The organism is Agrobacterium sp. B1(2019) (assembly GCF_008274755.1).
GTDB classification, from domain to species: domain Bacteria; phylum Pseudomonadota; class Alphaproteobacteria; order Rhizobiales; family Rhizobiaceae; genus Agrobacterium; species Agrobacterium salinitolerans.
Window position 1 is genome coordinate 172,534 of record NZ_VTPB01000005.1, and the last position, 57,542, is coordinate 230,075.

Sequence of the window (57,542 nt, forward strand, 5' to 3'; positions counted from 1 at the left end):
CGTGGCCGGGCGTAATCGCGATCAGCAGCGAACCGAGACACATCAGCGTGACAGATAAGGTCAGGCCGGCCTTACGGCCCTTGCGGTCGGCATAGGTGCCCATGAACCAGGCCCCGATGGGCCGCATCAGAAATCCGACTGCGAAAACGGCGGCTGCACTCAGAAGCTCGGCGGTCTGGTTTCCGGAAGGGAAAAACACCGGCGCAAAATAAAGGGTGAAGGCCGAATAAACATACCAGTCGTACCATTCGACGAGATTGCCCGCCGATCCGCCGATGATGGATTTCAAACGGGTTTTCTGATCCAGCGCGGTGGCGGGACCATTTGCCATAATATTCACGGGTAAACTCCAATTCATCTTCGTCTGGAGATGGAAGGGCGAACGGAAGGTGTGATAATTTGTCGCTCTCGGTGGGGGTATATACCCGTCATGTTGCAGCGCGCAAGTTTATACCGCGCTGCAATATTGACGAGAAAACAGCAAAGGCGAGCAAAACCCTCGTCGCACCATTTCTGTAACCACACGGCTTTTCGTCGGGATTTTGGGTGAAAACCGCGAAAGCGGAGGCGCCCGACTGTGATCCGCCTTGTAAGCCGCCCGTGCTCAAACTAAAAAATATCAATGATTTACGATATATCGGACGTCCAGATCGAAAAGCTCCTCATTGCCGCCGCCCGCGCCGGCGAGGCGCTGGCGCGGCTGGACGAGCGGATCGACCGGTCACCGATGAAACACGGTTTCATCGAAAGACAGGATTTCACCGATGCGATTTCATCCATGTGGGTGGATGGCGAACTCGTTCACATGGAAGATCTTGTGCTGCATGACGCCCATATGGATGTGCGTGCGCCAACCCATGAAATGACTGCGGCGCACCGGGTTCTCCGCTCGCGACGGCTGATCTTTTCCAATGCCTCCGGCTGGGCCTTTACCGCGCCGGGCCTTTCGAGGCTACGCGGCAGGGCCGCGCTTGCCGAAGAGCCAGCACCTCCACGGCAAACACTCGACCATTCCCGCGATGAAGATGCCGACGCAGAGGAGGAAACATCGCTGGACGGCGCTTTTTCCGAGCTGGACGCGCTTCTGGCGCGAAGCGCCGCAACGCTCGATGCGATCACCACCGGCGGCGCGCTTCAGCCAATGCACAGGGAGGAAAGCCATGCGATCATCAACGAGCCCGACTGGGACGAAGACGAACGGTTAAAAGAATGGTGGGCTGTCCTTGCGCTGACGGAAGAACTGCCGGCAATCCTTCGCACCGCCATCCTGCTCGACGCGTGGAACATGATCGAGGTGCTGCAACGCAGCCCCTGGCTCGGCCGACTTCTGGCCTCCGCCTTTCTGCGCGACGGCGCCGTCACACCCGCTCACCTGCCGGCCCTCAGCGCCGGTCTGCGTGCGATCCCACGGGAGCGCCGGCACGCCCGAAACCAGACGCAGCGCATTGCCGCGCTTCTCGACAGCTTTTACGAAGCGGCGCAGGCCGGCATGAAGGAACATGACCGCCTGACCCATGCGCGAGAACGCATGATGCGCAAACTGGCCGGCCGACGCTCTTCCTCTCGCCTGCCGGAACTGGTGGAGCTTGTTGTCTCCCGACCGGTGGTTTCGGCGGCGATGATTGTCAAGGAACTCGGCACCACGCCGCAGGGCGCTATAGGCCTCGCCAACCAACTGGAATTGCGGGAAGTGACCGGCCGTGGCCGGTTTCGCGCCTGGGGCATACTGTAGCGAAAGCCGCCCGTCCTCGCGAGAGCCCTGAAAAAGTGGGGTTTTCGGCCATTTTCGGGCAGGGCGTGCCGCAGGAATGCGGCGATCACGAATCTTAACAAAATTTAACTATTGCGTAGGTGGATGAAGCCGCTATGTTCCTCGCTGCGTTGCAGCACCGATATTCTTCTCCGGCAACGCGGTCGCATTCGGCCCCGGCAACTTTTCTGTGCCGCCCGCATTTAAGTGTCCATTCTGAGGGAGATGCAATAATGACAATTTCAATCTCGCAACCCGATTCCGATCACGAAACCGATGCTCCATTTGCCAAAAAGGTCCTCACCGCGCGCAATCTCGCCGGATATACGGTCGAACAGCTTGCCGTGACCTGCGGCCTGACCACCAGCGAAATACGCGCGCTGGAAGACGGCACGGACAGCGATCCGCTGCGCATCAGACGCGTTGCCGCAGCACTTCATATTCCCGTTGAAACCGTTATCTGATCCACGTGGCGATCATTAAAAATCTCAGCGCCGCCGGGGACGATGTTCCCGGGAACATCCGGGCGGCGCGCGTGGCCTGATTAAGCCAATCCCTTCCGGAACATTTTCCGCGCTCCTCTCTTAACATTTTCGTTATCCGGCACCACATGGGGTTCGCGAGCGACCATGTTTCGCCTTTGCGACATATGCCCCGCTTGCGCGAGAGCAGCAACAACCTCCGGAATCCTGCCATGACACTAAGTCTCGACACCGAAGAACGGGTTTCTTCAGCACTGGATGAATTGTGGCCGGCGGAGAAGACGGAAATTCTTGACTGGCTGATCACGGGCACCAAGGACGAACGCTTTATCGACGAGATATTCGTCGAACTCTGCAACAGGCTTCGGGTGAGCGGAGTTTCCGTGGCGCGGGGCGTGCTCGCTTTCCGCATTCGCCATCCGCAATGGCTTGGCGCGCGCATTCTGTGGAAAGCCGGCCAGTCCTCCGCCGAGATCGCCACCTATGGCTACGGATCTGAAAATACGCCTGAATATCTCAATAGCCCCATCAACGACATTCATCAGGGCGCCACCGAAGTCCGCCACCGGCTGAACGGAGAAGACATCGATGAGCCCGGCTATACGATCTACGAAGACCTGCGGGCCGAGGGGCTGACGGATTATTGCGCCTGGCCGATCGAGCATACCTTCGGCAAGCGCCATGTCGCCACATTCTCCAGCGACCGGCCCGGCGGTTTTTCCGACAGCGAAATCCTCGCCCTGAAAAACCTGCTTCCGGCACTGGCGCTTGTCAGCGAAATACGCCTGAAGAACCGCATGACGCGCACCCTTCTGGAGACCTATGTGGGGCCGCATGCGGGCGAAAAAATCCTCAACGGCGCAACGACACGCGGCAGCGGCATGACGGTGGGTGCGGCGATCCTGATCTGCGACCTGCGCAATTTCACCCATATTTCCGACCTTTGGCCGCGCGACGATGTCATCGAGCTTCTGAACGGCTATTTCGACGCCATGTGCGATCCAATCGAGGAATTCGGTGGCGAAATCCTGAAATTCATGGGCGACGGGCTGCTGGCGATTTTCCCGCTCAGCGACCCGCAGGCCTGCGAAAACCTGCTGAAAGCCATTGCCAGCGCGCAGAAGAGCCTCGTTGCGCTGAATGAAATCAATCGCCGCAAGGGACACGATCCTCTCGGCTACGGCATCGGCGTGCATGTCGGCGATGTCATGTATGGCAATATCGGCTCGAAAACCCGCCTCGATTTCACCGTCATCGGCCCTGCCGTCAATATCGCCTCGCGGCTGGAAACGCTGACCAAGGAGACCGGGCGCAACGTACTTTTCTCAGAAGAATTCGTGCGCACCGCCGGATATCAGGGAAAGCTGGAAAATCTCGGCCCATGGCTGCTGCGCGGCCTCGAAACCCCCGTTGAGGTATACGCCCTGCCCCATAATACGGCCCTGACAGCTTCGGCTGATTGATTGTTGCGCGGGGCTTTTCTCGACACCAGCCATCCGCGCCGCACAATCTTCCTGAAGGCGTGATTTCGGCCCCCTGGATCATCGTCAAAACGCTTGACACATCTGCGATGTCGATCTAGCAAAATAGAACATATATTCCATATCGAAATATTGCTTGTATTCATATTCTGTCCTTCCGGGAGTGAGGGACGGGTGTGAGAAACCGGAGGAAAGATGGTTACGAAATTGGCGCTGCTCGGCGCTGGACGGATCGGCAAGGTCCACGCCAAGGCGATCACCACCGACAGCCGTGCGCAGCTGGCGGCCGTTGTCGACGCCATGGCGGGCGCTGCGGAAGCAATCGCCCGCGAAGCGCAGTGCAAGGTCAGCACGATCGATGAGGTTCTGGCCGACAAGACCATCGACGCCGTCATCATCTGCACGCCGACCAACACCCATGCCGACCTGATCGAGCGTTTCGCCCGCGCTGGCAAGGCGATCTTCTGCGAAAAGCCCGTCGATCTCGATGTCGCCCGCGCGGAAGCCTGCGCCAAGGTGGTCGAGGAAACCGGTGCGAAGGTGATGCTCGGTTTCAACCGCCGTTTCGACCCGCATTTCCAGGCCGTCCACAAGGCAATCGACGATGGCCGCATCGGCAAGGTGGAAATGGTCACCATCACCAGCCGCGACCCCGGGCCGCCGCCGGCCGACTATATCAAGGTCTCCGGCGGCATTTTCCGCGACATGACCATTCATGATTTCGATATGGCCCGTTTCCTGCTCGGCGAGGAAGTGGAAAGCGTGTTCGCCACGGGTTCCGTTCTTGTCAATCCGGAGATCGGCGCGCTGGGTGATTTCGACAGCGCCAGCATCATCCTGACGACGAAAAGCGGCAGGCAGGCGATCATTTCGAATTCACGTCGCGCGACCTATGGTTATGACCAGCGCATCGAAGTGCACGGTTCGCTCGGCTCGGCAGCGGCCGAAAACCAGCGTCCGGTTTCCATCGAAATCGCCAATGCGGATGGCTACACCCGCCCGCCGCTGCATGATTTCTTCATGACGCGTTACACGGCGGCCTATGCTGCGGAAATCACCGCCTTTATCGACAGCATCGAAAACAATGTCGCGCCCTCGCCTTCCATCAAGGACGGTCTGGTCGCGCTGAAGCTGGCCGACGCCGCGCTGAAATCCGCGACTTCGAAGACGGCCGTGAAGATCGGCTGAAACCACAACCGGGACGCGGAGCGTCTTGCTGAACCCACTGTCCGCCGTGAATTCGTTGACGGCGGACAGCCGCGCCTGTCCCAAAGCCCTCGGCAGCGGGCCAATATCCTCAAGGCTTCACGTCGATTCGAAGCGCGTCGCACCTTTCAGATCCCACAAGTCGCGCCCCTAAGATTCCATGATAGGTCGGCACACCCCACCGCCCTCATCAAGTCAGTCGTATTTTCTCGTTTTGATATTCTTTCAATCTTGCGTTTGCGATGACGATTATGTGTCGCATGATTGCACCAAGAGCTGTTAGCTTTGACTTTCCGGCATGGAGTAATCGCCTATACGTCGCAGCAAGGTGGCTCTTGCTGTGGCTTGCAGCCATAGCTGCGGTAAAGAGCAGCGGTCGTAACTGCCGTCGTCCGCCCGTGGTAAAGCGACGGCCTTTGTGCGCGCCGCTGTCCCGGGGGTGAGGGGCGCATCCGGCGAGGCTTGCTGCCTGCTTGCGATCGATGTGTCCGAGTTCCGGCATGAGCGCCAACAGCATCGGCGCGATCACCTTGCCAATGCCCGGAACGGTTTGCAGGATGGCCTTGCGATCTTTCAGGCGTTTATCGAGGCTGATGATCGTTTCGATCTGTTTGTCGATGGCCTCGATACGGCGCTTGATTTCGGCAATATGGCCGGCAATCTCGCGAGCGATCGGCTTATTGCGCGGCTCCTTCAACCGGTTTTCCTCTTGCACGCGCATGGATACGAGATCGGTGCGGCGCAAGACCAGCAGTTTGACCTTGGCTTCATGTGGAGGGCTTGGCCGCCAGCGTGGGAGGGATTGCGCCCGTGACAGACCATATTGTGCGATATGGCGTGCATCGATGGGGTCTGTCTTGGCATTTGCGCCGCAGGCGCGGATGAAGGCTTTGACCCTGACCGCGTCTGCGCGGTGGGCGGGGATGGCAAGGTCTTCAAGGACATCCAGCAGATCGTCCTCGTAGCCACCGGTGGCTTCGCAGATGGCGAGCATATCGCCACGTCCGGCATATGGCTTCAAGGCGGCCCTGAGCGCGACCTTGCTGTTTTCGACGGTGCCGATCTTTCCGGTACGGGTATCGAAGAATGTGATTGTTGCTTTGGAGACGTCAAATCCCAAAGCGAACTGGATTTGTGCGGTGTTCGGGTCCATGATGGGGCTCCATGCTTGGCATTGTCTGCGGGCGCGGTGAAAGCCGGCCCATTCAAGTCAACAAGCGATGCGAAGCTGGTGCGATTGCAGCCCAGGATGAGGCCGGTCGAGAAGACCCATTCCTGTTCGGGCGTACAACCGCATGGCCTCCGAGGTGGCCGCCTCGGAGGTCATCCAGCGTCCCGAACAATAAAGCACATTTTCGACAGACAATTCCTGTGCTTGTCACAGGAATCCAGCCGACGCGTGTCTACGCGGCGAGAAAAACTCCTTTCAACCCAAGGACTTGGGCTGGCTAGCAACTGTGACAGGCACAGGGGATGAGGAAAGAATGCAGCAAAAGCATGTTCCAGCAATCGGCCCTTTAAATGGCAGCTTCCACACTTGCATGGCAGCTATTCGGAAAATAAGGTTGTCTGACAAGGTGCCATCATAACATATGGCCGACACCCACCTCATTCATCCCGAATACTCTTTTGCCGGCGGCAGTCGGATAGCGGTTTTCTTATGCCATCACCCAGAACCGGCTTTCTTTATGCGCTTGTCGCCTTCACGATCTTTGCGGCGCAGGATGGCATATCGAAACATCTGGGCAGCGCCTATCCGCCGGTTTTTATCGCCATGCTGCGATATTGGGCCTTCGCCGTTTTTGTTCTGTTGATGGCTGCAAAATCCGCCGGCGGCATCAGGGGCGCCGTCATGGCCAACCGCCCCTGGCTGCAGATCGGCCGCGGCGTGCTTCTTGCCGTGCAGATCGTCTTTTCCATCTTCTCCTTTGCGGTCGTCGGGCTGGCGCACAGCCATTCCATCCTCGCCTCCGCACCGCTGATCGTTGCGGCGCTGTCCATGCCTTTGCTGGGAGAACATGTGGGCTGGCGGCGCTGGAGCGCCATTTTTGTCGGCTTCATCGGCGTTCTCGTCATCCTCAAGCCGGAGGGAGACGGTTTCGACAACCGGCTGATGATTACCTTCGTGGCCACCTTCATGCTGGCGCTCTATAGCGTCCTGACCCGCCTCGGCAGCAAAAGCGATTCGGCGATGACAAGCTTCTTCTACACCGGCGTGGCCGGTGCGGCGGCCCTGACGCTGGTCGGTCCGTTTTATTGGGTCAGTATCGAGCCGCAGGATTGGGGCTGGATGCTGGCGCTGTGCATTACCGGCATGAGCGGCCATTATTGCCTTATAAAGGCGTTCGAACTGGCGGATGCGGCCTCCGTGCAGCCCTTTTCCTATTATCAGCTGGTGCTCGTCTCCATCATCGGCGTCACCGTCTATGGCGAAGTGGTGACGTCCAACATGGTCATCGGTGCGGCGATCGTCATTGCCGCCGGCCTCTTCACCATCTGGCGGGAGCATGTGGTTGCCCGCAGGAACCGCCGGGAAACGAGACAGACGGCCAGCGCTGGAAATCCCTAGACGAGGGCCTCCTCACACCGCAGCAGCATCCCAAACAGGTCACGCGGCTCATCCGGGTCGGCCAGCAGATCAAGCTCGGTATAAAGCCCGGTGGATGACAGCTTTGAGCGCACGTAACGCAGCGCCGAAAAATCTTCCGTCGCGAAGCCGACGCTGTCGAACAGCGTGATCTGCCGGTCGCTTGCCCGCCCCTGCTTTTCACCGGTTATGACCTGCCAAAGCTCGGTTACGGGATAATCCGCCGGCAATTGCTGGATTTCACCTTCAATGCGCGTCTGCGGTGGATATTCGACAAAGATATCCGATCGCAGCAGAATGTCCCGGTGCAACTCCGTCTTGCCGGGGCAATCGCCGCCCACGGCGTTGATGTGAATGCCGGGCCCGACCATGTTGTCGGTCAGGATCGTCGCATATTGCTTGTCAGCGGTGACGGTGGTGATGATATCCGCCCCTTCGACCGCTTCCTGCGAGCTTTCACAAATCTTGATGGCAAAACCCTGCCCGGCGAGATTGCGGGCGCATTTTTCGCTGGCGGAAGGGTCGATATCAAACAGCCGCAGCGTATCGATGCCGAGAATGGCCTTGAAGGCGCGCGCCTGGAATTCGCTCTGGGCGCCATTGCCGATGATGGCCATGGAGCGGGAATTTTTGCGGGCAAGATATTTTGCGGCAACAGCGGAGGTAGCGGCGGTTCGCAGCGCCGTCAGGATGGTCATCTCGGTCAGCAGCAGCGGATAACCATTGCCGACATCGGAAAGCACACCGAAGGCCGTCACCGTCTGGCGGCCTTCCTTCATGTTCTTCGGATGGCCGTTGACATATTTGAAGCCGTAAAGCGTACCATCGCTGGTCGGCATCAGCTCGATGACACCTTCCTTCGAATGCGATGCGATGCGCGGCGTCTTGTCGAAGCTTTCCCAGCGGCGGAAATCCTCTTCCACCACCCCGGCAAGCTCGCGCAGAAACGTATCGATGCCCACGCGCAGCACAAGTTTCATCATGTGATCCACGCTGACGAAGGGGACGATATTGAGGTTCGGTATCACGGTCATCATATCACCCCTTTCAGCCGGCCCGCGTCGGGCGGTCCATAACCCGCTTGCCCATCAGGCTGGCGGCGAGATCCACCATCAACGTCGCGGTTCTGCCGCGCTCGTCGAGAAACGGGTTGAGTTCCACGAGATCGAGACTGCAGACCAGCCCGCTATCATGCAGCATTTCCATGACGAGATGCGCCTCACGGAACGTCGCGCCGCCCGGAACCGTGGTGCCGACGGCGGGCGCGATGGAGGGCTCGAGAAAATCGACATCCAGACTGACATGCAAAAGCCCGTTCGCCGCCTGAACCCGAGCGAGGAATTCGCGCAGCAGGACGGCAACACCGTGCTCGTCAATCGAGCGCATGTCGTGAACGGTGATGCCGCTTTTTTCCAAAGCGGCCCTTTCGGCCGGATCAACGCTGCGGATGCCGATCATGCCGATATTTTCCTCAGGCACCGCATGGGAAAGCGGCGGGAAATAACCGTCAAAACCCTTTCGCCCGCTGAAATAGGCAACCGGCGTACCGTGCAGATTACCGCTGCGCGTCGTCTCCAGCGTGTGATAATCGGTATGGGCGTCGAGCCAGAGCACAAAAAACGGACGGCCCTTTTCAGCCACCCGGCGCGCCATGCCGGCGACCGTCCCTGCGGAAATCGCATGGTCGCCGCCGAGAAAGATCGGTACGGCATCCGCGCTCTCACGATAGGCAGCCTCCGTCAGCGCCTCGGTCCAGGCCACGGTTTCAGGCAGATGATGCACGGCGGGATTGGGATGGTTAAATTCGCGGAAGGTCGCCGGCGTCACATTGCCGGTATCGACAACGCGATGCCCCAGTTCTTCGAGAGCATAGGCAAGCCCCGCAACGCGATAGGCGCTCGGCCCCATTTCGCATCCCAGTTGCCCGGCCCCGATCTGCAACGGCGCACCAACAAGCCTGATTTCCATTCCCGTCCTCACTTTCCTGCCAACAAGCCCAAGTTCACCACAGCGATCCGGCGAAATGAACATAAAATATTGGCAATATTATCGAAATAAGCTATCGATATGGTAAAATTGATTTATCGAATTGGTCATATGGACAATCTCGACGAGCGGCTCATAACCCTTTTGCGCCACAATGGCCGGCGCAGCATTTCCGATCTCGCAATCGAGACGGGAACCTCGCGCGCGACGGTGCGTTCGCGCATCGAAAGAATGGAGAATGACGGCGCCATCATCGGTTACACCGTCATTTTGCGCGCCGATGCAGTGGAGGCGGCGATCCGCGGCATCATGATGATCGAGATTGAAGGCCATGTGACGGACCGCGTCATCCGCACACTCGGCGGTTTTCCGGAAATCTCCGAAATCCACAGCACCAACGGCCGCTGGGATCTTATCGTGGAACTCAACGCCGCCACGCTCAGCGATTTCGACGCGGTACTGCGCCGCATCCGCTTGGTGCCCGGCATTACCGGCAGTGAGACCAGCCTCTTGCTCTCCACCCCGCGTTCCACCCGCGCACGGCTCTGAGCCACGGGCAAACGCAAAACAGGGATAAAACGCATTTTTCGATTTTTTCGACTTGCGCCCCGGAATAAATCATCTATATGACGACCCACCAAAGCGAACGCGCCACGCGCCTTACGGCTTTTGGGGAATAGTTCAATGGTAGAACAGCGGACTCTGACTCCGTCGATCTTGGTTCGAATCCAGGTTCCCCAGCCAATTATCTCCAAACAAAATCAATAGCTTGCCCGCTGGTGCGCCTGATATTCCTTGTCGCAGTCCATTTTGAATTGTTGCGACACAGTGCTAAGCAATTTCAAACACTTACAACCAATTTCACAACGATTACAAACCATTGCAAGGCAGTTTACTGCGACATGGTTTGCGACAAAACCCGCCAACTGGTGAGGCTGGCGGGTTTTGTGGTCGAGGTGGTGGCAACATTTCAGACGGGAATATTGGCAGGTCGTGTACGACCTCGCGGGCCGTAAGGTTTGCTAACCGCGATTCTCGGCCTCGGTTGCGCCAATATCGGCGGCCTTTTCAAGCTTCCGTCCGAGCCGCTCAAGCCCATCAATCAGGAAATCGATTTCTCGCTGTGTGAAGGTCAAATCGTTCTCCTCGCGCACGGCTTCCCTGTATGCTTCATCACGCTTCTCGGTCAGCATCTCGGCGGCTCGGTTGAGCCAGGCCGAGGCGCGCCGAGTGTACTCGTCCTGCGGAATGGCCGTGGTATTGGAAAGCGCCACTATCGGCTCAATCTCTGTAAAGGTCATGTCTTCAAACATCTTATCTCTCCTCATGTGGTTGATTTTAAACGACACGAAATTGTGCTCATGGAATTAACGGCCAGCGGGCGAGCGCATGACTAGGTGCTCGGTACCTTTGGTGTCGGAAAATCCCGACTGGCCAGTGGTGAACTTATGTGGAGCGGGCGCATCTGCATCTTACAGCGTTCGCGCTCCTACAGGCTTCCGCCCGCTCCGCCCTCATGCTTGCGCCGAGGGAATAAAAGACCGGGTCGCTAAGAAGCGCACACCGGCTAGGTGGCCAGCCGCATGAACAAGGCTGGCATAAAAACTGGTGGCCCGCCCACGATTCGAACGTGGAACCTCCAGGGTAGAAAACCGGTACTCTATCCAGTTGAGCTAGCGGGCCGTAGTGCGTCACGAGCGCTGCTGCGCCGCCTTAACGGCCTCGGCCCACTCGTCCTTGCGAAGACGCTGCAGATCGTTCAGAGCGGCAGCTATGGCGGGCTGTTCGCTCGTGTATTCGCCGTGGGGACATTCAACCAGCATGGCGGCGTGCCGAAGCTTACCGGCGATGTCGGCTTCGCAGTTAACAGGTGCGTTTATTATGGCATCCGAGATAATCCATGCGGCTTCGGACAGCTTGTCGCAAGCCGCGTCCGGCATCTCCCCGTGGCGCTCGCCGGCAGTGTGCAGTTCCGCGAAGAGGGCGGACATGCGCGAAATGAAGCTGCCTTCGGCGGCAGGCATTAACGTTACGTTAGCCATTGTTTCGGTTCCGTGTTGTGTTTTTCGTATCCTGGTGATACCTTTAGATCAGTTAACTATGTCTGTCAACACTAAAAGATTAGAATGATACAAATGGATCATGGTAGTTTGTCCGGCCGACAGTTGGCGGCAGCAAGAACGCTAATTGGAAAGACGCAGGCTGAGATTGCGGCGGCAGCAAGAATATCGATTCCCACCCTAAAGAGAATGGAAGCGAGTGAAGGCACCATCAGCGGTATGACCAACAACGTCGCTGCTGTAGTGCAGGCCTTGCTCGACTTCGGAATTATCTTCATCCCGTCTAACGGCAACGGCCCTGGCGTTCGATTGCGCGATCGCCCTTGAACGGCACGCGACGCCGAAACAGCTTGCTGACCGAACAGGCAAGCCACCAAATTGCCACCCTAGAAAAATGTGCTACCTTGTAAGGATGAGTACAGAGATAATTCGCACCATCTCTTGGATTTTGCTGCTAACGGCAGGGGCGGCAGCGTTGGCGCCTGCAACCTGGCGCGCACATCCCGCAATCACCGCCAACATAGATCGCTTGGCTATCTTCGCCGTTCTAGCAATGCTCTTCGTGCTCTCCTACCCTGAAGACCGTCGCGCCGTTGCTATTTTCTGTATCTTGGGCGCAATCGCTTCAGAACTTCTTCCGATCCTGACTTCAGATCGGCACCCCAAAATTCAAAAAGCCCTGATGAAAGCACTTGGCGCATTGGTAGGGGTTCTCATTGGTGCGGTAATCTTGCAGGTTTTATCCTATCGCTGACCAGTTGGACCGGAAGATCACGCGAGTGCCATTTCCGGACAATATGTTGTCCTTCGCGCCTCTCGAGATAATATTTGGCGGTGATTACAGGAGCATAATTGCGCAACCCAAATGTGATCGCCGACATGCCTCCAACTATAACCAAAAGGCAGCAAATCGCCCAATAAACGATGCTTCTCATAGTGCGTCTGAAAGTCCCAGGCATCACTTCCCCGTGCTGCCACCAACGGGAACCCTGAAGACTTTCCGCGCAGGTCTTTCTCCGGTTTTGGGGAAGAGGACAGTCACCATGCAACGATCCGGGTGTTGACGTACAGAAAGTAGCCGCCCTCCCGTTTCTGATAAGACGTCATCGACAATCCGGTTGCAATCGACGATCTCCGCCGCAACCGGCACGACCTGCTCCTGATCGGGATTGCCGACAACGCTGTACGCGGATGCCGCGAGTGCAATCAGCATAGAAAAAGACATATCAATTCCCCCTTGAAGCCAACGATAGCAACGCATCGATTTCGAGGCAATTGGTATCAGTCTTGACTAAGATGGCTCAGCTTAAACTACACACGCCATTTCGACCGGACAGTCGGCATAAGCAGAAAGGCTCAAGTACAGGCTTGTGTCTGACGACTTCAGGCATGTTGATTTTCATTGGATTTGTGGCACTGTACAACCATCCCTTTGTGGGAAGGGGGATAGATTGAAGCCAGTTCGCAGCCTCCAGTTGCGGGCTGGCTTTTACGTTATAACGAGCCGCCCTGCTCAATGCCGCGCCGCAAGGGCTTTATTGGAATGGAACCAGCCTATGTTGGCTGCCGCTGCCGGCGTGTCACCATCCACCATCCGCGATTTCGAATCGGGAAAGCGCACGCCGATTGCTAACAACCTCGCATCAATTCAAGGGGCGTTCGAAAACGGTGGCGTGATTTTCATCGACACCGGAGAGACCGCCCAAGGTTCCGGCGTCACCATTAAGGCTTGACCACAACAGCAACCGCAGACTAACTTTTAGAAGCGGCTACCAACCGCAGGCCACCCACCTGCCACCACCGAACGGGAAAATGTTCAACGCGCCTTGTGCGTATCAGGTCGGTGGTATGATCCTAGATCTCGAAGACAGAATTTACACCGCAGATGAAGTTGCGGATTTGCTCCGACTTACAAACAGAGCGGTGATCAAACTTGCCAAGGCGCATGGCTGTTGCTCTCGCTATGGTCGTTCTTACCTTTTTTCAAAGCCTGACGTGTTGGCCATATGGGAGGTGCTGCGGGAGCCCCAGACGCGACCTAAATCAGTTTTCCACCAAGTCGGCTTCAAGCCGACGCCGGACTTGAAGGATCTCGCATGGATGTTCAGGCCAGCTGTCGGCCTTGATGGCCGGGAGGCGAAAGTCCTGCGAGAGATAAAAGCTAAACGGCTACCGTGCTCCTACGTCCAGATCGATCGGGCTGGGCCGCGCACTTTCGAGAAGTTCATCGAAAAAGACCTTGTTTCGTTGGTGTCGCGCGACGATGCAGGGCGGCCGCTCGTCAAGATCAGTGACGAGGGGCGAGCCGTCATAGCGAAACTTGATAAATGGATCGAGCAGCGCCGCAAAAACGGCAAAGGGCCTGGCGGCTGGGAATGACCTCCACAAATTTCGTCGATGACGTCGTCTACTTCCTGGAGCGGCAACCCGACGGGAAATATGAGATAGACGCAGAACACTTGCTGTCGGACATAGGAGGTAACGTTCCAGGCTTCGGGGACCGCATCGCCTCTACCATTCACGACACCGGCTGGTCATTCATGGAGGTCGTCGGGCGGTATTTCGTGCGACACATTGATGAGAATTCGAACAAGGAATGGCTCGTTTGGTTCGTTATCGTGGAGTCCGTCGATCTACCAGAAGCAGATGATTTATTTGATCTAATATCCGAAACCTACAATAGGTTCATCAAAGGACGCTCGGCGCTCAAGCGCAAACGGGTATCGAATTCAGACCCGACTCCTGTCGACGGAAAAACAAACCATTTTAAACGGTGGATGGAGCAGGATGATGAGCGCCAGAAGCAAGGTCCGAAACATCGGCTGGACAAGCCGCAAATGCGAGCTCTCCGATTTCTGGCCGCACATCCCGAGATTATGACCGTGGACCTAATCCCGCAATGCGGTGAGAAGACGATGGAAGCGTTATCCAAGGTTGGATGTGTTCGGCCCGGCGGCAAGGATCACCGCGGTTTTCGCGAGTGGCACATCACCGACGAAGGGCGCGCCGAGATCGACCGCGACGACACATACAATAACTGGGTTTTTGACTGGGGAGGGTAAGGTAGCGTGGAATGAATTCAATAGTCGCCGGTTAGAAGCGCCACAAAAAAGTCTCGCCATCTCCCTCCTTGACTCTTTTCCGAAATAAGAACATTTGTAGAACAAATGAGGAGTGCGCAAAATGGCAGACGCTGAGAAAATCATTGTCGTGCAGTTCAAAAACAGCCGTAGCGGTGTCGTGCCCGGAGAAATGCGGCCAGCCTCAAACGCCGCATCCGCGGAGAAAATGGCGAGCGCCATGGCGTCGCGCCATGTTGGCGTTGCTGCATACGCCGTCACCGTGGACGAGGAAAGCGGCAGCATGGCGAACCCGCGTTTGCTTGTCTCGCACGGGCAAATTGCCGACTTGATGCCAGACTGAATTATCGGCGCGGGGGCGCGCGCCTTTTCAACACAGGGAGAAATTTGAGACTCTGAGACAGGAGAATGAGAACGTGCGCCCACAACCAAGAGAACCGGAAGCCGATCCGGTTGACCACATAATTGCATGGCACGACGGCGACAGCCGCGCCGCTATCGAAACGCTGATGGAAGACATTCAGCATCTTCGGATGCAGCTTGCGCTGGCTACCGCAGCGATGGGAAGAGGTTTTACACGGGGTTGGAAGCCGGGCGCAGATCGAGATGCCAGGTGAAGGTGCATATTTGGTGTCGGACTACTGCGGTGAGCCTGTGGGGGTGTTGTGTGAAGATTGCGAACTGCTGAAGTTCATCAGCTCTGCGGAGCTTATGATCGAGTTTGGCGACCTGTCGATGCCGACGATGCTGCGGCGCATTTCCCAAGAAGTGATCAAATGCGCGAGGCCGATGGATGGTTATTCGGGGCGCTGCATGCTTCATTACCACGTGCGATCCGGCAGTCAGATCGACGCATTGAAACAATGCGAAGCCGCCGGCCGTTAAGGTCAAGGAGATGCGAAACTGGGAGATTGTCGTTGCCAAGTGCAACTACTGCGGCCACGTTTCGAATATCCCGCACTGGCAACTGAACCGCGCGGCCAGGGCCGACACCACTGTGGACGATATTGCCAAGCGGCTAAAATGCAAACGGTGCAACGTCAAGGGTGATGTGAAGATCACGATAGCCAAGATGCCGAGGTGAGCATGAGCGACCAGACCAACAAGGCCGGCGACGGCATTCATGAGAACCACTGGTGCGAGCATCAAGGCTGTCGTAAATGGGGTGGCATCGGCTTTAGCCGCAACAAAATCGAAGAGTCATCCTGGCATTGCTGGGAGCATTATCTGCACAAGGAGCCACCTCGATGATAACCCGTATCGCTCGACAGAAAGACGCAAAGCAGCGTCTGTCCATGGCTCTGCGACAGCTCATGACGCTGTAAGAGACCTTCATAAGAGTGGCCTCGACGTGGAAATCATGGAGCTGACAATGTTAACGTCACACGGTGACATGAAGCAGTTCGATATCAGGACGTTTAGAGCAGAAGGCGCGCCGCCGGATTTAAAGGTGGTAGGAGAGTAAGGGTTCGTTCGTTGGATGGCGGCGGGATATTGCCGATCGATTCCATCCAGACGTCCTCCCAGCAAGTGCGCTCTTTCGCCGAACCGCTTGAATTTCCTAATGAGACATTAACGTTTTCAACAGGGCAAACGCGATTCTGTTACTTATTGGACACACCTTCTGCGCTTCATCTCCATTCAATCACACTAAAACAGCGAATCCGGATTGCGGAATTGGGCGACTTTCTGTCTTTTGTGAATCAACGCAGGGCCAATGAGGCGGGGACAACCAGTTTCGGGACTTCTGCGTTGGTGGATAAAAACTTTGACTGGAGGTCAACCATGAACATCAAGAGCCTTCTCATCGGCTCCGCTGCGGCTCTCGCAGCAGTATCCGGCGCACAGGCCGCTGACGCTATCGTCGCTGCTGAGCCTGAGCCCATGGAATACGTTCGCGTTTGCGACGCATTCGGCACCGGCTTCTTCTACATCCCCGGCACCGAAACCTGCCTGAAGTTCGGCGGTTACATCCGTTTCCAGACGAACATCGGCCGTGACGAGTTCAACTCTGGCCGTGGCACTTCTGACTGGGACTCCTTCACCCGCGCTCAGTTCGAAATTGACACCCGCACCGACACCGAGCTCGGTGCTCTGCGTGGCTTCATCGGCTTCCGCGGCAACGCTGACAACGGCTCGTCCTCTTCGTCTGGCGTTCACGTTGACCAGGCCTTCATCGAACTCGGCGGCCTGAAGGTCGGTAAGTTCTACAGCTGGTGGGACGATGGCCTCTCTGGCGAGTCTGACGTTCTCTCCACGAACGCTCTCTTCAACTCGGTACGTTACACCTACGACGCTGGTTCCTTCTGGGCAGGCGTTTCGGTTGACGAGCTCGAAGGCATCACTGTTGGTTGGGACGAGCCCGACAACAACGTTGGCGTTGCTCTCGGTCTCGGCGCGAAGCTCGGCGCTGCATCGCTGCAGCTCATCGGCGGCTACGACACCGACCGCGAAGAAGGCGCAGTTCGCCTGATCGCAACGGCTGATGTAGGTCCGGGCACCCTCGGCCTGGCAGGCGTATGGGCTTCTGGCCCGAACGCTTACTACACCGAATCTGAGTGGGCGATTGCTGGTGAATACGCCATCAAGGCAACCGACAAGCTGACCATCACCCCCGGTGCACAGTACTTCGGCAACTACTACGTTGGCGGTCCTGACTTCACCAACGACGACGCTTGGCAGGCGGGCCTGACGGTTGATTACAAGATCACCAACGGCCTCTCCATGAAGGTTGCAGCTAACTACCTCGACGTCGACAACGTTGACGAAGAGTGGAACGGCTTCATCCGTCTGCAGCGTTCGTTCTAATCTGATCTGACATTGTCAGTGATGGAAGCCTCGGCAGAAATGCCGGGGCTTTTTTGCTTGAAAAATCCCCAAGACACGCACATCAAAAGATTGTATTATCTTCCTCGATGTTCTGGCGAAGATCCACAGCCGAAAGGCTTTCGCTAGTGATCCCAGTCACCCTCCTCGGCCCGGCCCTGGGTCGAGGAGGACGGGACACCTTAAACCACGATCTTACAAACAGCTCTCCCCTGCCTTGATTTCGCGAAAAGGTAGTGTTTGAATGCACATGCTCCTGTGGGAGGGGCTCTACATGGACCTGCTCGCTACCTCCAGTGGTGGGCAGGTCTCTTAAGTCTGCATCAACACCTCTCGGCAAGCGGGTTAACTCAGATAGCCCTACTGCGAGGGCGTGGTTGATTTTCGAAAGCTCTATCGAGTCGTTCGTTCATGCTTTCGATGCGGTTGCCGATCCCCTCGATAGCGCGCAACAACTGCGCCGTCTGCTCCTGCATTCCCGCCTTGGTCGCGTACGTTTCGGCGACGTGGGTTTTGTGTTGGGCAAGCTCTTCCCTTGCCAGCGAAGCCATTGCCGAGGCCGCAGACGCCGCCGCTGACGCTTCGGTCTTTGCAGCACCGATCTTCGCGTCAACGTACTTCCACAGGCCGAAGATGAAGCCGAAGACCAGCACGAAGAAGCCGACGGCGCCCATGATCTCAGCGCCGGTCATGGCTTCACCCCGCACAGCTTCTGCAGCTTCTCATTTTCAGTGAGGATTTGCCGCTTTGTCTCTGGCGTCATCTGATCATCGACAGACGGCCGCACCGGACGCGCTATGTCGCAGTAGCTACCGCTTGTCGTGCATCCACTTGCCAAGAGCGTCATCAACGCCAGCGTCATCCAGATTCCTGATTTCATTTTCAACATCCCCGGCCTTCTTGATGGCCTTGGCATTCGCTGCGGCCTGTTCATCCTTTGCCGCGGAGCGCCCTGCTCTCTGGCCATACAAAAAGACGCCCGCGAGGATCGCGAGCGCCGTACCGATTGCTGCTAGGTAGCCTTTGAGTTTTGCCCACAGGAGGATCAAACTACCACCTCCTTGCCGCGCCAGCTATTCCAGCGGCGGGCGATCACATCACGATTGCGGTACGCAACGTAGACCACGACAGCCACAGCGACACCGGCAACAATCCAGCCCCAAGGAAGGCCGGCGATGAAAGCGAGCAAGCCTGAGCTTGCAGCTGAGCCGACACCCTTGGTAACGGCTTCCTTTGCTGCCGACGCAACGCGCCGAAGCTGTGCGAGAGTGGCCGGTCCAATGATGCCGTCGGCGAGCAGGTGCGGATGCGCCTTCTGGTAGGCAATGACCGCGGCCTTTGTCTTCTCGCCCATCCAGCCGTCGATCGCGCCGGGATTGAGACCGGCTGCAGTCAGCAGCTCCTGCGCTTCCTTCACAACCGGATCCGGCTGGGAAGGCGGCTCTGCCGTCACCTCCTTCGTTGCGCTGGTCACACCGGTGTAGATACCTTTCTCGAAGAGCAAGGCCTCTTCCTTACGGCGACGCACGAGACCCGGCAGTTTCTTGCCTTTCGCCGTGTTGTAGTTGGCGGCGAGATGAGCGGCGGCCTTCTTGATCTGGCCTTTGCGCCAGTAGTCGGCCCACGTCCATTTCATGGCGCCAACGCCGAGATTGAACGTGACAGAAGTGGCCGCGTCGAGCTCGTGCTGCTTGCGGTCGGAGGGAGAACCGGCAACGACGGCAGGAACGTATTCAGCGGCAAGCACGGCGCCGAGGATCGCATCGCTCTGCGCGGCGGTGATCTTGGTCTTGCCTGGCACGAGCTTTGTGATGCCGATCTTTGCAAGCTCGCGGCGCACGGAATCGCTGCGCATAGTGAAGCCCGTACCGATCGTCGGAACGCCGACGGGGTCAAGATAGGCGGTGAGCGGATTGCCCTCATGCAGGCGCACGAAAGCCCTCCCCCGTGTGGAGATTTTGGTGATTGGCATTTGGTTTTCCTGATTTTTACGGGTTGTTTCTCGCCCACCACGTGGGCGCCTTATTCATCTGGCGTTCATGCACCAAAGGCCACCTTGCGCGCGGTCGCTCCGCCCAGCGACCCGACAGAGGCCCGCAGCAACCCCAGCCACTGCGGGCCTCGACCCGTTCAGCCCCGGTTCATCCCTGCCACCGCATTCTCGCAATCATGGAACTGAAGGCGCCGACACACGTTTGAGTGCCTCAATGGGAGATGAGATTATGAAGCTTCTGACCGCAGCAATTGCGCTCTTATCGGTCGGCATTCTTAGTGGATGCGTTGAAGATGGAGGCTACCGTACTGGCGGCTATTATTCGTCCGGCGTTTCCTACCGTTCATACGATCGAGACCGCTATTATGGAGACCGGTACCGCCGCGACTATGACCGTCGCGATTGGCGCGATCGGAGGGAATCGAGAGACAGACGCGAGGATCGTAGGGAGTGGCGTAGCGAACAGCCACGCCAACCGCAGTCGCAAGGCGGCAAACGCGTCATACGCCCCCACATATTGTATCGAAACGCGGACTAGCCGGCATTCAGGACGGTTTCCGGGTTACGCTACCGGCCACGCAATTGGAGCAATCTCGGCAAGAAATTGCTCGACGGTTGGCTGTGGTCGCTGACCAGCCTGAAACTTGGCAAGCTCGCCGTATGCGTACCGCCAAACGTTATCGCGCCACGCGACGAAGGCCTGAGCTGTTGATTTCCGCGCAGAAGTGAGCCGGTTTTTCCACCGAGAAGTGAGCCACCTCTGAGTATGGTTTTCTGATCAGGTTTTGGTCAAGGGCTTGGCTTTTCTCCTCTCTTGTGTGCTGCGGCGGCGGAACTGGCTTTGAAGCGGAAGCTGTCGTTTCCTGTTTCCAGGATATGGCAACGATGGGTCAGGCGATCGAGGAGCGCGGTGGTCATTTTGGCATCGCCGAAGACAGATGCCCATTCGCTGAAACTCAGGTTGGTGGTGATGACGACGCTGGTCCGTTCATAAAGCTTGCTCAGCAGGTGGAAGAGCAATGCTCCACCTGAGGCGCTGAATGGCAGATATCCAAGCTCGTCGAGGATGACCAGGTCAAGACGGACCAGGGTCTCGGCGATTTGTCCCGCCTTGCCCTTGGCCTTTTCCTGCTCAAGCGCATTGACCAGTTCGATCGTCGAGAAGAAGCGAACTTTTCTGCGATGATGCTCGATGGCCTGGATGCCGAGGGCTGTCGCGACATGGGTTTTGCCTGTTCCTGGGCCGCCGACAAGCACGACATTGTGCGCTCCATCCATGAACTCACATCGATGCAATTGCCGCACTGTCGCTTCGTTGATCTCGCTGGCGGCGAAGTCAAAGCCGGAAAGATCCTTGTAAGCCGGGAAGCGAGCCGCCTTCATATGATAGGCGATGGAGCGAACCTCGCGCTCGGCCATTTCGGCTTTCAGCAACTGCGACAGAATGGGCACCGCCGCATCGAAAGCCGGGGCCCCTTGTTCGATCAGGTCTGTGACGGCCTGGGCCATACCGTACATCTTCAGGCTTCGCAGCATGATGACAACGGCGGCACTTGCAGGATCATGACGCATGGCGACCTCCTGCGATCCGGACGCGCAGGCCATCATAGCGTTCAACATTTGCCTCAGGTTCACGCCGTAAGGTCAGCGCCGGCGGCGTATCGATACCGGGACCGTCGGTCGTCTTGCCGTCGATCAGCATGTGCTGCAGATTCAGCACATGCGTTTTGGTCGCCACGCCCGCCTCCAGGGCGAGTTCCACGGCTTGCAGGACGGCCTCTTCGTCGTGATGAAGGACAAGGGCGAGGATATCGGCCATCTCACGATCACCGCCGGGACGGCGAAGCATCTGGTCCTGTAGTTGCCGAAAGGCCGAAGGCAATTCCAGGAAGGGCGCACCATTACGCAACGCACCGGGTTTGCGCTGGATGACGGCAAGGTAATGCCGCCAGTCGTAAATCGTTCGCGGCGGCTTGTCGTGACTGCGTTCAATGATCCGCGTATGTTCGCAGAGGATATTGCCCTCGGCTGCAACGACCTATAGCGCGGCGATCAGGATGAGAATCTCACCTAGATTGCCGCTACGCAACGACCAGTCGCTCGGGATAAATCCGCAGGCTGACGGGCCGGTTCGCAAAAGACGCAGGCACGCTGTAGCGGTTCCGTTCGAAGGTGATCAGGCATGTCGGTGAGACGCGCTTGCTTTGCTCGACGAAGCCGTCAAAGGCGGCAGGCAACGTCATTAATGCCGCCTTCTCTTCGGCCCAAACGTCGGCGATCGTACCGGGCAAAGTGCCGTGCGGTGTCTCACGCCATAGATCCTGGCAGTGCTGTTCCAGCCAGACGTTCAGTGCCGCCAGATCTGCGAAGGCGGGCATCTGTTGCCACAACCGCGGACGGGCATCCTGGACGTTCTTCTCGACCTGTCCCTTCTCCCAGCCTGCCGATGGATTGCAGAACTCAGGCGCAAAGACGTAATGGTTCGTCATCGCGAGGAAACGGATGTTGACCTGCCGCTCTTTGCCGCGACCGACACGATCGACCGCCGTCTTCATGTTATCGTAGATGCCGCGACCAGGCACGCCGCCGAACACACGGAAGCCGTGCCAGTGGGCGTCGAAGAGCATCTCGTGTGTCTGCAAAAGATAGGCACGCAAGAGGAACGCCCGGCTGTGCGCCAGCTTGATGTGTGCGACCTGAAGCTTCGTACGCTCACCGGCTATGACAGCGTAGTACTCACTCCAATCGAATTGGAATGCTTCGCCAGGACGGAAAGACAGCGGAACGAATATGCCACGCCCCGTCGTTTGCTGCTCACGTTGCCGATCAAGTCGCCATTCACGGGCAAAGGCAGCCACCCGGCCATAGGAGCCGGTAAAACCAAGGGCAACCAGATCAGCATGAATCTGCTTCAACGTACGCCGCTGCTTGCGCGATTTTCCAGCCTCGCTCTTCAGCCAACCCGCCAGTTTGTCGGCAAATGGATCGAGCTTGCTCGGTCGTTCGGGGACCGTGAATGTCGGCTCGATCGTGCCGGCATTCAAATATTTGGAGATGGTGTTGCGTGACAATCCGGTTCGTCGGCTGATCTCGCGCACCGACAACTTCTCGCGCAGTGCCATCCGACGGATGATATTCAAAAGTCCCATGTCCGGCTCACTTCTGCGCGGAAATCAACACCAGGGCACAAAGATGGCATCCACGGTCGCTTTCGGCAGGAAAACAGAGAAAAATCAAAGGCGGTTTTGTTAAGCCTCTGAAATCATGTGAGAATCCAGGTTCCCCAGCCAATTCTCCCTAAAAGCCCTAAATTCCTTGATTTTCCAGTCGTGCCGGATAGTGTTTTGGCATCATTGGCGACCTGATGCCCAGAACTGATGCCCAAAGGTGATGCCCACGCCGTTCAAGCGCGAGGGGCAAAGCAGGGCATTCGTCATGGCTCTGCGCCACGAAGTCGAGAATCTGATCCGCCGCGGAAATATCTTCTATTGGCGGGCACGCGTCCCGGCCGCTCTCATCAACTGCGGTCCCGGTACGTGTCAACGGGGCGGTCGCCAATCAGTTCGATGAACAACGCGAGGCGACTCTGTTCTGTCGAAAGATCGCGTTCGATGTTAGCTCCGCCTCCGAGGCGTCGCGCGGCGATATATGTCGGGATCACATCGGTCAGTGTCGGCTGAGGCGACTTCGGACGCTTAACCGTTCGTCGATCCAGCTCGAAGGCCGGAATGAGCCTCCCATGACCATCGCGACGGGTGCCTTCGTCATCCGGCAGGGGCTGAGGAGGTGCGTGTCCTTTATCCGTCTCCCGTTGCGGCAACGACGATGCCGTAGACGGGGGAATGGTCGGGACCTGTTTCGACACAGCGTTCGAGAGCGCGGACGATGCCGAGAGTTTTGCGGCGGACTGCTTCAGAATCTCTGAATGGCCGACAACAAGTTCGTTGAACGGCTCGCCGCGGGCCTGCTGCTCCAGTCCCCTATTGAGGCTGACGAGGTCGCGGATGCCTGCAGTTCGCCAATAGGGATCCGCGCGTCCGAGCGGTCGATCATCCGGAGATAGGCCTTCAGCGCGCCTTTCATCTCGATGACGGCTTCAAGAGCCCGCATCTCGCCGTCGTCGTCATCTTGCATGCCTCTACCGTGCCTCATCTCATCGAACATCAATCTGGCCTTCGCCGCCAGAAGGTCGGCTAACAGCCTGGCGCGCCTGTGGGAGCAGGCGCCGAGGCTTAGCCGCAACGGAGGAATAGCACATGTGCCGCCGCCCGTCTTTGATACCTTGATCTGGAAGATGTAGACGGAGCCGGATTTGGCGAGGTAGGGACCGGGTCCCCTGCCTTTGGGCTTCGCAGACGGCATCTGATTCGACGGCTCGGGCGATACCCCGACGTGTACCGGAAGGTGTACCGGGCGCGATACCTGCATGATTTCACTCCTCAAGAGCCGCTAGCGATCAGAGGTTTTGCGCGGCAATCCAAGGGTTTACAGGTAATCTGGTGGGGGGGGGGGGGTTACAACTTGGCGGAGAGGGTGGGATTCGAACCCACGATACCCTTGCAGGTATGCCGCATTTCGAGTGCGGTGCATTCGACCACTCTGCCACCTCTCCGCATGCGCGAACGCTTGCGTTGCGCGCTCCTCTTAAACATCAATGGCGGGGCTGACAAGGGGAATTTCGTGTTTATGTCACAAATTATTCGCCATGGATGAGGCTCGGGAAATGCATCGGCTTCTGGCCGTTTTGGCAGATATTTTTAAGGTGACACAAACGATCCGCTGCGGTGCGCGTTACAGTCGATCACGGCGTCAGAGCCGTTGATAACGCCGCAAGATTTCCAGGATTTTTTCATCCTGCGCTTTATCCGGCAGAAGGGCCGGTTGGCGACTGGCGCCAACGGAAGGGTCCTGGAGATAAAGCGAGCGCTTGACCATGGCGGGTGCGAAGCCGAGGGCGTAGAGATCGGTGCGGAAGTCAGTGTAGATTGCCTGCTGGCGTTCGGCCTCGGTGATATCGCCGGCGTTGAAAGCATTGAGAATGCCGGCCAGAACATCCGGCAGTGCGTTGCCGAGGCCGGAAATGCAGCCTGCCGCGCCGTTCTGTAACGACCAGAGAACGAGGTGATCCGGGCCGGAATAGACATCGAAACCCGGCATCTCCTTTGCCACCTGAAGATAGGCTTCGAGCGTCTGCTGCGCGCCGCCGGAATCCTTGATGCCTGCGATATTGTCATGGATGGCGAGTTTGCGTGCGGTTTCAGGCTCTATGTGGTTCTGGGTGCGGGCGGGAATGTCATAGAGATAGACCGGCGTTTCAACGGCATCGGCCACTGTCGAGAAATGGCGGATCAGGCCATCCTGCGTACAGGCGATGAAGAAGGGCGTGATGACGGCGATGCCGTCGACGCCGATGCGGTCGAAGGCTTTGGCAAGTTGCAGGGTTTCGAATGTGGCGGGCATGCCCGCATTCACGATGACCTTGGCACGGCCTGCAACTTGGTCCACCACCTCTTCGGTCAGCCGGATTTTTTCCGCATGCGTCAGCGCGGTAAAATCGCCATTGGTGCCGGCGCACATGATGTTGTTGCCGGCGGCCACCTGGCGGCGCACCTGCGCGCGGGTTGCCTCATAGTTGATGGTTTCGTCCTCGTTGAAACAGGTAACGAGCGCGACGAAAGCTTGTTTGCTCATGAAAAAACTCCGCGTGAATTTGCGACGGCGTCACCGGTGACGGCGGCATGACGCTGAGATTGTATATCGGGGTCGGGATTGAGGCTGGCGGATAAAAGCGCACGGGTATAGGCCTCGCGCGGCGCTTCGAACACCTGGCGTACAGTGCCCAACTCTACAACCTCTCCGCGCTGCATGACCATGACGTGATCGGCAAAATCCCGAACAACCGGCAAATCATGCGCGATGAAGATGAAAGAGAGGCCCATTTCGCGGCGCAGCTTGTCCAGAAGTGCGATGACCTGCGCCTGAACCGAGACATCGAGAGCCGAGACCGCTTCGTCGCAGATGATGAGCTTGGGTTCCAGCGCCAATGCGCGGGCAATCGCGATCCGCTGCCGCTGACCGCCGGAGAACTGGTGCGGATAACGGCGCATATGTTCCGGCGAGAGACCCACCTGATGCAGCAATTCGGCAACCCGTTCACGCCATCTTGCCTTGGGCAATATCTCCGGATGGATGACCCAGGCCTCGGAAATTAATTGAAACACGGTCATGCGCGGATTGAGCGACTGGGTGGGGTCCTGAAACACCATCTGCAAATCGCGCCGGAGCGCAAAAAGTTCAGCAGGCGAGAGCTTGAAAAGGTCGCGGCCCTTCCACAAGGCGCTGCCCGCATCCGGCTCGTCCAGCCGCAAGAGAATACGCGCCAGCGTCGATTTGCCAGAACCGCTTTCACCGACGACGGCAATGGTTTCTCCGGGCATGAGGTCGAAGGAAATGCCCTTCAGCGCCTCGAAGGCGCCGTAACGCTTGCGCACGTCACGCACGCTGAGCAGCGCTTCGCCCACCCCCTGCGGCTCATGCATGTCGCCCTTGCCGGGTGCTGCGCTGATGAGCTTGCGGGTATAGGGGTGTTGCGGATTTCGATAGACCTCGCGAACCGTGCCGGCCTCGACCAGAACACCCTTTTCCATCACAACCACGCGATCGGCGATTTCGGCGACGACGCCGAGATCGTGAGTAATGATGAGCACGGCCATGCCGGTTTCCCGCTGCAATTCCTTGAGCAGCGAAAGCACCTCAGCCTGCACCGTCACGTCAAGCGCGGTGGTCGGCTCATCGGCGATCAGGAGATCGGGCCGAAGCGCCAGCGCCATGGCGATCATGACGCGCTGGCGCTGACCGCCGGAAAATTCATGCGGATATTTCTTCAAGGCCCCGTCCGGGTCAGGAATGCCGACGCGGGCGACAAGCCGCCTCGCCTCCGTTTCCGCTGCCGCATTGCTCATGCCATGGGTGGTCATCGCCTCGCGGATCTGCCAACCGACGGTATAGACCGGATTGAGGTGGCTGAGCGGGTCCTGAAAGATCATGGCGATGCGCCGGCCGTTGATCTCGCGGCGCGCCTCGGTCGGCATGGTCAGAAGGTCCTGACCGTCGAGCAATATCTGACCGCTGCTGATATGTCCGGGCGGCATGTCGATGAGGTTCATGATGGCCGAGGACGATACCGACTTGCCCGAACCGCTTTCGCCGAGGATGGCCAGCGTTTCGCCACGGTCGATATGGTAGGAGACATCCTTTACCGCATGGACGACACCGTTTGCGGTGTGGAACTCCACGGAAAGGTTGCGCACGTCGAGAAGACGGTCAGCCATGCTTGCGGCCTTTCATTTCCAGGCGCCAGCGCTGCACGGGATCAAGCGCGATGCGCAGCCAGTTGGAAAGCAGGTTGAGCGACAGGGTTGTGAGGATGATGGCAAGTCCCGGCCAGAAGGACAGCCACCAGGCATTGGTGAGATATTGCCGCCCCTGCGAAATCATCAGGCCCCAGGTGATTTCCGGCGGCTGAATGCCGATACCGAGGAAGGACAGCGCGCTTTCCGCCAGCATCACATAGGCGAAATCAAGCGTGGCAAGCGTCGTCAGCGTCGGCAACACGACGGGCAGGATGTGGCGGAACAGGATGCGCTTGCCGGATGCGCCCATCACGCGCGCCGCCTGCACAAACATACGCTCGCGCACCTCAAGCACCTCCGCCCTTGTCGTCCGGATGTAAACGGGAATGCGGGTGATGGCGAGAACCAGCATCAGGTTGAGGATGGAGGAGCCGAGCAGATAAAGCACGATGACCGCAATCAAGAGCGACGGGAACGACATGATCACATCAGCAAGCCGCATGATGATCTGGCCGACACGGTCGGAGGAAAAACCGGCAATCAGCCCGAGCACGGTGCCGGTGATGGCAGAAAGAAGCACCGCGCCGGCGGCGATCATCATCGTGTTTTGCGTTGCGGCGACAATGCGCGCGAGAAGCGAACGGCCGAGCGCATCCGCCCCCAGCCAGAAATACCACTCGCGCTGCCAGTCGAACGGGGCGAGGTTGCGTCCGCGCAGGTTCTGTTTCGTCGCCAGATCGCCGAGCCATGCCGGGCCGACAAAAGCGAGGATAACGACGATGACCAGGAAGATCGCGGCGCAGAGCGCGAATTTATCCGCCCACAACATGCGCAGCATACGTGTTGCGAAGGACGGCTCGGCGGTGATCTCGGTGTCGGCGCTGGAAAGGCTCATGGCTGAAAGGCATCCTCAGTGCCGGATACGCGGATCGAGGAGCGCATAGGCGATATCGATCAGAAGATTCATCAGGAAGATCGCCAGCGCGGTCACGAGAATGGCGGCCAGCACAACGTTGAAATCGCGCTGAAGAATGGAATCGATCATCAGCTTGCCAACGCCGGGAAAACCGAAAATGGTCTCGACGATGACGGCGCCGTTCAGAAGGCTTGCCGCCTGATCGCCAATGACGGTGATGACCGGCAGCATGGCGTTTCGCAAAGCGTGGATGAAAATGATCGGACCCGACTTCACGCCCTTGGCGCGCGCCGTCTTGACATAGGCCGAGGACAAAGCACCGATCATCGAGCCGCGCACCACCTGCACGATAATGCCGAAGGGGCGAACAAAAAGGACTGCGATCGGCAATATCCAGTGCAGCACGGAGCCCGTTCCCGACGTGGGCAACCAGGCGAGATTGACAGAGAAGATGACGATGGCGACGATTGCCAACCAGAAATCCGGCACGGATGCACCGATGAGCGAGATACTGGAAGCCATGCGGTCGAAGAAGCCACCAGAGCGGAAAGCCGCAAGCGAACCGATGACGATGGCGGCGGAGGTAACAAGCGACATGGTGATGACAGCGAGCCAGAGCGTCCAGACAAAAGCCTCCAGCACCACATCCAGCGCCGGGCGCGCTTTTCTCAGTGATTCTCCGAGATCACCCGTCATCACATCGCCCGCATAGCGCAGGAACTGCACCGTCAGCGGATCGTTCAGCCCGTGCAGCGCCCGAAACTGCTGCTTCAACTCCTCCGAAGCCTCCACCGGCAGAAACAATGCGGCCGGGTCCCCCGTCAGGCGCGACAGGAAGAAAACCATCACGATGAGGCCGATCAGGGAGATCAGGCTCGCAACGGAACGTTTTCGGATGAAACTCAGCATGGTTGCCTCCGGTTTTTCAATTCGGCGGCGAAGCTTTCGCTGCGCCGCCGCTTCTCAATTGACAAGACGCGGGGTCTTATTTGATGCCGATTTCCGAAAGCTGCAGCATCGAGTTCGTGGAGATGGTGGGCTTGAAGTCCAGCCGTTCCGAGACGCGGGAGAAGCCGACCATGTGGAACAGCAGCACGTCGGCCACCACATCGTCGTGCAGATAAGCGATGAGTTCCGACCAGAGCTTGGCGCGCTCGTCACCGACCGCTGCGGATGCACGTTCAATCAGATCGTCAACCTTCTTGTCCGAGAAGCCGGACTGCGTGCCCTTGGTGGCATATTTGAAGAACATGGTGAAGGACGGGTCGCCCTTGGAATTGTCGTGCATGGCGGCGACGATCTGCGGTCCCCTGCCTTCCTTGAAGGGCTTGGAATAATAGCTTTCGTGCTCGGCCACTTCCACGAATTTCAGGTCGATCTTGAAACCGACATCCTGTAATTGCTGCTGGATCGCCTCCATGATCTCGGTGACGTTGGGGAAATTCGCGGTACGCGCGATGATGGTGATCGGCGCATCCACCTTCACACCGGCAGCCTTTGCTTCCTCGAGCAGCTTTTTTGCGCCCTCGGGGTCATAGGGAAAGACCTTGACGTCGGGGTTCCAGCCAAGCGTGGTCGGCGGAACGAGCGCCGTGGCCAGCACGGCGCCTTCTGGAACCAGCGTGCCGAGGAAGGCCTGCCGGTCGATGGCGAGGTTGAGCGCGCGGCGCACCCGCACATCGTTCAGCGGCTCTATATTGTGATCGAGACGCATATAGACCGTCTCGCTGTCGAGGTAGGAAAAGTCGGTCTTCGCATTGGTGGCGTCTAGCTGGGAAATCGAAGGCGAGAGATCGGCTTCGCCGGTCTGCACCATGGCCGCGCGAACCGAAGGATCGGCACGGAAAAGATAGGTCGCTTCCGTCACCTGCGGCTTGGCGCCCCAATAGTCGTCGCGTGCGGTGAGGACAATCTGCTGGCCCGGCGTCCAGTCGGTCAGCTTGTAGGGCCCGGTGCCGACAGGCTCTCGGATGAATTCCATCTTGGTTTCTTCGGGAACGATGGTGACCAACGACATCAAGAGCGGCAGAATAGGCTGCGCCGGTTCGGCCTTGAAGTCGATCGTGTAATCATCAACGATCGATGGGGTCACCGTCATGCCACCGAAATAACGACGGGACTCGCAGGCGTTCTTGTCGCTCATAATGCGTTCGAAGCTGTGCTTGACGTCCTTGGCATCGAACGCCGTGCCGTCGGAAAACTTTACGCCTTCGCGCAGGTGGAAACGCCAGCTTCCATCGGCATTCTGCTCCCACTTCTCGGCAAGGCGCGGCTGAACATCCTTTTTGCCGCGCACATCAAGCTCGGTCAGCGTCTCGCTGACATTTTCCATGATGATGCGACCGATGTTGGAGCGGGTGGCCATGCAGGGCTCCAGCAGGTCCGCCTCTTCCGCCAGCACGATCTTGATCGGACCCGATGCCGCGAGCGCCGGCGAAACCGCAGCGCTGAAGGAACCCAAGACAAGGGCGCCCGCAATCAATGACTTCTTCATTCCGTTCTCCTCCCAGATTCAGAAATTCAGCAACATGGCGGCGCGCCGCAAGGGGCATCTGAAAAAATCCCCGTCTCCTGCATTAAGGAGCATGGCATGCGGATGATTGTCTCCTCCACCCGTTAGCGAAGCATCGACGCTATCATATTTTTTGTCAATTTATTTTTCTATTGCGGCTTTCATCTGAGTTTCGATCCTATATTTTATCATTAATAAACAGCGATTTAATTATAAAAATCAAAAAATTTCGATCTTCTTTTTTATCAAATAAACTTGACAACTTTTTGAATATGTCATTTTCATCGAGACAAGAGGAGACCACGATGACCCCTGATGACATCGCTCGCGCCATGACCGGAACCATGCATGCCGTATCGGAAAACCGGCAGGAAGCCTTTCTGCCGTCGCCCATGATCCAGAACCATGCGAGCTTCCTGCACCTTCTGGACGATGGCGCCCTGCTCTGCGCATGGTTCGGCGGCACGCTGGAAGGAAAATCGGATATTTCGATTTTCGCATCCGTACTGACGGCGGGTGCAACCCGGTGGGGACCGCCGCAGCGACTGAGCCACGACCCCTCCCATTCCGAACAGAACCCGGTTGTCTTCACCGCGCCGGATGGCGTTCTGTGGCTGTTTCATACCGCTCAGCCCTCCGGTAATCAGGATGAATGCCGCATTCGCATGGCGCGGATCCACCGCGACGCGACTGCGCCGGAAAAGCTTGTTTCCGAGGAAGGACGTTTTCTCGATCTCCCGCAGGGCTGCTTCATCCGCGCGCCGCTGCGCATCCGAGATGACGGTGCCTGGCTGCTGCCGATCTTCCGCTGCATCCAGCGTCCCGGCCAGAAATGGAACGGTAGCCACGATACGGCAGCGCTCGGCATATCCACGGACAATGGTGCGACCTGGCGATTGCAGGATCTCGAGGAATCGACCGGCTGCGTGCATATGAGCCCGGTTGCGGTGACGAATGGGGACTACGCCGCCTTCTTCCGCCGCCGTCAGGCTGACTTCGTCTACCGCACGCAAAGCGCCGATGGCGGCCGCTCGTGGTCAAAGCCGGAGCCGACCGATGTGCCCAACAATAATTCCTCCATTGCGGTCATCAAGCTCAACGATGGCAGGTTGGCTATGATCTGCAACCCCGTCAATGCCGCGCAGTCGAGCGATCGCCGCGCCTCGCTTTACGACGAACTGGGAGAGGACGACGACAGGCCGGATGCCGATCCGAGCGGCGGGTGCGTTCCCGTCTGGGGCGTGCCGCGCGCGCCTGTTTCAATCTGCCTGTCCGACGATGACGGGCGCAGTTTTGCCACCAGAATCCTGATCGAAGACGGGCCAGGCACCTGCCTTTCGAACGATTCGACCGATGGGCGCAATCTGGAAATGTCCTATCCGTGGCTTCTGGAAGCGCCGGACGGTACGCTGCATGCAAGCTACACCTATCATCGCCGTGCAATCAAATATGTCCGGCTGGCGCCCGGCTGGGCTGACGAGAACGACGGGAGACAAAGATGAGCAATATTATTGGCATCACCATGGGCGATCCCTGTGGTGTCGGCCCGGAGATCACGGTGCGGGCGCTCGCCGAAATGTCCGGTTCGGATCGTGCAGCGACGCGTATTTACGGCAACCTCGCCACGCTGGAAGCGGCGCGGGATGCGCTCGGCGTTGATATCGATCTTTCTCAGCACGTGGTCGACCTGCCAGTGGAGAACGCGCCGCTGCCCTGGGGTACATTGTCGCCTGTTGCCGGAGACGCCGCGTTCCGCTTTATCGAAAAGGCTGTTCGCGATGCCGAAGCGGGCGCAATCGGCTGCATCGTCACCGCGCCGATCAACAAGGAAGCCCTGAATCTCGCCGGTCACCATTATGACGGGCACACCGGCATGTTGCGAAGCCTCACCGGCTCCTCGGCCGCCTATATGCTGCTTGCTTCAGAGCGGTTGAAGGTCATTCACGTTTCCACCCATGTCTCCCTGCAGGAAGCCATTCGCCGGGCGACGACGGAGCGGGTGCTGGCAACCATCCGAGCCGGCAACGCGCATCTGAAACGCATCGGTTATGGTCAACCGCGCATCGCGGTTGCCGGCATCAACCCGCATTGCGGTGAAAACGGCCTGTTCGGCAACGAGGATGACAATCAGATCGCACCGGCGGTCGTCGCCGCACGCGCCGAAGGCATCGAGGTGCAGGGACCGATTTCCGCCGACACCGTGTTCCACCGGGCTTACTCCGGCGCTTTCGATCTCGTCGTCGCGCAATATCACGATCAGGGCCATATCCCGATCAAACTTGTCGCTTTCGACACCGCCGTCAATGTCTCCGTCGATCTGCCGATAGACCGCACCTCCGTCGATCACGGCACGGCTTTCGATATCGCCGGCAAGGGCATCGCCAATCACGGCAACATGAATGCGGCCATCGCCTATGCGCGCAAGCTGGTGGCGGGCAAGGACCGAAAGGGATGAGCACCATGTCGACAGCTCCCATTCTCATCCACCAGCCACGCCGGCTCGCCGTTGGCGCTGGCACCGTTTCACAGGTCGGCGTCTGGGCGGGGAAAACCGCATCGACCCTCGTTATCGCCACACCGCTGACGGCCAAATTTGCCGAACGGCTGCAATTGCCGGGTCCTTTCACTGTCTTCGACGCCATTCCCGGCGAGCCGGACACCACAACGCTCGAAGCCGCCCTTGCCGCGGCACGCGCCGCCAAGCCGGATCTCGTCATCGGCCTCGGCGGCGGTTCGGTAATGGATGTGGCGAAGCTGGTCGCGGCGGTCTGGAATTCCGGCCAGACGCTTGAGGATGTGGCTGGACCGAACAGGGTTGCCGGGCGCAACACGCGGCTGGTGCAGATCGCCACCACCGCCGGAACCGGCTCCGAAGCCGGCATCCGTTCGCTTATCACAGACCCGGTGAAAGGCAGCAAGATCGCGGTCGAAAGCCCTCATCTGATTGCGGATTTCGCCGTGCTCGATCCGGAACTCACCTATTCGGTCCCACCAGCCGTTACAGCGGCAACGGGTGTGGACGCCATGGCCCATTGCGTCGAAGCCTTCACCAATCGCAAGGCCCATCCGATGATCGACGGTTTCGCACGCATGGGCTTTGCACTGGTCGGTAAATATCTGGCGCGCGCCGTCCGCGACGGTGCGGATACTGAAGCGCGGGAAGGCATGATGCTTGCCTCCTATTATGGCGGCATCTGCCTTGGTCCGGTCAATACGGCCGCCGGCCATGCCATCGCCTATCCGCTCGGCACGCTTCTTAACCTGCCGCACGGGCTGGCGAACGCCATCGTCTTCCCGCATGTTCTGGCCTTCAACCAGCCCGCCGTTTCTGCGAAGACGGCGGAAGTGGCGGGAGCGCTCGGGCTTCGCGAACATCTTTCGCCTGATGATTTGCGCAAGGCCGCGACGGATTTTTGTGCCGGGCTCGGCATCGAAATGTCGCTCGCACGGCACGGCGCGACTGAAGCCGATCTTACCCGCTACGCTGAGGATGCGCATGCCATCCGCCGGCTGATGGACAATAACCCCGTCGACATGAGCCTCGAGGATGTGCTCGGCGTTTACCGCCACGCCTTCTAAGCAAAAATCCGGTGCGCGAACGCGCGCATCGGTCTTCAGTCACCCGCTTAATCCGTGTGCGAAGACTCAAACAGGCGATCGCGCGATCCGGTCAGGTGCTGGAGCATCAGCTGGCGTGCCGCCTCTGCATCCCCATCGGCAATCGCCTTTGCGATTGCCTCATGCTCGGCAAAAACACGCGTCAGACCGGATGCCTCCCGCTTCACTGACATGCCGTGGAACTTCATTCCCACGGCAATATGGTCCTTCAGCGCTTCCATCGCAGTGGAGAAATAACTGTTCCGCGCCGCCCGTGCGATGGCGAGGTGAAACTGATAATCGGCATCCTCGCGGTGGGACTGGCGATTGGTCGCATCCCGCATCAGTTCGAGCGCCTTCCGGATCGCCGCAAGTCTCTCGCCATCGTGCCGCAGAGCCGCGGCCGCCGCCGCTGCCGGCTCCAGCGTCAGCCTGAATTCGTAACAGTTGAGAAGGTCCGCGACGTTTTCAAGCTGTCCGAAGCCGAGCGGCTCGCGCAGGCCGAAGGCCCTGACATAGCTGCCGGAGCCTCTGCGGGAATAGATGAACCCCTGCTCGCGCAGCCGCCGTAACGCCTCGCGCACCACCGGCCGCGATACTTCGAATTCCATGGCGAGTTCATGCTCGGTCGGCAGCCGCTCATCCGGCTTGTAGGCGCCGGATTTGATCGCCCGGTGCATTCTCTCGAAAATAATGTCCGGAAGTGCCTTGCGCGCCGTTTCTTTCATCAGCCCCATCTGGTCAGCTCTCTCCAGCGTCATTGTCGCCAAGCATCATTTTCGCGATCCGTTTCAACGTGTCAGCTTGCCCAAAACCGCCGGACTTCGCAATGATGCATTGATCGCCGGACCAGCCCACGCCGAGACCCGGCAGGCATTCGCCGGCAAGACGCAAGCGCGAAACGCCCATGGCCCGCAGCACCGCCTCCGCCGTGGCTCCACCCGACAACAGCAGTCTTGCCGCTCCGGCAGTAAAATGCGGCACGACGCCTTGCGCCAACCGGTCTGAAACCGCAAGCGGCGACACATTTTCCGCACCCTGCGTCGCTTGAACCAGCATCAGACCGGCACCGTCATCGGTGTGGCGGGGCATGACGCCATTCGGCGCCTCAATGATCGAAACAGGTCCAACGCTTTTGAGAACGTCAATCTGCTCCACCGTGATCGGATCGCGAGACCCGATGACAAAAAGCCCCTTTCCGGCCGGAATGATCGCGGCCTCAGGAACAGCCTGCGCCGTCATCGCCTCAGCCAGCGCCTCGGCAAGCCCGCGTGCGCCGACCAGAAGATCGGCCCCTTGCGCCTGCGCGGCGGCGAGAGCCTCCGCGATTTCGCCCTTTGATCGCGTATCGGGTATCGTGCAACGGTCGGCATGCCCGCGCAGCCTTTCATGAACCGGAATGGCAGCGTCGACGCCAAAGCCGGAAACGGCTCCGCCAATAACGACGCGTCCGAACTCCGGAATCGCGGGCGCGACAAGCGCGTGGCGATAGGAAATCGCATCCATTTCCGCCGCAATATGCCCCTTCAGGCGGGAATCGATCTTCTTGAAAAGGATGGTATCGACCGGAAGCAGCCCCAGCAGTTCCTGCGTGCGGCGGCTGGCTTCATCCGCCTCGCCGTCGCGGCAGCCGAGATTGACGCTAACGACGGCAGGCGCATTCGCCAACGCCGCACGCGCACCGTCAAGCCCGATGGCAACCTCGGTCGCCAGCCCGCGACCGGCAAAAGGGGCGGCGGCGTCGAGCGCTCCGGTCAGATCATCGGCAAAAATTAATAGCAAGGGCGATGTCTTCATAAAAGTTGTAATGTTTTACGTCGATAAATTTATTTATAATCAATAGATAAATAGATGTGAATAACAAAATTTACGACACAGCTTTTCGCACTGACCAATCAACCGCAAACAGGCTCACAGGGCGAGAGAAAAATCGGAAACGGCAAAAGAGAACGCCCAACACGAGCCGCAGAAACATCTGGCAAGACGGCCGAGAGATGGCGAACGAACAAGGTCGCTAGATGAACCGGAAGGGCAGACCTGAAATGAGCGCCTTGACGAAACGCTTTTTCTGAAAGCGACCATTCAGCGATACACGCGGCAGCTGCGTCGGTTTTTCAAGGCAACGGGGATCGATAACGCCAGCCTGCGTGGTCACGGCTGCGGAAAATCCTGCGTCGTGAACCGCTTTCGCTTCCCGTTCTCCCACGGCCTTAACCCAGCCATAGGGATAAGAAAAGGACTGTGGCCGGCGGTCGACATAAGCTTCCACCCGGCGCGTCGATTCCGCGATCTCATAAGCCAGACGCGTCGCATCGACCTTGCGCATATTCACATGCGTCACGGTATGTGCGCCGAAATGCACCAGAGGGTCCTGCGCCAGCGCCTTGAGCTCGTCTTCATCCATGACAAGTTCGTCCACGATCGCGATGGGATCGACGCCATGCTGCCTCGCGACACGATCGATCCTTTCCACCGCCTCGTCTTCCGAAAAATTCTGGACGAAATCTTCAAGCCGCGTGAATGCCTTAGCTTTCTGTGAAGGGCTGGCGCACGCTACCTGTTCCGGCCCCGCCCCGAAATCGAATTCGAAAGACGCGGCTTTCTGCGTCAAGGCGGCAGCGGTTTCCCACCAGAGGCTGCGTGTTCGCTCCACAAAACCCGGCGTGATGAAAATCGTGTAGGGAACGGCATATTTACGGAAGATCGGTGCGGCATAGTCGGCATTGTTTCGATAGCCGTCATCAAGCGTGAAGGCGCAGAAGGACCGGCCCTCGTAATTATCGGCAAGGAGAGCCGGCAGATCGTGCAGATGGACCGGAACAAGACCGCATTCGAGTGCGGCCTGTATCGCCTCTTCCAGAAACTGCGGCGTGACGGACAATTGCACATTGGGTGCGAAAGCCGAAACAACCCCACCGGGGCGCACATGATGAAGCGTAAAGATCACGCCGCGCCCCGCAAAAGACGGAAATGCCGAACGGAGGGCCGGGAGAGAACTCACCTCCAGCCCCGCCCTTATGACTCCATATTTCACAAGGCGTTTTATCGGCTGAAAGAAATTTCTCCGCGATTGTCCTGATGTCAGGCCGGGAAGAAGGCGTTTTCTCACGACTCTCGAGACCGTCAGCGGCAGGTCGATCAGGCCCGGCAAGGGATCCTTAGGCGCAAAGGCGGCCCAGCTGCGGATCTTGCCCAGAGAAGCAAGGTAGTCACCAATTTTCGCCTGCCCCCTCCGGGCCAATGTGAAAGCGGCAACGACGTCGCGGACAAGATAGGACCAGGAAACACCCTGCCGCGCATCGCCGAGCGGACCGACCGGCTCACCGTTGGCGACCCGCCATAGCAGGGCGCCAAGGTCGACGCCCGCCGCCGAGCAAAGGCCAAACCATGACCATGGGCGCGGATTGACATCGAGAAGCTTGAGTTTCCCGTCCCGGTGATCGAGCTTGAATTCCGCCTCGACCAGCCCGCTATGGCCGGCCGATTTCAGTATTTTTCGGGCCGCCTCCACCGCTTTCCCGTTGTCGACGACCTCGACGCGGGTGCTGGTATAGCCGAAATCGACAGGATATTGCCGGACGCGCCGGGCAGTGAATTCCGCTACCGGCTCTCCGTTCAGCCAGAGCGCCGCGTAGGAGAACTGGCTTTCTCCCCCACCTGGAATGCGTTCCTGTACGACGACATTGCCGACGCCAATCTCTTCACTCGCATCGGCAAAAGCAGCTTTCAAAGCATGGCGGTCATCGGCGCAAATGACTTTTGCCCGGGCGATGGTGGTATCGCCACCGCCCATATTCGGCTTGAGAATGACGGGAAACATTATGTCCAGCGTATCGATGTCAGCGGCCGATGCCAGTGCATAGGTTCGCGGAATATCGACGCCGAGTTCTGCGGCGCGCTGATAAAGCAGCGGTTTTTCGCAGAGCCATTGCAGGGCCGTCCAATCCGGCAAAACGATCTTGTAAAGAGCGGAAAGCTCCTCACGATGCTGTGCAACGAGCTGGACCTCTCCGTCACCGGATGGCACCAGCAGACAGCCCTTCAAACCACGTTTCGCCGCCATCTGACGCAGGAACTCCATTGCGCCGGCGTCGTGCGGGCCATCCCAGCGGATTGTTTCCCGCACGAAGCGCGACCAGCCTGGCAACGGTGAATCATGGGTGAGATAATAGACAGGCACATTCAGGGCGCCGAGGCTGCGCGCAAGGGCGAGCGTGCCGTGAGCGCCGCCGACAATAACAACACCTGGAATGGTCAAAGCCTGATCCCCGTCCTATTCCACATCTTGATCGCAAAAATTGATAAATAAATTGGATATTTCTAAAGTATTGAGCGGACGGATATCGAATTGCGAAAAATCCGAAACGCCTATGCTTCCAGTCTTTTGCAGGCGCTTCGGAATTGCTTTGAAAAAAAAGCTGAGGCCGCCTCACGCCTCCTTGCGGACAGGACGCGGATCGCCGTTGTCGTCCACCGCGACCATGATGAAGACGGCCTCCGTCACCTTTTCGCGTGAATCCTGATAGTGCCTGCGGGTCCAGGCCTCGATCTTCAATGTGACGGAGGTACGGCCGATCTTTTCGATTTTGGTATAGACACACAATGTATCGCCGATCTTGACCGGCTTCTTGAAGACGATCTCATTGACTGCGACGGTAACAGTGCGGCCGCCGGCCACATCATTGGCGCGGACGAAAGCGGCAAGGTCCATCTGCGACATGACCCAGCCGCCGAAAATATCGCCGGCCGGGTTGGCATCGGCGGGCATCGCAAGCGTTCTGAGCGTGAGTTCCATATCGGCGGGCGGTTGCTGGTCCATGTCTCAAAGTCCTTTCACAAGCCTCCCGCTGCCGGACTTAAACAACCGCACCCCATCCGCCAATAGCCGATTTGTCGCGGCAGCCCTTCCAAAACAGCAAGGAATCATAGAGCCGTCGTAAGCTTCGGTTAACCATGATGAGGCACGATTCCAAAAAACGCGAGGGCGTGCGAATGGCCTATGACTGGAGTGGAAACAACGCAATACAGCAGCGCTACGACCGTATTGTCCTGGTGGTCACCAGCGTCGTCGCCATCAGCCTGGCGACCGGCACATTTGCCCTGCGTTCGCAGGTGGAGCCGGACACCACCCTAAGCCTTGTCAAACAGCCGCGGCTCGCTTCGGATCAATGGCATCTTCGGCTCTAGCCCGCTCCGAACAGCTCCACAGCCCGACGGCCTATAGCGGAGCGCTGTCTGCCGGGGAGATATTTTCCCTCTGCGCGGTATGGTCGAGATGCGCCACGGCCGGGGCGAGAACCGACAGAAATGTTTCGGAGCGGCCGATATAGATGATCGCCGCACTGTCGATCCCGTTCAGAACTTCCGCCAGCGTATCCTGCGTCTGTTTTTCCAACCCTTCGAGCAAATCATCGATAACGAGGAATTTCGGCTTCAGCAGCAGGGCGTTTGCAACCCGGATGCTGGCCTGCTCGTCTGAATCCAGTTTTTTATCCCAGCGAATGTTTTCGTCGAGACGAGGCGCCATCTCGCCAAGCCCGCAGGCAGCGAGCGCCGAGATATAATCGGCATCGGCAAAACGCTGGGGAGCGCGCGGATAGGCGAGGATTTCACGCAGCGACCCCGCCGGCAGATAGCCGTGCTGGGCGATGAAAAGCGTGTCGGACTGTTCGGGCATCTCTATCCTGCCCTGTCCCCAGGGCCACAGGCCCGCCATGGCCGCAAACAGCAGCCTTCGGTTCACGCCCTGCTCGCCATTGATCATCAGTCGTTCGCCCGGCCCGATCGTGACTTCGCTCTCGCGCAGCTGGAAGCCGCGATCCAAATCCTGTCCGCCCGCATCACGACAGATCACCACCGACTGGAGGCGGATTTTTTCATTCTCCGCGCTGCGTTGCAGATCGATCGCCAAGCCGTGCTGTTCGACGCTGTCCATCTCGATAAGGGCGTTACGGAACACCGAAACGCGCTGTAACGTGGCCTTCCAGCTGGCAATCGGTCCGAAATTGTCGATGTACCAGCGCAGCGCCGTGTTGACCTGGTTGAACGCACCCACGGCCATCATCAACCCGCCGAATGTCAGATTGCCGGAAAAATAAACGGGAGCTGCGATCAGAATCGGCGCCACCACCGCCAGCCAGCCATATCCCGCCGAAACCCATGTTAGATTTGTCAGGGCCATCGCCAGCCCTCGAATGACGCCAATCACCGCATCAACATCGATACCGATCCGCCGCCTTTCGTTCTTTTCACCGCGCGCAAGGGCAATCGCGGCAAGATTTTCGCTGGCCCGCATCAGCGAGAAGCGAAGCTCCGCCTCTTTGGAGTAACGCTCGGCATTCAGTCCAACGAGCCGATAACCGACGAGATTGCTGAGCAGGGAGGCTGAACCAGCGTAAAATATCGCCGCCCAGACCATGTAGCCGGGGATAGCATAGGTATCGCCGCCGATGGTGACAGCAAAGCCCGCCGAGAGCGACCAGAGGACGCCGATAAAGCTGATGAGCAGGATCGTCGCATTGACGAGCCCGATGGAAAGAGCCGTACTGCTTTCAGCGAGATTGCGGACATCGTCATGCAGGCGCTGGTCGGGGTTGATCGCAATCGTGCCGAAACCGGCAAGACGGGCGGCGCGCCCGGGTTTCAGCCATTGATCCACCATATCCTTGGCAAGACCTTCGCGCATGTTCAGCGCCGTCATCTGGTTCAGCCAGGTCTGGATGACGTTGAGGAGAAGCAACGCCCCCCCGATGATGGCGAAGACCTCCAGCTGGTGAATGAAGGCGGCAAGATCGCGCCGCTCCAGCGCATTGTAAAACGGCGCGTTCCATTCATTGAGCCTGATCTGGCCGTAAGCGGTGAGCAATATTACCGTGAGCAACGCCATCGACAGCAAGATCAGCCGATTACGCACCGGCGAGGTCCAGAAGGCGCGCCCCATCATGCGCAGTTGCGCGGGAAAATCGAGATCGAAACCCGAAAGATTAGCCGCGCTTTTGCGCTGATCGTCGGTCACCGTTGTTGCCATTCATTCCATTCCGAAACGTCAGTCGGCAAAGAAAGCGGGGCGCGATTCTGCGCCTTTCGTTGCCAAGCAATAACACGCCGTTCAACCTTGTCCACAATCCCGGCGAAATCTCAGCTGCGATGATTGAAAAGCCCAGATAATTCTTCCCACGGGCAAATATCGCGGCTTAACCCAACAATGCTGTCGCCCCCGGAAATGATCCTTGCTTTCTTTTCCTGCATTGCACAAAATCCGGATAATTTCAGAGGGGCGGACAAACCGCATAAGCCGGAAAACCGGGCAAGGCAGATTAATGGCGATCAAAGCGAGCATCTATCATCTGACGCATTATAAATACGACAATCCTGTTCGCCTTGGACCACAGATCATAAGATTAAAGCCCGCCTCGCACTCCAGAACCCGTGTCATCAGCCATTCGCTCAAGGTTTCGCCCTCCAATCACTTCGTGAACCTTCAGCAAGATCCTTACGGCAATTACCTCGCCCGCTTCGTTTTTCCCGAGCCGGCGACGGAATTTAAGATCGAGGTCGATCTTGTCGCCGATATGACGGTTTACAATCCGTTCGATTTCTTTGTGGAGGAAGAGGCGACAAAGTGGCCGTTCGATTATCCGCAGGAATTGCGGGACGATCTCTCCATCTACATGAAGCCGGAACCGACAGGCCCGCTGCTTGCCGCCTTCATGGCCACTGTCGACCGCACGCCGGGGCAACCGACTGTGGACATGGTCGTTGGCCTCAATGCCCGCCTGCAACAGGAGATCGGTTACGTCATCCGCATGGAACCCGGCGTCCAGACGCCTGAGGAAACGCTCGCTTCCGGCAAGGGCTCCTGCCGCGATACGAGCTGGCTGCTCGTGCAGGTTCTGCGGCATCTTGGCCTCGCCGCCCGCTTCGTGTCGGGATATCTCATTCAGCTCACTCCCGATCTCAAGGCGCTGGATGGCCCATCCGGCACCGAAGTGGACTTCACCGATCTTCACGCCTGGGCCGAGGTCTATATGCCCGGCGCCGGCTGGATCGGGCTTGACCCGACCTCCGGGCTTCTGACAGGTGAAAGCCATATTCCGCTGGCCGCAACGCCGCATTATCGCAATGCCGCACCGATTTCCGGCGGTTATTTCGGCCACGCCAATACCGAATTCGCCTTCGACATGCAGGTCCGGCGTGTTGCCGAGACACCGCGTATCACCAAACCCTTTTCGGATGAAAGCTGGGAGGAGCTCAACGCGCTCGGTGAAGCGGTCGACGGCGTTCTGAACAGCCATGACGTCCGGCTGACCATGGGCGGCGAGCCGACCTTCGTTTCCATCGACGATTTCGAATCCGACGAATGGAACACCGGCGCAGTCGGGCCGACAAAGCGTGAAAAGGCCGACGCCCTGATCCGCCGCCTGCGTGAGCGTTTCGCACCGGGCGGTTTTCTGCATTACGGACAGGGGAAATGGTATCCGGGCGAAACCCTGCCGCGCTGGACCTTTTCGCTCTACTGGCGCAAGGACGGCCTGCCGATCTGGCAGAACCCGGCCCTGATTGCGGAGGAAGGCGCAGATACGGGCGTCAAGGCCGAAGATGCACAGAAGCTATTGGGTGGTATAGCCACCCAGCTCGGCATTGAGCCTGATCTGGTGCTGCCAGCCTATGAGGATCCGGCCGAATGGATCATCAAGGAAGGCAGCCTGCCCGACAATGTCGACCCGTCCAATTCCAGACTGAAGGATCCGGAAGAGCGCAACCGTATCGCCCGCGTCTTCGAACGCGGTTTGACGACGCCCACCGGCTACATCCTGCCGGTACAGGCATGGAATGCGCGCGCCGCCGGCGAACGCTGGATCAGCGAAAAATGGAAGACGCGGCGCGGCAAGATTTTTCTCGTTCCGGGCGACAGCCCGGTCGGTTACCGCCTGCCGCTCGGCACCCTGCCCTATGTGCCGCCGTCGGCCTACCCTTATATCCATGAGGCCGACCCTTCTATACCCAGGGGGCCGCTTCCCGATGTCTTGACGCCCTACGGTCGCGCTATGCCCGAAGCCTCGTTCCAGGCAAGCGAAGTGGCCGGGCAGGAGCGCATAGAGCAGACGCTTGGTGAAATCGGCGGCGCGGTGCGCACCGCCATGTCAGTGGAACCGCGTGACGGAAGGCTTTGCGTCTTCATGCCGCCGGTCGAGCGCATCGAGGATTATCTCGAACTGATCGCGGCAGCGGAAGCGGCTGCCACAGAGCTTGGACTGCCCGTCCATATCGAGGGTTATGCACCGCCGCATGACGAGCGCGTCAATGTCATCCGCGTCGCACCCGATCCCGGCGTCATCGAGGTCAACATCCACCCCGCGGCGGGCTGGAAGGATTGCGTTGATATCACCACGGCTGTTTATGAGGAGGCGCGCCAGTCGCGTCTCGGCGCCGACAAGTTCATGATCGACGGCCGCCACACCGGCACCGGCGGCGGCAACCATGTGGTCGTGGGCGGCGCCAACCCCAATGACAGCCCCTTCCTGCGCCGGCCCGATCTTCTCAAAAGCCTCGTTCTGCACTGGCAGCGGCATCCCTCGCTATCCTATCTCTTCTCAGGTCTCTTCATCGGCCCGACAAGCCAGGCGCCGCGTATCGACGAAGCCCGCCACGACAGTCTCTACGAACTGGAAATTGCGCTGGCGCAGGTGCCTGCCCCCGGTGAGGGCGTTCCGCCTCTGCCATGGCTGGTCGACCGGCTGTTCCGCAATCTGCTGACGGATGTGACGGGTAACACCCACCGGGCCGAAATCTGCATCGACAAGCTGTTTTCACCCGACGGGCCGACCGGGCGCCTCGGCCTTGTGGAATTCCGCGGTTTCGAAATGCCGCCGAACGCGCGCATGTCGCTTGCCCAGCAATTGCTGGTGCGCGCCCTCATCGCCCGTTTCTGGAAAAATCCGGCCGCCGGCAAATTCGTGCGCTGGGGTACGGCGCTCGCCGACCGCTTCATGCTGCCGCATTATATCTGGGCGGATTTTCTCGATGTGCTTGCGGACCTCAGAGAAAACGGTTTCGACCTCAAGCCGGAATGGTTCACCGCCCAGCAGGAATTCCGTTTCCCCTTCTTCGGCGAGGTGGAATACGAGGGTGCGAAGCTTGAGCTGCGCCAGGCGCTGGAGCCCTGGCATGTGATGGGCGAACAGGGTGCCATCGGCGGAACCGTGCGTTTTGTCGACAGCTCCGTGGAGCGCCTGCAGGTGCGGCTGGAAACCTCCAACCCTTCCCGTTACACCGTCGCCTGCAACGGACGCGCTGTGCCGATGACACCAACGGAAAACCGCGGTGTCGCGGTGGCCGGCGTGCGCTTCAAGGCGTGGCAGCCCTCCTCCGGCCTGCATCCCGTCCTGCCCGTCAATTCACCCTTGACCTTTGACATTTATGATACATGGTCGAGGCGATCGATCGGCGGATGCATCTATCATGTTGCTCATCCGGGCGGGCGCAATTACGAGACGTTTCCCGTCAACGGCAATGAGGCCGAGGCACGCCGCCTCGCCCGTTTCGAACCATGGGGGCATACGGCCGGGCAATATCCGCTACAAGCGGAAACCATGTCGCCAGAATTTCCGCTGACGCTCGATCTGCGTCGGCCTTACGGAGTGTAAATTGTCCAAAGCCCCGGCAACGGAACGCAAGACGGAAACAGGCGCGCAACCGCGTGGGCTTGAATATTCCCCCTTGCCGGGCGTTGCCGACGAAATGCTCGATACCAATGGCAAGGTCAGGCCGGTCTGGAAGACCCTGCTCGACGCCCTGTCGCGCATGTCGGAACGGGAATTGCACGAACGCTTTGCCCGCACCGACCGCTATCTGCGCGACGCCGGCGTGTTCTACCGCGACTACGGCAAGGGCAGCAGCGAAAGAAACTGGCCGATCTCGCATATTCCGGTCCTGATCGACGACAGGGAATGGACGGTACTTTCCGAGGGGCTGAAACAGCGCGCCAATCTTCTGGAAGCCATGGTTGCCGATTTTTACGGCGAGAACCGGCTGGTGAAGGAAGGTTACGTGCCGCCAGCGCTGATTGCCTCCAATCCGGAATTTCTAAGGCCTATGGTCGGCGTGAAACCGGCAACCGGCCACTATCTGCATTTCTGTTCCTTCGAGATCGGCCGCGGACCTGACGGCAACTGGTGGGTACTGGCTGACCGCACGCAGGCACCGTCCGGCGCCGGTTTTGCTCTCGAAAACCGGGTGGCGACCACTCGCGCGCTTTCCGATATCTATGCGGAAACCCATGTCCACCGTCTCGCCTCGTTTTTCGGTGCTTTCCGCGACGCGCTGCAGGCGCAAAGAAAGCACCCCGATGACCGGATCGCCGTGCTGACGCCCGGTCCCGCCAACGAAACCTATTTCGAACACGCCTATATCGCCCGTTATCTCGGCTTCATGTTGCTGGAGGGCGAGGACCTCACCGTCGTCAACGGTCGAGTCATGGTCAGAACCGTGGCCGGGCTAAAACCGATCGGCGTGCTGTGGCGACGTCTCGACGCCTCCTATTCCGACCCTCTGGAACTCAACCAGCACTCCCACATCGGCACGCCGGGCATGGTGCAGGCGCTGCGCAATGAAGCGCTCACCGTCGTCAATGCGCTCGGTAGCGGCATTCTCGAAACCCGGGCGCTGCTCGCCTTCATGCCGCGTATCTGCCGCCACATTCTGGGCGAGGAACTGAAACTGCCATCCATCGCCACCTGGTGGTGCGGACAGGAAGCCGAACGCCGTCACGTCGCCGGCAATATCGAAGGCATGGTCATCGGGCCTGCCTATTCCCGGCTTCCTTTCTTCGACGACAACGGCCAGTCCGTGCTCGGCTCTTCCCTGAGAGAAACTGCAAAGGAATCGATCAGCGACTGGCTTACCTCCGACGGCCACAGGCTGGTGGGCCAGGAAGTGGTGAAGCTTTCAACCACCCCGGCCTATATCAATAACAAGCTCGTGCCGCGCCCGATGAGCCTTCGCGTTTTTGCTGCGCGCACCCAGGACGGCTGGCAGATCATGCCGGGCGGCTTCGCACGGATCGGCAGCGGTGACGATGTCTCCGCCATCGCCATGCAATCGGGCGGCAGCGCCGCCGATGTCTGGATCGTCAGCGACAGACCTGTGGAGCGCACCACGCTTCTGCCGGCGGAAGAGAGCTTCACCCGCAACATGCCGGGCAGCCTGCCGAGCCGCGCAGCCGACAATCTGTTCTGGCTCGGGCGTTATATCGAGCGTTCGGAAGGCGCCCTGCGCATCCTGCGCGCCTGGCACGGGCGTTATGCCGAATCCGCCGATCCGCGCCAGCCGCTGCTCGCGCATGTGACACGCTATCTAGAAACGCTCGATGTGGAGATGAACGATGCCGTGCCGGAAAGCCTGCTGAACAACATCAACAGCGCGCTTTATTCCGCCAGCAATATCCGCGACCGCTTTTCGCCTGACGGGTGGCTGGCGCTGAACGACCTTGCCAAGACCGCCCGCCGTTTCCACGCGAAAGTGGCCCCCGGCGACGACGCTACCCATGCCATGACGATCCTTTTGCGCAAGCTTGCAGGCTTTGCCGGTCTCGTGCACGAAAACATGTATCGCTTCACCGGCTGGCGTTTCCTGTCGATCGGCCGTTACCTGGAACGCGGCCTGCATATGACGCGTCTTCTCGGCCATATGACCGGCCCGGATGCGCCTGACGGCTCCTATGACATGCTGCTTGAAATCGGCGACAGCGTCATGACTCATCGCCGCCGCTACAACGTCAACACGGCCGGCCTGACCGTGACCGATCTTCTGGCGCTCGACCCGCTCAATCCCCGCTCGATCCTGTTCCAGCTGAACGAGATCCGCACCGAAGTGGAACAGCTTCCGAACGCCTTCGTCAACGGTCAGATGTCGCCCTTCTACCGCGAGGCGATGCGTCTGCATTCCGGGCTCGCGGTCATGACGCCGGAAAACATGAACGGCGCGATCTATCGCCAGCTCGAAACCGACATGGAACATCTCTCCGATGTTCTGGCCCGGACCTATCTCGGATAATCCTATGCTTTACGATCTTTCCCTGCATATGGGTTACACCTACGACACGCCGGCCCACGGCGCGCGCCACATCATCCGCGTCCTGCCGCTCTCCATCCCCGGCCGGCAGCGGCTTGTCGCCGGCTCCATCGATGTTTCGCCGGTGCCGGAAGAACGTGCCACCTTCGAGGACTTCTTTCATCAATCGGCCACGTCAGTGCATCTGCGCGCGCCGCATGAAAAGCTGGATATCCGCATGCAGGCCCGCGTGATAGTGGAGGCGCCGGCGCTGACGGCGGATTTCTCGCCCGAGCTTTCCCGCCTGCCGCAGGATCTGGCCGATGTCTGGTCGCTCGATTTCCAGTCGCCGCACCACTTCATCGGTGCGAGCCCGAGGATCGGAATGGATGCGGCAATATCCGCCTATGCCCGGGAATTGCTGAAACCCGGAATGACCATTCGCGAAATCGCGCGCGCGCTGTGCAAACGCATCCACAAGGACTTTACCTATGACGGCGAGGCGACGACCGTCGATACGACGCCATCGGAAGCCTTCAAGCTGAAGCGCGGCGTGTGCCAGGACTTTTCGCATATCATGATCATGGCGCTGCGCAGCCTCGGCATTCCCGCCGGTTATGTCAGCGGTTTCCTGCGCACCATTCCGCCACCGGGAAAGGAACGGCTTGAAGGCGCCGATGCAATGCATGCCTGGGTTCGCGTCTGGTGCGGAGAAGCAGCCGGTTATCTGGAACTCGATCCCACCAACGATATCGTCGCCGGAAGCGACCATATCGTTGTCGGTTACGGCCGGGACTATTCTGATGTCGCCCCGGTCATCGGCGTCTTGAAGAGCTATGGGAACCAGCAAATAAAACAGGCCGTCGACGTCATCCCCGTCCAATAATGACACGATGTGTATTATTGCGGCCATCGCGTCAGACAATTCTTGAAAATACTTCGAAAACTGCTCCAATGTGAACACTGTGTAAAATTGAACCGATCACGTTAGCGGATTTTACATCGTTTGCGGCTTTTCTGTGCTCAGTCGAATATTCTAATCTGTGAGCCCGTCATGACCGCCTCTGCACATCAAAAACCCAAGCGCCGTTTTCTTGCCGATACCGGCGGCAATTTCGGCATGATGACGGCCATCCTGCTGCCGGTCCTGCTGGGTTTTGCCGGCGCCGGCATGGAGTTGGCGAATGTGATGCAGGTGAAAGCGGATATGCAGAATACCGCCGATTCGGCGGCCCTTGCGGCGGCGACCGAGGCCCGTTTGAAAATGGGCGATCTGACGGACGAGCAGATCAAGGAAATCGCCAAGAACTTCATCGCCGCCCAGATGGAAAAGAACCTGACCGAGGAAGAGAAAAAGGAACTGGAGCAGAATTCTCCGACCAGCATTGCGACAACGGAGAATGCCCGCGGCAAGACCTACACCGTCGAGACCACGATCAACCGTCGGATAGAACTCAATCCGCTGCTGGGATTCATTGGCGCAAAAACGCTCGATCTTTCGGTAACCGGCACTGCAAAAAGCACCGTCAACAAGGGCGCACCGATCTCCATGTATCTGGCACTTGACCGTTCCGGTTCGATGTCATTCAAGACGGATACCATCAATACCGCAAAAAAATCGTGCCCGGTTTATACGGCAGACAATTGGGGTAGCAGCGAAGCGAGGGCCACATCCAGCCCTTGCTACATCAACAAGGCCACCTCGCTCAAAACGGCCGTTGGGTTCCTCGTCGCAACATTGAACAAGGCTGACCCGACCTACACGGCTAACGGCGGTTCAGAGCTCGTCCGAACAGGCGCCTCGGTCTATACGCATGAGACCTATGCGGCCCAGCCCATAAGCTGGGGTACGGGCAGCGTTGTCAGCTACGTTGACAAGCAAATCCCGGAATTCCCCACCGGCGGCACGGATGCCCGCAGCAGCCTGAACGCCGCCTATAACGCCCTTAAAAAATCCAACACCACCGAAGCGAAAGCACATAAAGACAAAGGCAGTGAATCGTTCGAGCGCTACATTGTTCTCATGACCGACGGCGAAATGACGGGCAACAGCGCCTCGTGGAACTCCAGCATCGACCAGTCGGTACGCACTACCTGCGAGACCGCCAAGAAAGACGGGATCAAGATTTTCAGCGTCGCCTTCATGGCGCCGGACAGGGGCAAGTCGCTGTTGCAATATTGTGCATCGAGCGCTGACAATTATTACGCGCCGGAAAACATGGAGCAGATCGTCACAGCCTTTGGCGAAATCGCCCGCAAGGCTGCCGGCAGCATGGCCACGCTCACCAACTGATTCTGTTTCCGGAGTTGCAGCTCTGGAGCGTCTTGTTGGCTGCATGACTGACACAACACGTCCGGCAGGTGACAGCGGCGGCGGCCCGTGGCATAGGAGGGCCGCTCCCATTCACAGGCCCTGTCATGATCCGCATCGAAAACATCAGCAAGTCGAACAGTCACCGCATTCTCTATATCGAGGCCTCCGCCGCGCTCAATCGCGGCGAGAAGATCGGCCTTGTCGGCCCGAACGGCGCCGGCAAGACCACGCTGTTCCGGATGATTACCGGCGAAGAGCAGCCCGACGAGGGCCAGGTCGTCGTTGAAAAGGGCATGACGGTCGGTTATTTCGATCAGGATGTCGGTGAAATGTCCGGCCGCTCGGCCGTCGCGGAAGTCATGGAAGGCGCAGGCCCCGTCAGCGAAGTGGCGGCGGAGCTTCGGGAACTGGAAGCCGCCATGTCTGACCCCGACCGGATGGACGAGATGGACACTATCATCGAACGTTACGGCGAAGTGCAGGCGCGTTATGAGGAACTGGACGGCTACGCGTTGGAAGGCCGTGCGCGTGAGGTGTTGGATGGCTTGAGCTTCAGCCAGGAAATGATGGACGGCGATGTTTCCAAGCTTTCCGGCGGCTGGAAGATGCGCGTGGCGCTTGCCCGTATTCTTCTCATGCGCCCTGACGTGATGCTGCTCGACGAACCGTCGAACCATCTCGATCTCGAAAGCCTGATCTGGCTCGAAGATTTCCTGAAGAACTACGACGGCGCGCTGCTTATGACCTCGCATGACCGCGAATTCATGAACCGCATCGTCACCAAGATCATCGAAATCGATGCCGGCAATCTCACCACCTATTCCGGTGACTACGGCTTTTACGAGCAGCAGCGCGCGCAGAACGAAAAGCAGCAGCAGGCGCAGTTCGAGCGCCAGCAGGCTATGCTCGCCAAGGAAATCAAGTTCATCGAACGCTTCAAGGCCCGCGCTTCGCACGCCTCGCAGGTGCAGAGCCGTGTGAAGAAACTCGAGAAGATTGACCGCGTCGAGCCGCCAAAACGGCGTCAGACGGTTGCTTTCGAATTTGCACCCGCTCCTCGCTCAGGCGAGGATGTCGTGGCGTTGAAGAAGGTCAACAAGGCCTATGGCAGCCGCACGATCTACGGCGAGCTCGATTTCATGGTGCGGCGCAAGGAACGCTGGTGCATCATGGGCGTCAACGGCGCTGGAAAATCGACGCTGCTGAAGCTGGTGACCCGCACGGCGGAACCGGATTCCGGCAATGTCACCCTCGGCGCCAGCGTCAAGCTCGGCTATTTCGCCCAGCATGCCATGGATGTGCTTGATGGCGACAGCACCATACTCGAATGGCTGGAGGAGCGTTTTCCGAAGGCGGGGCAGGCGCCGCTGCGCGCCCTTGCCGGCTGTTTCGGCTTTTCCGGCGACGACGTGGAAAAACGTTGCCGTGTTCTTTCCGGCGGAGAAAAGGCCCGCCTCGTCATGGCCGCCATGCTGTTCGATCCCCCGAACTTCCTCGTGCTGGACGAGCCGACCAACCATCTCGATCTCGACACCAAGGAAATGCTGATCAAGGCTCTGTCAAATTACGAAGGCACGATGCTGTTCGTTTCGCACGACCGCCATTTCCTGGCCGCACTTTCGAACCGGGTGCTGGAACTGACGCCTGACGGTATCCACCAATATGGCGGCGGCTATACCGAATATGTCGAAAGCACGGGACAGGAGGCACCGGGTCTTCGCAGCTAAGATATCTGCCGGACGCATCGCCCTGTCACGGCAGCTTTCGTTTGGAGACTGGAGAAACAGATGCGGATCGTGGTCTACAGCGCCAAACCCTATGACAGGCAATTCCTTGACGCTGCAGCCCACGCTGGCATGCGGATGCAATATTGCGAAGCACGTCTGTCTCCAGAGACAGTGGCGCTGGCGGCGGGAGCGGCGGCGATCTGCGCCTTTGTTAATGACGACCTGTCGCGGCCGGTGCTTGAAAAACTTGCGGAAATGGGTGTCCGGCTCATCGCCCTGCGCTGCGCCGGTTTCAATCAGGTCGATCTCGCCGCCGCCGAAAAGCTCGGCCTGACCGTTGCGCGCGTGCCGGCCTATTCGCCCTATGCGGTCGCCGAACACACCATGGCGCTCATCCTGTCGCTCAACCGCAAGATCCACCGCGCCTATAACCGTGTCCGCGAAGGAAACTTCGCCCTCGATGGCCTGCTTGGCTTCGATCTTCACGGGAAGACCGTCGGCATTGTCGGCACGGGCAAGATCGGGGCGATTTTCGCGCGCATTGCGGCCGGCTTCGGCTGCCGTCTCGTCGGCCACGATCTACGGCCAAATCCGGATTGCGAGGCGCTGGGCATGGTCTACGTCACGCGCGAGGAGCTGTTCCGAACATCGGACATTCTGGCGCTGATGTGCCCGCTCACACCGGAGACCCGTCACCTTATTCGTGGAGAGACGCTGCCACTTCTGAAAAAGGGCGTGATGCTCGTCAATACCAGCCGCGGCGCCATCATCGACACGCAGGCGGCAATTGCAGGCCTGAAAGACGGCACGATCGGCAGTCTCGGCATCGATGTCTATGAAGAAGAGGCCGATCTCTTTTTCGAGGATCTTTCCAACGAGGTGCTGCGCGACGATGTTTTCGCGCGACTGCTGACCTTTCCAAATGTTCTGGTCACCGGTCATCAGGGCTTCTTCACGCAGGAGGCGCTAAAAAATATCGCGGACACCACGATCGGCAATATCGAGAGCTTTTTCAGGACCGGCAGGGCGTTGCATGCAGTTTCCACGGAACAGTTTACTGGCCCGGCCTAGTGTCTCCGGTCAGAATCGGGAAGATTTTTAGTACCATTCTGCGCCTACTCTGCATGAAGGCGGGTAAAATTGGTATGATCATTGAGTTTTAATGAAATTCATCATACATATTTGAAAGGCTCCACGCCTGCCTCGATCTCAATGCATGGTGACCGACGTGCCTGAACAGCAAAAACAGCGCAGCAAATCCTCCGGTTCTCTGGTGAGCAGAGTTAGCCTCAGCCTGAGAAACGCGATTGCCTCCGGGCAATATGGGCCTGGCGACCGCCTGCCCAGCGAGATCGAGATGACGGAAACCCATGGCGTCAGCCGCACCGTCGTGCGCGAGGCGGTGACGGCGCTACGCTGCGACGGGCTGGTGGAGGTGCGTCAGGGAGCGGGCATTTTCGTACTGAAGCATGAAAAGGACGCGTCACCCACACCCGGTGTTGACCGCGCCCGGCTTTCTTCCGATCTGGAGGTGCTGGAAATCAGGACGCCGCTCGAAATCGAAGCGGCGGGGCTCGCCGCCCTCCGCCGTTCGCCATCGCAGGAGGAAGCGATTTTCGACTGTCACGCCCGGCTTCTGCAATGTATCGAGGAGAACCGCTCCATTCGTGAGGCGGATCTGGCGCTGCATCTCGCCATTGCGGCCGCCACCAACAATCCGCTTTTCACACAGTTCCTCGAACTGCACGGCCAGACCGTGATTCCACAATCGCGCGTGGTTTCCGAAACCGGCGAGAACGACCAGACAGCTTACCGGCGATTGATCCACAAGGAGCACGAGGCAATCGTCATCGCCATATCGGACCGGAACGAACAGGCCGCGAAGCTGGCGATGCAGGCGCATCTGCGCGGCAGCCAGCACCGCTACCGCGACATGATGCGCGACCTGCGCGGCATCGCACACAGCTAAAGGATTTCCAGCAAACCGGGGTCGTAGCTTTGTGCTCTGAAAGGCTCGATCAGGAGCTACGGCGTTTCGCGCAGATCCGCCCCCCAGACCTCGATTTGCGTCAGCGCTGGAAAGGGCGAAGGGTCGTCCGCTTTTTTAAGATCATGCAGACGGATCCACTCCACCCGGCGCGGCACAACCGGGAAGGTTTGGGCCGCACCGGTTTTCTGCAAGGAAAAGCTCGCACTTTCGCCGTCGGAAAAAGTGACGCTCGCTTTTTCCCACCAGGCATCGTGTGGGAAGTCCGCCCGCAGGTAAAAAGTCAGCTGGTCGATAAAGACTGCGCGGCCGAATACGAGGGTCAGCGAAGCTTCGGGATCGCGGTTGATGCCCCAGCTTGTATAGGGCCAGAAGCCGTGGCCCGCGCTCGCCTTTTCACCATCGATAACATTGCGGGCTGCGAAGGCCGCCTCCCCACGCGTTTCCGTGCTCGCATAAACGTGCGGAAACAGCGAGGTGTTCTCATGATCGTCAAACGGGTTGAGCGCCAGATTCCTGCGAACTCCAATTTCACCGGCAAGTGTGCGGCGCGCGGCGATCCTGTGAAGATTACCGCTGAACGCCTGCGGCGGATAGGATTTGCGTTTCGCCGCCGAAGGAATGGGCAGGGTGAATTCATTTCCGTGCAGGAAAACCAGCGTCGGCTGCATGCCGGCGTCGAGCGCAAGCCAGATATGACCGGGCTGCGAAATCTCAACGACAAGCCTGTCGCCCTCGCAATATTCCGCGCGATAGACGAGCAGAGCTTCGTCCTCCGCTCCGGCCTCCGCCAGAACATCACCCAGCGCATTGACGACCTTGAGTGTAAGTTTCATCGGCACTTCCTTAACTGATCGTCAGACACAGGCGCTGGGCTGCGATGGGGATGAGAATGCGATAGATCACCGGCGGCCAGGACTGGCGAAGGCGGGCATCGTTGATTGTTATGGCTTCGATTGCGGGCTCTCCCGCGCCTTCGCAGGCTATCTCTCCCAACCCCGCAAAGTTCAGGACACCCGGCGTGACAGCGGGCTTTTCGGCAACCATCAGCGACAGAACCGCCTCCTGCCCGCCGTGATAGTCGTCAACGACTTCCACATGGCTGCCACGCAGCAATCGGACGCGGCGACGATAGTGTTCAACACGCGCCATGGCGGGATAGGCCCCGGCTATGTCAAAGGAGACTTCCGCCTGCTCTTCGGAAAATTCGGTCGCAAAATCTCTCGCGGCAAACTCTGCCCCGGCAGCCTGCATGACGCCGCCGAAAGTCGGCAGATTGTGAAAGGCCGATTGCATCGTCCATATCTCGTAGCGCTGCGGCGAGAAGGTTTTTGCGGTGTAGGTTTCCACCCCGACATCGATGATGAACGGCCGGCCGTTCTTATAAAGCGTGAAACTGCCGACATCGTTGTGGTTATGGCTCTCGCCATTATTGCCCGCCTTCACGGCGATATCGAAAACCCCGTCGCGCATGATCGCCAGGCCGATACCGGGATAGGCGATATCGATCTTTGCCGGTTCCGCTGGAACAGGCGCGGACAACTCCGGGATGGCAAGGACCGCCTGGATCCGATACCAGAGGTTCCACTCCCTGCAGATCATCCGGTCCGGTGAGCGGTTCCAGCAGGCGGTAGCGAAAGCCTGAAGCGGTAGCGAAGAAACGGCCTTGCCGAAAAGATATTCCCGCACGCCGGATGTCTCGACCTTCGCCGGCGCATCGGCGAAGTTGAAGAACCGGTCTTCCGCCACGTGCATGTGGAGAATGAATTCAGCCATGCTGCGCAGCTTCGGCGCACGAAAGAGCGGCGCCATGAAGCCAGGCGCAGAGGCTTCGAGAATGCTCATCGCCCCGAACAGGCAAAGCGCCGCATGGCCATAATAAAGAACGCCCTCTTCGCAGGCGCCGTCCTCCGCATAATCTTTCTGAAACGCATCGAGACTCTTGAGCGCCTTTTCCACGACCGCACGCCTCGTCGACTGGTCTGTGGGCAATAGCAGGGTCGAGAGAAGGACGTTTTGGGTGATCCAGGCCGTCCAGTTGTTCATCCGCTCGTCGCCATTTCCCATCCACCAGAAATGCCGGGCGAGATAGGGCTTCGTAATGCGTCTGTCGATCTCGGCGCGGATGCGGGAAACAAGGTTTGCATTCGCTCTTTCCAGTTCCGGTGCCAGCAAATGCAGGCACAAAGCGAGATTGGCGCCCGTTTCGGCGGCGAACAGGTCGATCACCGGGTTCTGCGGATCGGGAAGAGAATCTCGCGGGCCGCCGCGAATATGGGAATTATGGGCGGGCAATTGCCAGCCGCTCTCCTCGCATATCAGCCAAAGACCATCGATGATGACATCGAGAAAGCGACCCTGCCCTTCGGCGCATTCTCCAAGAACCAGCGCGTTCAGCTTCAGTCTTCGGGAAAAATAAAGCGCCTCGAAACGATCGCGATTGCCGGTGCGGCTATATTCCCGGTAGTCGCCCGCCAGAATTGTGGACCAAGGTTCGTCAAGCGTCTGCTCCGCCGCCTCGATGAGACCACGGGAAACCGCGCCCGGCGCTGAAGACCGTATTTTCTGCGCCGTCAGTTCCGCGCCGAAATCGGCGAACCGCTCTGGCAGAGAACGCATCATTTCGACAAACACGCCCTCAAACCTCCCGCGCGTTCCGCAATCCGATACAGGCCTCCTATCATACGTATTTTCGAAAAACCAGAAAATTTGTCTGACTTTATGCAAAGTTGTTTGACCAATATCGATATTGTGTTATCCAGAGCGCGGGAGGCGGCAGGGCAAAGACCTGGACCGCAATGGAACATGCAGGCAGCCGCCACCGATTAAGCGGTGAAACGGCGGCAATGGGAGATATGCTGTGGCAATCGCAACCGCGACCATGTCCGACAAGCAGGCGACTCCGTATCGCAGGAAAAAACGCCGCATCGTCTCCAAACGGCGGCGCGGAATAGAAAATGCGCTCGTCGCCTATTCCTTCATTGCTCCCAACTTTCTCGGCTTTGCGATTTTCACGCTCGGACCGATCCTCTTTGCCTTTGCGTTGGCCTTCATGCATTGGGACGGCTCCAATGCCATGCGTTTTGCCGGTCTCGATAATTTCTGGCGGCTTTTCGAGGATAAGGCCTTCATCGCGGCCTTCTGGAACACGGTCATCTACACAGTCGCGTCAGTGCCGGCCACGCTCGCCTGCGCACTCGGGCTTGCGATCCTGCTCAACCAGAAAATCCTCGGTCGCAATTTCTTCCGCACGGCCATGTTCTTTCCCTATGTCGCATCGCTGGTTGCCGTGGCCGTCGTCTGGAACATGATTTTCAATCCGGAGATGGGTCCGGTCAACATGCTGCTCTATACGCTCGGCCTCGATCCCGCCGACATACCGGGATGGGCGGCGGACCGGCACTGGGCCATGGTCACGGTCATTCTCTTCGGCGTGTGGAAGAGCATGGGTTATTACATGGTCATCTATCTTGCCGGGCTGCAGGGCATCAATTCGGAGCTTTATGAAGCCGCAGGGCTGGATGGGGCCAATGCCTGGCAGAAATTCATCCACGTCACCCTGCCACAGCTTGCGCCGACGACCTTTTTCGTCACCGTCATGCTGACGATCCAGTCCTTCAAGGTTTTCGATCAGGTCTATATGATCACGCAGGGCGGCCCCGGCACCTCGACGCTGGTTCTCGTCTATCACATCTACAATGAGGCCTTCATCTCCTGGGATCTCGGCTATTCCAGCATGATCGCGCTCGTCCTGTTCTTCCTGGTCCTGCTGGTCACCATCGTCCAGTTCAAACGGCAGCGGGAGGATTGATCCATGCGCATCATGGGCCGCAAAATCCCCGCCGCCACGATCGGTATCTATCTGACCGTCATCGTCGTCACCATCGTCATGCTTTTGCCCTTCGCATGGATGCTGTCGGCGTCGCTGAAACTCAGCCGCGATGTCTTCGCGTTCCCGATCGAGTGGATACCCTCTCGGCCCCGTTGGGAAAACTATGTGGAAATCTGGACGAAAATACCGCTGGCGCTGTTCATCTACAACACGTCGAAGCTGACGATCATCGTCACGCTACTGCAATTGCTGACCTCAAGCTTCGCGGCCTATGCCTTCGCCAAGCTGCATTTTCCCTACAAGAATACGTTGTTTCTCGGCTATATCGCCACCATCGCCATGCCCTGGCAGGTCTATATGGTGCCGCAGTTTCTGCTGATGCGCGAATTCGGGCTCAACAACACCCATCTCGCGCTGATTTTCCTGCAGGCCTTCACCGCCTTCGGCGTCTTCCTGATGCGGCAGTTCTACATGTCGATCCCGAACGAGCTTTGCGAGGCGGCGCGCATCGACGGCATGAACGAGTACCAGATCTGGGCGAAGATCATGCTGCCGCTTTCCAAACCGGCGCTTTCCACCTTGACGATCTTCACCTTCGTCACGACCTGGAATGATTTTCTCGGGCCGATGATCTATCTCACCAAGACCGAGCTGAAGACCATCCAGATCGGTCTTCGCATGTTCATTTCGCAATATTCGGCGGAATACGGGTTGATCATGGCCGCCTCGGTCGTGGCGCTCATCCCGGTTCTCGTCGTTTTCCTGGCATTGCAGCGCTTCTTCGTCGAAGGCGTCGCCTCCACC

At 58.7% G+C, this 57,542-nt stretch carries 53 protein-coding genes, 3 tRNA genes and 1 pseudogene (2 of these 57 only partly in view); 30 read left to right on the plus strand and 27 right to left on the minus strand.

The window, feature by feature from the left end; all coding sequences use genetic code 11:
- Window positions 1–331, minus strand: the beginning of a protein-coding gene (locus AGR1_RS27300) for an MFS transporter (RefSeq protein WP_187772319.1). The gene continues 974 nt to the left of window position 1, outside the view; only the first 331 of its 1,305 coding nucleotides appear in the window; its start codon is at window positions 329–331; its stop codon lies off the left edge, out of view.
- A 291-nt stretch (window positions 332–622) separates the two neighbouring features.
- Between AGR1_RS27300 and AGR1_RS27305 the strand changes: the two genes are divergently transcribed.
- The 4 genes from AGR1_RS27305 to iolG all read left to right on the plus strand — a co-directional run bounded on the left by AGR1_RS27305 (window position 623) and on the right by iolG (window position 4,901).
- Window positions 623–1,732: an RHE_PE00001 family protein gene (locus tag AGR1_RS27305; RefSeq protein WP_149149055.1), complete on the plus strand. Its 1,110-nt coding sequence runs from the start codon at window positions 623–625 to the stop codon at window positions 1,730–1,732.
- Window positions 1,733–1,983: 251 nt separating this feature from the next.
- Window positions 1,984–2,214 (plus strand): helix-turn-helix domain-containing protein, encoded by a 231-nt coding sequence (locus tag AGR1_RS27310; RefSeq protein WP_003522093.1) that lies wholly within the window; start codon window positions 1,984–1,986, stop codon window positions 2,212–2,214.
- Window positions 2,215–2,444: 230 nt separating this feature from the next.
- Window positions 2,445–3,695, plus strand: a complete 1,251-nt coding sequence (locus tag AGR1_RS27315) for an adenylate/guanylate cyclase domain-containing protein (protein ID WP_080794507.1) — start codon at window positions 2,445–2,447, stop codon at window positions 3,693–3,695.
- Window positions 3,696–3,908: 213 nt separating this feature from the next.
- Window positions 3,909–4,901, plus strand: coding sequence for an inositol 2-dehydrogenase (gene iolG / locus AGR1_RS27325; RefSeq protein WP_080794509.1), 993 nt, complete (start codon window positions 3,909–3,911; stop codon window positions 4,899–4,901).
- Between the two features lie 208 nt (window positions 4,902–5,109).
- Here the strand turns inward: iolG and AGR1_RS27330 are convergent, their stop codons facing one another.
- Window positions 5,110–6,072 carry an IS110 family transposase gene (locus AGR1_RS27330; RefSeq protein ID WP_149149057.1) on the minus strand — a complete coding sequence of 321 codons (963 nt, stop codon included), beginning with the start codon at window positions 6,070–6,072 and terminating at the stop codon, window positions 5,110–5,112.
- A gap of 507 nt (window positions 6,073–6,579) precedes the next feature.
- Here AGR1_RS27330 and AGR1_RS27335 point away from each other — a divergent pair.
- Window positions 6,580–7,488, plus strand: coding sequence for a DMT family transporter (locus AGR1_RS27335; protein WP_149149058.1), 909 nt, complete (start codon window positions 6,580–6,582; stop codon window positions 7,486–7,488).
- On the opposite strand, the gene AGR1_RS27340 is transcribed toward AGR1_RS27335, so the two are convergent.
- Both AGR1_RS27340 and rocF read right to left on the minus strand, forming a co-directional pair.
- Window positions 7,485–8,540 (minus strand): ornithine cyclodeaminase, encoded by a 1,056-nt coding sequence (locus AGR1_RS27340; protein WP_080796500.1) that lies wholly within the window; start codon window positions 8,538–8,540, stop codon window positions 7,485–7,487. The genes AGR1_RS27335 and AGR1_RS27340 overlap by 4 nt on opposite strands.
- Window positions 8,541–8,553: 13 nt before the next feature.
- A complete protein-coding gene (rocF, locus tag AGR1_RS27345; RefSeq protein ID WP_149149059.1) occupies window positions 8,554–9,474 on the minus strand; it encodes an arginase in 921 nt (306 codons plus the stop codon).
- Window positions 9,475–9,603: 129 nt separating this feature from the next.
- Between rocF and AGR1_RS27350 the strand changes: the two genes are divergently transcribed.
- Window positions 9,604–10,041: an Lrp/AsnC family transcriptional regulator gene (locus AGR1_RS27350; RefSeq protein ID WP_080794513.1), complete on the plus strand. Its 438-nt coding sequence runs from the start codon at window positions 9,604–9,606 to the stop codon at window positions 10,039–10,041.
- 121 nt (window positions 10,042–10,162) lie between these two features.
- A tRNA-Gln gene (locus AGR1_RS27355) sits at window positions 10,163–10,236 on the plus strand.
- A 278-nt stretch (window positions 10,237–10,514) separates the two neighbouring features.
- On the opposite strand, the gene AGR1_RS27360 is transcribed toward AGR1_RS27355, so the two are convergent.
- The 3 genes from AGR1_RS27360 to AGR1_RS27370 form a co-directional block, all read right to left on the minus strand.
- Window positions 10,515–10,841, minus strand: a complete 327-nt coding sequence (locus tag AGR1_RS27360; RefSeq protein WP_187772315.1) for a hypothetical protein — start codon at window positions 10,839–10,841, stop codon at window positions 10,515–10,517.
- Window positions 10,842–11,098: 257 nt separating this feature from the next.
- Window positions 11,099–11,175: transfer RNA gene (locus AGR1_RS27365), tRNA-OTHER, on the minus strand.
- Window positions 11,176–11,183: 8 nt separating this feature from the next.
- A complete protein-coding gene (locus AGR1_RS27370) occupies window positions 11,184–11,534 on the minus strand; it encodes a hypothetical protein (protein ID WP_149149061.1) in 351 nt (116 codons plus the stop codon).
- 93 nt (window positions 11,535–11,627) lie between these two features.
- Here AGR1_RS27370 and AGR1_RS27375 point away from each other — a divergent pair, with 93 nt between their 5' ends.
- Together AGR1_RS27375 and AGR1_RS27380 are read left to right on the plus strand one after the other, a co-directional pair.
- Window positions 11,628–11,879 carry a helix-turn-helix transcriptional regulator gene (locus AGR1_RS27375; protein WP_187772316.1) on the plus strand — a complete coding sequence of 84 codons (252 nt, stop codon included), beginning with the start codon at window positions 11,628–11,630 and terminating at the stop codon, window positions 11,877–11,879.
- A gap of 148 nt (window positions 11,880–12,027) precedes the next feature.
- The gene (locus AGR1_RS27380; protein WP_246669761.1) at window positions 12,028–12,306 is read left to right on the plus strand and encodes a VanZ family protein; all 279 of its coding nucleotides are present in this window, start codon (window positions 12,028–12,030) and stop codon (window positions 12,304–12,306) included.
- Between the two features lie 204 nt (window positions 12,307–12,510).
- On the opposite strand, the gene AGR1_RS27385 is transcribed toward AGR1_RS27380, so the two are convergent.
- Complete coding sequence (locus AGR1_RS27385; RefSeq protein WP_149149064.1) at window positions 12,511–12,777, minus strand: hypothetical protein; 267 nt, start codon at window positions 12,775–12,777, stop codon at window positions 12,511–12,513.
- A gap of 250 nt (window positions 12,778–13,027) precedes the next feature.
- Here AGR1_RS27385 and AGR1_RS27390 point away from each other — a divergent pair, with 250 nt between their 5' ends.
- From AGR1_RS27390 to AGR1_RS27425, 8 genes are all read left to right on the plus strand, one after another.
- Window positions 13,028–13,285, plus strand: a complete 258-nt coding sequence (locus tag AGR1_RS27390) for a helix-turn-helix transcriptional regulator (protein WP_348640600.1) — start codon at window positions 13,028–13,030, stop codon at window positions 13,283–13,285.
- A 79-nt stretch (window positions 13,286–13,364) separates the two neighbouring features.
- Window positions 13,365–13,931, plus strand: a complete 567-nt coding sequence (locus AGR1_RS27395; protein WP_149149065.1) for a helix-turn-helix domain-containing protein — start codon at window positions 13,365–13,367, stop codon at window positions 13,929–13,931.
- On the plus strand, window positions 13,928–14,614 hold the full coding sequence (locus tag AGR1_RS29710) for a hypothetical protein (RefSeq protein ID WP_187772317.1): 687 nt from the start codon (window positions 13,928–13,930) through the stop codon (window positions 14,612–14,614). Before AGR1_RS27395 ends, AGR1_RS29710 begins: the two co-directional genes overlap by 4 nt.
- Window positions 14,615–14,735: 121 nt before the next feature.
- The gene (locus AGR1_RS27405) at window positions 14,736–14,975 is read left to right on the plus strand and encodes a hypothetical protein (protein WP_149149066.1); all 240 of its coding nucleotides are present in this window, start codon (window positions 14,736–14,738) and stop codon (window positions 14,973–14,975) included.
- Window positions 14,976–15,048: 73 nt separating this feature from the next.
- Window positions 15,049–15,249: a dehydrogenase gene (locus AGR1_RS30030; protein WP_149149067.1), complete on the plus strand. Its 201-nt coding sequence runs from the start codon at window positions 15,049–15,051 to the stop codon at window positions 15,247–15,249.
- Window positions 15,173–15,517, plus strand: a complete 345-nt coding sequence (locus tag AGR1_RS30035) for a hypothetical protein (RefSeq protein ID WP_246669766.1) — start codon at window positions 15,173–15,175, stop codon at window positions 15,515–15,517. Before AGR1_RS30030 ends, AGR1_RS30035 begins: the two co-directional genes overlap by 77 nt.
- A gap of 201 nt (window positions 15,518–15,718) precedes the next feature.
- Complete coding sequence (locus AGR1_RS29715) at window positions 15,719–15,883, plus strand: hypothetical protein (RefSeq protein WP_187772318.1); 165 nt, start codon at window positions 15,719–15,721, stop codon at window positions 15,881–15,883.
- 534 nt (window positions 15,884–16,417) lie between these two features.
- Window positions 16,418–17,440: a porin gene (locus AGR1_RS27425; protein ID WP_149149068.1), complete on the plus strand. Its 1,023-nt coding sequence runs from the start codon at window positions 16,418–16,420 to the stop codon at window positions 17,438–17,440.
- Between the two features lie 368 nt (window positions 17,441–17,808).
- Here AGR1_RS27425 and AGR1_RS27430 read toward each other — a convergent pair whose 3' ends face one another.
- The 12 genes and pseudogenes from AGR1_RS27430 to AGR1_RS27490 form a co-directional block, all read right to left on the minus strand.
- Window positions 17,809–18,150, minus strand: coding sequence for a hypothetical protein (locus tag AGR1_RS27430; RefSeq protein WP_149149069.1), 342 nt, complete (start codon window positions 18,148–18,150; stop codon window positions 17,809–17,811).
- A gap of 117 nt (window positions 18,151–18,267) precedes the next feature.
- A complete protein-coding gene (locus AGR1_RS27435; protein WP_149149070.1) occupies window positions 18,268–18,507 on the minus strand; it encodes a hypothetical protein in 240 nt (79 codons plus the stop codon).
- On the minus strand, window positions 18,504–19,430 hold the full coding sequence (locus tag AGR1_RS27440) for a peptidoglycan-binding protein (protein ID WP_149149071.1): 927 nt from the start codon (window positions 19,428–19,430) through the stop codon (window positions 18,504–18,506). The genes AGR1_RS27435 and AGR1_RS27440 overlap by 4 nt, the downstream gene beginning before the upstream one ends.
- 810 nt (window positions 19,431–20,240) lie before the next feature.
- On the minus strand, window positions 20,241–21,023 hold the full coding sequence (gene istB, locus AGR1_RS27450) for an IS21-like element helper ATPase IstB (protein WP_111785441.1): 783 nt from the start codon (window positions 21,021–21,023) through the stop codon (window positions 20,241–20,243).
- Window positions 21,013–22,600: pseudogene (gene istA / locus AGR1_RS27455) on the minus strand (IS21 family transposase). The gene istB and the pseudogene istA overlap by 11 nt, the downstream one beginning before the upstream one ends.
- A 763-nt stretch (window positions 22,601–23,363) precedes the next feature.
- Window positions 23,364–23,879 (minus strand): hypothetical protein, encoded by a 516-nt coding sequence (locus tag AGR1_RS27460; protein WP_149149072.1) that lies wholly within the window; start codon window positions 23,877–23,879, stop codon window positions 23,364–23,366.
- Window positions 23,880–23,973: 94 nt separating this feature from the next.
- Window positions 23,974–24,063 (minus strand) — tRNA-Ser (locus AGR1_RS27465).
- A 197-nt stretch (window positions 24,064–24,260) separates the two neighbouring features.
- Window positions 24,261–25,142 carry a dihydrodipicolinate synthase family protein gene (locus AGR1_RS27470; protein WP_149149073.1) on the minus strand — a complete coding sequence of 294 codons (882 nt, stop codon included), beginning with the start codon at window positions 25,140–25,142 and terminating at the stop codon, window positions 24,261–24,263.
- Entirely contained in the window at window positions 25,139–26,782 is a 1,644-nt protein-coding gene (locus AGR1_RS27475) for an ABC transporter ATP-binding protein (RefSeq protein ID WP_080794532.1), read from the minus strand. Before AGR1_RS27475 ends, AGR1_RS27470 begins: the two co-directional genes overlap by 4 nt.
- Window positions 26,775–27,698, minus strand: a complete 924-nt coding sequence (locus AGR1_RS27480) for an ABC transporter permease (protein WP_080794533.1) — start codon at window positions 27,696–27,698, stop codon at window positions 26,775–26,777. The genes AGR1_RS27475 and AGR1_RS27480 overlap by 8 nt, the downstream gene beginning before the upstream one ends.
- 15 nt (window positions 27,699–27,713) lie before the next feature.
- Window positions 27,714–28,628, minus strand: a complete 915-nt coding sequence (locus AGR1_RS27485) for an ABC transporter permease (protein ID WP_080794535.1) — start codon at window positions 28,626–28,628, stop codon at window positions 27,714–27,716.
- A gap of 76 nt (window positions 28,629–28,704) precedes the next feature.
- Window positions 28,705–30,213, minus strand: coding sequence for an ABC transporter substrate-binding protein (locus AGR1_RS27490; RefSeq protein WP_080794536.1), 1,509 nt, complete (start codon window positions 30,211–30,213; stop codon window positions 28,705–28,707).
- A gap of 323 nt (window positions 30,214–30,536) precedes the next feature.
- Between AGR1_RS27490 and AGR1_RS27495 the strand changes: the two genes are divergently transcribed.
- Genes AGR1_RS27495 through AGR1_RS27505 form a run of 3 tightly spaced genes read left to right on the plus strand, consistent with a single transcriptional unit; the run spans window position 30,537 to window position 33,810 of the window.
- Window positions 30,537–31,733: an exo-alpha-sialidase gene (locus tag AGR1_RS27495; protein ID WP_149149074.1), complete on the plus strand. Its 1,197-nt coding sequence runs from the start codon at window positions 30,537–30,539 to the stop codon at window positions 31,731–31,733.
- The gene (gene pdxA, locus AGR1_RS27500; protein WP_149149075.1) at window positions 31,730–32,686 is read left to right on the plus strand and encodes a 4-hydroxythreonine-4-phosphate dehydrogenase PdxA; all 957 of its coding nucleotides are present in this window, start codon (window positions 31,730–31,732) and stop codon (window positions 32,684–32,686) included. The genes AGR1_RS27495 and pdxA overlap by 4 nt, the downstream gene beginning before the upstream one ends.
- Window positions 32,683–33,810, plus strand: a complete 1,128-nt coding sequence (locus tag AGR1_RS27505) for an iron-containing alcohol dehydrogenase (RefSeq protein ID WP_149149076.1) — start codon at window positions 32,683–32,685, stop codon at window positions 33,808–33,810. Before pdxA ends, AGR1_RS27505 begins: the two co-directional genes overlap by 4 nt.
- A gap of 47 nt (window positions 33,811–33,857) precedes the next feature.
- On the opposite strand, the gene AGR1_RS27510 is transcribed toward AGR1_RS27505, so the two are convergent.
- The 4 genes from AGR1_RS27510 to AGR1_RS27525 form a co-directional block, all read right to left on the minus strand.
- Complete coding sequence (locus AGR1_RS27510; RefSeq protein ID WP_003506041.1) at window positions 33,858–34,565, minus strand: FadR/GntR family transcriptional regulator; 708 nt, start codon at window positions 34,563–34,565, stop codon at window positions 33,858–33,860.
- Between the two features lie 4 nt (window positions 34,566–34,569).
- On the minus strand, window positions 34,570–35,610 hold the full coding sequence (locus tag AGR1_RS27515; protein WP_080794544.1) for a four-carbon acid sugar kinase family protein: 1,041 nt from the start codon (window positions 35,608–35,610) through the stop codon (window positions 34,570–34,572).
- A gap of 232 nt (window positions 35,611–35,842) precedes the next feature.
- Window positions 35,843–38,086, minus strand: a complete 2,244-nt coding sequence (locus AGR1_RS27520) for a polysaccharide deacetylase family protein (protein WP_149149077.1) — start codon at window positions 38,084–38,086, stop codon at window positions 35,843–35,845.
- A gap of 171 nt (window positions 38,087–38,257) precedes the next feature.
- A complete protein-coding gene (locus AGR1_RS27525) occupies window positions 38,258–38,647 on the minus strand; it encodes an acyl-CoA thioesterase (protein WP_035260778.1) in 390 nt (129 codons plus the stop codon).
- A 134-nt stretch (window positions 38,648–38,781) separates the two neighbouring features.
- On the opposite strand from AGR1_RS27525, the gene AGR1_RS27530 reads away from it, so the two are divergent.
- Complete coding sequence (locus AGR1_RS27530; protein ID WP_080794547.1) at window positions 38,782–39,015, plus strand: hypothetical protein; 234 nt, start codon at window positions 38,782–38,784, stop codon at window positions 39,013–39,015.
- A 31-nt stretch (window positions 39,016–39,046) separates the two neighbouring features.
- Here AGR1_RS27530 and AGR1_RS27535 read toward each other — a convergent pair whose 3' ends face one another.
- Window positions 39,047–40,855 carry an ABC transporter ATP-binding protein/permease gene (locus AGR1_RS27535; RefSeq protein WP_080794548.1) on the minus strand — a complete coding sequence of 603 codons (1,809 nt, stop codon included), beginning with the start codon at window positions 40,853–40,855 and terminating at the stop codon, window positions 39,047–39,049.
- Window positions 40,856–41,147: 292 nt separating this feature from the next.
- Here AGR1_RS27535 and AGR1_RS27545 point away from each other — a divergent pair, with 292 nt between their 5' ends.
- The 7 genes from AGR1_RS27545 (at window position 41,148) to AGR1_RS27575 (ending at window position 52,888) form a co-directional block, all read left to right on the plus strand.
- Window positions 41,148–44,474, plus strand: a complete 3,327-nt coding sequence (locus AGR1_RS27545) for a transglutaminase family protein (RefSeq protein WP_149149078.1) — start codon at window positions 41,148–41,150, stop codon at window positions 44,472–44,474.
- Between the two features lies 1 nt (window position 44,475).
- Window positions 44,476–46,881: a circularly permuted type 2 ATP-grasp protein gene (locus tag AGR1_RS27550; RefSeq protein ID WP_149149079.1), complete on the plus strand. Its 2,406-nt coding sequence runs from the start codon at window positions 44,476–44,478 to the stop codon at window positions 46,879–46,881.
- A gap of 4 nt (window positions 46,882–46,885) precedes the next feature.
- On the plus strand, window positions 46,886–47,764 hold the full coding sequence (locus AGR1_RS27555; RefSeq protein ID WP_149149080.1) for a transglutaminase family protein: 879 nt from the start codon (window positions 46,886–46,888) through the stop codon (window positions 47,762–47,764).
- Window positions 47,765–47,932: 168 nt separating this feature from the next.
- Window positions 47,933–49,171 (plus strand): TadE/TadG family type IV pilus assembly protein, encoded by a 1,239-nt coding sequence (locus AGR1_RS27560; protein ID WP_149149081.1) that lies wholly within the window; start codon window positions 47,933–47,935, stop codon window positions 49,169–49,171.
- Between the two features lie 125 nt (window positions 49,172–49,296).
- Window positions 49,297–50,919 carry an ABC-F family ATP-binding cassette domain-containing protein gene (locus AGR1_RS27565; RefSeq protein ID WP_149149082.1) on the plus strand — a complete coding sequence of 541 codons (1,623 nt, stop codon included), beginning with the start codon at window positions 49,297–49,299 and terminating at the stop codon, window positions 50,917–50,919.
- 60 nt (window positions 50,920–50,979) lie between these two features.
- Window positions 50,980–51,990: a 2-hydroxyacid dehydrogenase gene (locus AGR1_RS27570; protein ID WP_149149083.1), complete on the plus strand. Its 1,011-nt coding sequence runs from the start codon at window positions 50,980–50,982 to the stop codon at window positions 51,988–51,990.
- 145 nt (window positions 51,991–52,135) lie between these two features.
- Window positions 52,136–52,888, plus strand: a complete 753-nt coding sequence (locus tag AGR1_RS27575; protein WP_149149084.1) for a FadR/GntR family transcriptional regulator — start codon at window positions 52,136–52,138, stop codon at window positions 52,886–52,888.
- Window positions 52,889–52,944: 56 nt separating this feature from the next.
- On the opposite strand, the gene AGR1_RS27580 is transcribed toward AGR1_RS27575, so the two are convergent.
- A complete protein-coding gene (locus tag AGR1_RS27580; RefSeq protein ID WP_149149085.1) occupies window positions 52,945–53,742 on the minus strand; it encodes a carbohydrate-binding protein in 798 nt (265 codons plus the stop codon).
- 10 nt (window positions 53,743–53,752) lie between these two features.
- Window positions 53,753–55,540: a heparinase II/III family protein gene (locus AGR1_RS27585; protein WP_149149086.1), complete on the minus strand. Its 1,788-nt coding sequence runs from the start codon at window positions 55,538–55,540 to the stop codon at window positions 53,753–53,755.
- A gap of 226 nt (window positions 55,541–55,766) precedes the next feature.
- Here AGR1_RS27585 and AGR1_RS27590 point away from each other — a divergent pair, with 226 nt between their 5' ends.
- Window positions 55,767–56,717 (plus strand): sugar ABC transporter permease, encoded by a 951-nt coding sequence (locus AGR1_RS27590; protein ID WP_149149087.1) that lies wholly within the window; start codon window positions 55,767–55,769, stop codon window positions 56,715–56,717.
- Window positions 56,718–56,720: 3 nt separating this feature from the next.
- Window positions 56,721–57,542, plus strand: the 5' portion of a protein-coding gene (locus tag AGR1_RS27595) for a carbohydrate ABC transporter permease (RefSeq protein ID WP_149149088.1). Its footprint extends 15 nt past the window's final position; 822 of the gene's 837 nt are visible here — the first part of the coding sequence; it begins with the start codon at window positions 56,721–56,723; the stop codon falls past the right edge of the window.

Excerpts from the sequence above, each read along its gene's own strand:
- AGR1_RS27555 (WP_149149080.1), top strand. The coding sequence starts at position 46,886 with ATGCTTTACGATCTTTCCCTGCATATGGGTTACACCTACGACACGCCG.
- AGR1_RS27315 (WP_080794507.1), top strand. The coding sequence starts at position 2,445 with ATGACACTAAGTCTCGACACCGAAGAACGGGTTTCTTCAGCACTGGAT.
- AGR1_RS27350 (WP_080794513.1), top strand. The coding sequence starts at position 9,604 with ATGGACAATCTCGACGAGCGGCTCATAACCCTTTTGCGCCACAATGGC.
- AGR1_RS29715 (WP_187772318.1), top strand. The coding sequence starts at position 15,719 with ATGAGCGACCAGACCAACAAGGCCGGCGACGGCATTCATGAGAACCAC.
- AGR1_RS27395 (WP_149149065.1), top strand. The coding sequence starts at position 13,365 with ATGTTCAACGCGCCTTGTGCGTATCAGGTCGGTGGTATGATCCTAGAT.
- AGR1_RS27375 (WP_187772316.1), top strand. The coding sequence starts at position 11,628 with ATGGATCATGGTAGTTTGTCCGGCCGACAGTTGGCGGCAGCAAGAACG.
- AGR1_RS27570 (WP_149149083.1), top strand. The coding sequence starts at position 50,980 with ATGCGGATCGTGGTCTACAGCGCCAAACCCTATGACAGGCAATTCCTT.
- iolG (WP_080794509.1), top strand. The coding sequence starts at position 3,909 with ATGGTTACGAAATTGGCGCTGCTCGGCGCTGGACGGATCGGCAAGGTC.
- AGR1_RS27490 (WP_080794536.1), bottom strand. The coding sequence starts at position 30,213 with ATGAAGAAGTCATTGATTGCGGGCGCCCTTGTCTTGGGTTCCTTCAGC.
- AGR1_RS27335 (WP_149149058.1), top strand. The coding sequence starts at position 6,580 with ATGCCATCACCCAGAACCGGCTTTCTTTATGCGCTTGTCGCCTTCACG.
- AGR1_RS27305 (WP_149149055.1), top strand. The coding sequence starts at position 623 with ATGATTTACGATATATCGGACGTCCAGATCGAAAAGCTCCTCATTGCC.
- pdxA (WP_149149075.1), top strand. The coding sequence starts at position 31,730 with ATGAGCAATATTATTGGCATCACCATGGGCGATCCCTGTGGTGTCGGC.
- AGR1_RS27580 (WP_149149085.1), bottom strand. The coding sequence starts at position 53,742 with ATGAAACTTACACTCAAGGTCGTCAATGCGCTGGGTGATGTTCTGGCG.
- AGR1_RS27330 (WP_149149057.1), bottom strand. The coding sequence starts at position 6,072 with ATGGACCCGAACACCGCACAAATCCAGTTCGCTTTGGGATTTGACGTC.
- AGR1_RS27535 (WP_080794548.1), bottom strand. The coding sequence starts at position 40,855 with ATGGCAACAACGGTGACCGACGATCAGCGCAAAAGCGCGGCTAATCTT.
- AGR1_RS27560 (WP_149149081.1), top strand. The coding sequence starts at position 47,933 with ATGACCGCCTCTGCACATCAAAAACCCAAGCGCCGTTTTCTTGCCGAT.
- AGR1_RS27475 (WP_080794532.1), bottom strand. The coding sequence starts at position 26,782 with ATGGCTGACCGTCTTCTCGACGTGCGCAACCTTTCCGTGGAGTTCCAC.
- AGR1_RS27495 (WP_149149074.1), top strand. The coding sequence starts at position 30,537 with ATGACCCCTGATGACATCGCTCGCGCCATGACCGGAACCATGCATGCC.
- AGR1_RS27575 (WP_149149084.1), top strand. The coding sequence starts at position 52,136 with ATGGTGACCGACGTGCCTGAACAGCAAAAACAGCGCAGCAAATCCTCC.
- AGR1_RS27530 (WP_080794547.1), top strand. The coding sequence starts at position 38,782 with ATGATGAGGCACGATTCCAAAAAACGCGAGGGCGTGCGAATGGCCTAT.
- AGR1_RS27430 (WP_149149069.1), bottom strand. The coding sequence starts at position 18,150 with ATGACCGGCGCTGAGATCATGGGCGCCGTCGGCTTCTTCGTGCTGGTC.
- AGR1_RS27470 (WP_149149073.1), bottom strand. The coding sequence starts at position 25,142 with ATGAGCAAACAAGCTTTCGTCGCGCTCGTTACCTGTTTCAACGAGGAC.
- AGR1_RS27405 (WP_149149066.1), top strand. The coding sequence starts at position 14,736 with ATGGCAGACGCTGAGAAAATCATTGTCGTGCAGTTCAAAAACAGCCGT.
- AGR1_RS27440 (WP_149149071.1), bottom strand. The coding sequence starts at position 19,430 with ATGCCAATCACCAAAATCTCCACACGGGGGAGGGCTTTCGTGCGCCTG.
- AGR1_RS27340 (WP_080796500.1), bottom strand. The coding sequence starts at position 8,540 with ATGACCGTGATACCGAACCTCAATATCGTCCCCTTCGTCAGCGTGGAT.
- istB (WP_111785441.1), bottom strand. The coding sequence starts at position 21,023 with ATGCGTCATGATCCTGCAAGTGCCGCCGTTGTCATCATGCTGCGAAGC.
- AGR1_RS27510 (WP_003506041.1), bottom strand. The coding sequence starts at position 34,565 with ATGGGGCTGATGAAAGAAACGGCGCGCAAGGCACTTCCGGACATTATT.
- AGR1_RS27310 (WP_003522093.1), top strand. The coding sequence starts at position 1,984 with ATGACAATTTCAATCTCGCAACCCGATTCCGATCACGAAACCGATGCT.
- AGR1_RS27565 (WP_149149082.1), top strand. The coding sequence starts at position 49,297 with ATGATCCGCATCGAAAACATCAGCAAGTCGAACAGTCACCGCATTCTC.
- AGR1_RS27385 (WP_149149064.1), bottom strand. The coding sequence starts at position 12,777 with ATGTCTTTTTCTATGCTGATTGCACTCGCGGCATCCGCGTACAGCGTT.
- AGR1_RS27480 (WP_080794533.1), bottom strand. The coding sequence starts at position 27,698 with ATGAGCCTTTCCAGCGCCGACACCGAGATCACCGCCGAGCCGTCCTTC.
- rocF (WP_149149059.1), bottom strand. The coding sequence starts at position 9,474 with ATGGAAATCAGGCTTGTTGGTGCGCCGTTGCAGATCGGGGCCGGGCAA.
- AGR1_RS27525 (WP_035260778.1), bottom strand. The coding sequence starts at position 38,647 with ATGGACCAGCAACCGCCCGCCGATATGGAACTCACGCTCAGAACGCTT.
- AGR1_RS29710 (WP_187772317.1), top strand. The coding sequence starts at position 13,928 with ATGACCTCCACAAATTTCGTCGATGACGTCGTCTACTTCCTGGAGCGG.
- AGR1_RS27370 (WP_149149061.1), bottom strand. The coding sequence starts at position 11,534 with ATGGCTAACGTAACGTTAATGCCTGCCGCCGAAGGCAGCTTCATTTCG.
- AGR1_RS27505 (WP_149149076.1), top strand. The coding sequence starts at position 32,683 with ATGAGCACCATGTCGACAGCTCCCATTCTCATCCACCAGCCACGCCGG.
- AGR1_RS27460 (WP_149149072.1), bottom strand. The coding sequence starts at position 23,879 with ATGCAGGTATCGCGCCCGGTACACCTTCCGGTACACGTCGGGGTATCG.
- AGR1_RS27425 (WP_149149068.1), top strand. The coding sequence starts at position 16,418 with ATGAACATCAAGAGCCTTCTCATCGGCTCCGCTGCGGCTCTCGCAGCA.
- AGR1_RS27485 (WP_080794535.1), bottom strand. The coding sequence starts at position 28,628 with ATGCTGAGTTTCATCCGAAAACGTTCCGTTGCGAGCCTGATCTCCCTG.
- AGR1_RS27545 (WP_149149078.1), top strand. The coding sequence starts at position 41,148 with ATGGCGATCAAAGCGAGCATCTATCATCTGACGCATTATAAATACGAC.